This window comes from Caulobacter sp. 602-2, assembly GCF_011043625.1.
Classification (GTDB): Bacteria; Pseudomonadota; Alphaproteobacteria; order Caulobacterales; family Caulobacteraceae; genus Caulobacter.
The window spans coordinates 110,279-167,949 of record NZ_JAAKGT010000002.1; the positions used below are offsets into that span (position 1 = coordinate 110,279).

Sequence of the window (57,671 nt, forward strand, 5' to 3'; positions counted from 1 at the left end):
TCGGGCCACGGGCTTCCGTGACCGGTCACAAAAAATTCTCAGTTCGAGGCCGGGCCCCGGCTCAGGACGACCAGGTCGCCCTTCTGGTCCAGCCGGGCGTCGAACACCCTGGCGATGGCGCGGCTGAAGCCGACGGGGTCGTTGGCGGCGAACAGGCCGGCCACCGGCTCGCGCGCCAGGGCCTGGTCGGGGATCTCGATGCGGGTGTCGCTGTAGCGGGCGAAGGCCTCGGCGGCCTCCTTCAGGCTCTCGCCCTCGAAGGCCAGCTTGCCCTCGCGCCAGGCCAGTTCGCGGGTGACCACCGAAGGCGTGATCGGCTGCGGGCGCGGCACGAGGTCGGCCATCACCAGCCGCGTGTTGCCCTCCAGGGCCAGGTTGGTCGTCGGCGCCGTCAGCCGGGGGATCGCCACGTCCACCCGCCCCTGCTGCACCAGAAGGTCGACCGGATCGGCCGCCAGCTTGCGCACCCGAAAGCCCGCCTGGCGGGTGCGCAGCCGCCGTCCGTCCACCTCGACCACGAACGGCCGCTCGTCGCGCGCCACCGAGAAATAGGCCTCGCCCCTGATCAGGGCGACGAACCGCTCGTTCTGACCATAGCGCACGCGGATGCGGCTGTCGGTGTTGAGCAGCACGGTCGAGCCGTCCTTCAGCGGCACGAGCCGGATCTCGCCGCGCCGGGTGCTGGTCACCGCGCCGGCCGCCGGCACGCCCACGGCCAGCGCCGCCAGCGAAGCGGCCGCTCCCGCGCCGCCCGCCCACAGCGCCGCGCGCCGCGACAGCCCGCGCGGCCTTGACGCCGTCGGCTCCCGGAAGTCCGCCGGGTCGTAGTGCGCGCCCAGGGCCTGGGCGGACTCGCTCATCATGAACAGCGACTGGGCGCGCAGCAGCGCGCCCCGGCTGCGGGGGTCGCCCTTCAGCCAGCCTTGAAAAGCCTGGTCTTCCTCCGGAGTCAGCGGCCCACGATCCAGCCGCGCCGTCCAGCTGGACGCCGCTTCGTCAATGTCTCGACTGGTGTCTCGTTCGGCCATCTGGCGAGGCGATCTCCGCATCCACTGTACTAGAGGTTTGGGACCGCTTGTTTCCGCTACGGCCGAACCAATCAATCAAGAACGAAACGCCGCGCGATATGTGCGTCTCGACCGTATTCTCCGAAATCCGCATCCGCTCGGCGATCTGGCGCTGCGAAAGCCCATCCACCCGTCGCAGCACGAAGGCCTCCCGCACCTTGGCCGGCATGGCCGCGATCGCCCGGGCCAGCTGCCGCAGCTCGTCCCTGTCGAGCGCGTGCTGCTCGGGCGAGGCGGCGTCGTCGGGATGATCCAGCCGCTCCAGGTCGCCCACCGCGTGGATCGAGACGATCCTGGCCCGCCGCACGTGCCGCATGATCACCGAGCGCGCCACCTGGAAGAGATAGGCCCGGGGATAACGGATGGTCTCCACCGTCTCCAGCTCGGCCAGGATGGTGTAGGCCTCCTGGATGACGTCCTCGGGATCGACGCCCGCCGGCGTGCTGCGCGACAGCCAGCCGCGCAGGGCCGGCTCGTGCGGCAGGACGTTGCGCACGAACCATCGCTGTCTTTCCCTGTCGGCGCCGGTCATGCCTGTTCCGCTGGCTGGTGGCCTCATAGCGAGTCGGCGCCCTGGCTAGACGCCGATTGTGACAGTCAGTCCCGGGCGCTCGCTGCGCGCGAGTTCAGGTCCGCCGCTGTCGCCGCAACCAGCGGCCGCGCCGCATCCCCGGTCCAGCGCATCAGGGTCAGGTCGGCGGTCTGCCGGCCGTCGACCTTTGCATTGGCCGCCACATAGACGAGGCCGCCGCCGATCGGCTGGAAGCCGACGTCGGCCTTCTGGTTCCAGCCGCGCACGCCGCTGGCCTCGTCCTTCAGGCCCTCGCCGGCCAGCGGCAGCAGCCTGCCCTGCTCCCAGCCCTGACCGCCCGGCCCCGGCACGCCGACCAGGTCGCCGCTCGCCGGCTCGGCCCGCGCGTCGACCGCGAACAGCAGGTAGTTGGGAAAGGCCGGCTTGCCGCCCTGGTAGACGCCCATGAACCAGCGCTTCAGCGTCTCGTCATAGGCCAGGGTCTGCACGCCGAAGCGGGTGTTGCCGGTGCGCACGAACACCTTGTCGCGCGGCGCAGCCGGCCCCTGGTGATGCGGCTCGGCCTCCGACAGCGGCCGGGCCAGCTTCGCCCAGTCGGCGACGTCGTACTGCAGCAGCACCTGGTGGTCGTTGTCGCTCCGGCCCTCGTCGCCATAGATCCCGTAGGCCACGGTCAGGTAGCGCGGGCCGTCGGCGCGCCCGAAGGCCGGCCCGAAGCTCACCCCGTCGATGCCCGAGCAGCCATAGCGATGGTCGCCCGTCCTGGCCGTGTCGCCGTCGAACTTGCCGTCGCCGTTCAGGTCGGCGGCGTAGTCCCTGGCGACCTCGGGCAGGTAGACGGTGCGGAAGAGATCGCTTCTGGCCGCCTCGACGCCCACGCGGTCCAGCCGGGAAACGTCGATCACGGCGATGTAGAAGGCCTGGTCCTTCTTGTACTCCAGCGAGCCGTACAGCCTGCCGTCCTGCGGATTGAAGTCCAGGTCGCCCAGGTGACCGGTCCAGCCGACCAGGGTCCCCACCAGCCTGCCCTCGAAGTCGTACTTCACCAGCAGGTTCGTGAACGAGTAGTAGACGTAGCCGCCCTTCAGATCGACGGCCACGCCCTGCACGTGGCCCGAGGCCCAGGTCCCGCCGTTCTGGGCCAGGGGCGGAACCGGCGGCGCGGCGGCCGCCGGCTGGGCCAGCGCCAGGAGGCCGGCGGCGAGCAGGAGCGAAAGACGCGTCTTCATCATGGGCGGCCCAAGCGCTGGCGGATCGGAAAACCGCCCTCTAGCGGCCGCCCATGACGGTTCGGCGACAGGAGCCCTTCCCGCCTCCAATTCATCGTCATCCCGGCCGTAGCGCAGCGGAGAGCCGGGACCCAGGGGCAAGCGACGGGGCCTTTCCACCGCCTGCCGGCGGCGAACCTGCACGCGGCGCCAGCCCCCTGGGTCCCGGGTCTGCGGTCCGCTACGCGGCCCTCCGCCCGGGATGACGACCTAGGAGCACCACCCCCTCAGTAGAACGCCACGTCGTCGAGCTCGAACCACAACTTGGTTCCCGCCGCGCGCTCGCCCTCGACGCCGACCTGCAGCAGGTCGGTCCCGGTGAAGGCCGGGGCCTCGCCGCGGACCGCGACCGGCTTGAAGGCCGTGAACGGCAGCTCGACGCTCTTCCACTGCGGGCCGGCCTCGACCTTGGTCGTCCAGCGGCCGGCCGCGCCGACCAGCGTCACGACATAGGCCCCGCCGTCGCCGCGCACGGCGAACTTGAGCCCCTTGAAGGCGCTGGCGTCCGCGGGAACCACCGAGCCCCGGGTCAGGGGCAGCAGCACGCCGGCCGAGGCGTCGTCCTTGGTGGCCATGCGCGCGCCGACGCTCAGCACCTTGCCGCCGCCCTCGCGGGTGATGACCTGCGAGACTTCCAGGCTGCGGTCGCGGCCGCCGTCGAAATCGTCCAGCCGCAGGGTGTCGAGGCTGGTGCGGCCGTCGGCGCGCTCGAAGTCGTCGATCAGGGCCGCAGCCTTGACCGCCGGCGGCGTCGGCTTGTCGTTGGCGGCCGAACGCACCGCGCCGGGGCCGAACACCGCCTGGCCGTCGAGGAACACCCGCTCGGTCCTGCGCACGTCCGAGATCGTCTCCCAGGGCTTGCCGGAGACCAGCACGAAGTCGGCCCGCTTGCCGGCTTCCAGCGTGCCGCGGTCGGCGATCAGGTTCATGGCCTTGGCGCTGGTGGCCGTGCCGGCGACCAGCGCCTGGCTCGGTGTCAGGCCCGCCTGCACCAGCAGTTCCAGTTCGCGCAGGGTCGAGGGGCCGTGCGGCGTGCCGGGCATGCCCGCGTCCGTGCCCAGCGCCACCGGCACGCCGGCGTCGAACAGCGCCTTCACGTTGCCCAGCGCGTAGCCGAACTTGCGACGCGACTGAACGTTGCGCGGGCTGTCGGGATCGGCCGGCGGCTTGGCGCCCGGCTTGACCGGCTCGTAGACCGCCAGGGTCGGAGCATAGAACAGGCCCGAGGCCTTGATCGCCGCGATGGTGTCGGCGTCGACCGGCTCGTCCTGCAGGCTGTGGGCGATCACGTCGACGCCGCTGGTCGCCGCCACCTTGCCGCGCTCGACGGTAACGGTGTGCGTCAGGACCTTCAGATTGTGCTTGTGCGCCGCCTCGGTAAGGGCCTTCAGCGTCCAGGCGTCCATGCTGGTGTTGTCGGGCGCCGAGCCATAGCGCCAGCCGTCGGTGAAGGCCTTGATGGCGTCGGGCTTGTAGGCGGCGATCTCGTCGACCGCCAGGCGCGCGCTCTCGGGCGTGTCGACCCAGCGGGTGGTGGCCTGGTCGGCCCAGTCGGCGCCGTGGCCGCCCGGCGTGCTCATCCGCGCGACGAAGTTGACGTGCGGCGCGGTCAGCGTTCCCAGCCAGGCGCGACGCGGCGCAAAGCTTTCCGGCTGCTGGTGGAAGTCGTTCACCGTCGTCACGCCCGAGGCCAGGTAGGCGTCGGCGATCTTCGGGATCACCGCCGGGGCGCCGGCCGGGGTCCAGTGGGTGTGCACGTCGAACAGGCCCGGGATCAGCGCCGCGCCCTTGGCGTCGACGATGGTCGCGCCCTTGGGGGCCTTGACCTTGGGACCGACGGCGAGGATCCGCCCGTCCTTGACCACCAGCGTCCCGCGATAGGGCGCCGCGCCCGTGGCGTCGAAGATCTCGGCGTCGACCACCGCCAGGGGCCTGGTCTGGGCGAAAGCGATCGAGGTGGACAGCGCCGCGGCGCACAGGCCGCCGAGCAGGATGCGGGCGGAACGCGATGTCATGGGGTTTCCCTTGAACTCTTGAAAGGAAGACGCCCCGGGCCGCCGCGTGCGGCGGCCCGGGGGCTTGCGGCGCGGCCTAGAACCGCTTCTTGACGTTGAAGTACCAGTAGCGGCCGTACGGCGTGTAGACCGTGCCGTCGTAGCCGGCCGTGCTCAGCGGCGGCTGCTCGTCGGTGATATTGCGCACCCCGACCCGCAGCTTGGTCTGGTGCTCGGCCACGTCGACCTCGCCGTAGAGGTTGCCGGTCAGGGTCGACTCGACCACCCACGGCTGGCCCGAGGAGTCGATCAGGCCGGTGTCGTCGTAGTCGCCGATGTACTGGGTGAAGCCGCCGACCGTGAAGCGGTCGTAGCGCCAGGTCAGGGCCGCCGACCACTTCCATTCCGGCTTGCCGTTCTGGCGCAGCAAATCACCGCCGCCGGTAATTGTGGTGCCGGCGTTGATCGTGCCGTCCGAGCGGGCCTTCAGCAGCTCGGCGATGCCCGGCGACGGCGACTGGTAGTACTTCAGCAGGTGGGCGACGTTGACGTTCAGGTCGAAGTCGCCGAACCGCTGCGTGCCCAGCTTCCACAGGAAGCCGAAGTCCAGCCCCTCGACCACCTGCGGCTGGAGGTTGGTGTACTTGTCGTTGACGTACAGCACCTGGCCGGCGGCCGTGAGGCCGGTGCCGGCGAAGGCGGCGACGTCGTCGGCCGTCGGGGCGGCGCGCACCACGTTCGGGTTGCTCGAGCCCTGCTGGCGCAGCAGGTAGTCGAGGATCAGGGCGTTACCCTCGCCGAACACGCCGATCAGACCCGTCTGCTTCACCTTCCAGTAGTCGGCGGTGAAGGTGAAGCGGCCGAAGGCGTCGGGCACGAACTTGGGTTCGAAGACCACGCCGTACGACAGGGTTTCGGACTCTTCGGGCTCCAGGTCCGGATTGCCCGCCCGCCGCGCCGTGGTCAGCTGCGAGCGCGAGCACGACGAGAAGGCGCTGATCCGGCCCGACCGCAGGTCGGCCTCGCAGAAGGCGTAGTCGGTGCGGGTGTTCGAGCGCGAGATCACCGAGGCGTTGATCTGCTCCAGGTTCGGGGCGCGGAAGCCCTGCGCCCACGAGCCGCGGAAGCGCACGCCGTCGATCACGTCCCAGGCCAGGGCGACCTTGGGCTTGGCGGTGTCGCCAAAGTCGCTGTAGCGCTCGTAGCGGCCGGCCAGCTGGCCCTCCAGGCGATGGACCAGCGGGATCGACATCTCCGGCGAGACCAGCGGCACGGCCAGTTCCAGATAGGCCGAGCCCACCGTGCGGTGGCCCTTGGTGTCGGGGTTGATGCTGGAATTGATCAGGTCGCTCAGCACCGCCCCGCTGACCGGGTCGGTGAAGGTGGTCGTGCCGTCGATGCGGCTGTCGCGATCGTCCAGCTGGGTCTCGCGGCGGAACTCGACGCCCGAGGCGATGCCCAGGTCGCCGCCCGGCAGGGTCAAGAGGTCGGGCCGCGAGACCTTGAAGTCCCATAGCGCAAGCGTGCTCTTGGTGCGGCGGATGGTCTTGACGCGGATGGCGTCGATCGCCGCCTGGCTGTTGCGGGTGCTGTCTGCGCCGCTGGTGTAGGTCAGGTCCGAGCCGTTGAAGACGTTGTAGGCGTCGGGCGTCGACAGGGCGAGCTGGGCATAGAGCTTGGTGGTCGAGATGTTGTCGGCCACGTCCCTCGCGGTGGCCTCGGAGTAGACGAAGGCCGACTCCCAGTCGAAGCCGAACTTCTCGCCGCGCAGGCCGCCCAGCACGCGGTACTGCTTGTTGGTGACGTCCACCTGGGTGAGGCCGAGATCCGCGAAGGTGTAGCCGCGCAGGGTCACGGCCAGGCCCGAAGCCGGGACGTTCAGGTTGGGCAGGCGGTTGGGGTTGACCGAACCGTTGGCGAAGACGGTCGGGCCGAACGGGTTCCAGTAGTTGCTGGCCGGGATGGTGATCACGCCCGACGACAGGGTCGAGATCGGCGCCTGCCCAGCGTTGGTCTTGGCGTGGTAGATTCCCAGCTCGCCGAAGGCGGTGACGCTGTCGTTGATCTCGTACTTGCCGGTGGCGAACAGGTTGGCGCGCTTGACCGACGGGATCACGGTCGTGCCCAGCGAGGCCGCGTCGAAGCGCAGGTCGCGATCCACGCCCGAGGTCGCCAGCGCCCCGTCGTCGATGCACAGGCCATTGCCGATGTTCAGTTGGCAGCCCGAGAAGGTGGTCGGCTGGATGTGGAAGTAGCCGGCGCTGCTGGTCAGGGCCGTGGTCCCCTGGCGCACCGTGCCGAAGCTGGCCGGCGTCTGCAGATAGGCCCAGGGCGTGGTCGTGCCGCGGCCGTCCAGGCTGGTGGCGCCGGCGAAGCGGGTGTCGGCGAACAGCGCGCGGCGGTCGGCCGAGGCGGTGTAGGCCTGCTCGTAGGAACGCAGGTGCGAGCGCTCGTCATAGGAGAAGAAGGCGCTGACATTGCCGCGGCCGCCCGCGAAGTTGTGGCCGCCATAGGCGTTGAAATTGTACTCCTTGAGGTTCGTGCCCTCGGCGAAGCCGTACTGGGCCGCGACGTTCAGGCCCTCCAGGTCGTCGCGCAGCACGGTGTTGACCACGCCGGCCACCGCGTCGGCGCCGTAGATGGCCGCCGCCCCGTCGCGCAGCACCTCCAGGCGGCGCAGCCCCGTCACCGGAATGGCGTTGGAGTTGTAGGTCAGCACCGGCACCAGGTTGTCGTTGGCCTGGCTGGTCGGGTGGGTCACCACCCGGCGGCCGTTCAGCAGCACCAGGGTGTTGCCGATGCCCAGGTTGCGCAGGTTCACCGAGCCGACGTCGCCGCGGGCGCTGTTGCTGGTGCCCGGCAGGTACTGCGAGTTGAAGTTGACGTCGCCCATCTGCGGGATCGAGCGGAACAGATCATCGCCCGAGACGGCGGCGGTGGCCTGGATCTGCTCCTCGCCGACCACCGTCACCGGCAGGGCGGCGTTGACCTTGGCGCCCTTGATCTGCGAGCCGACGACGGTGATCTCCTCGACGGTCGCGGCCTCGCCCTCCTGGGCGAAGGCGTGCGCCGACAGGACGGCGGCGCAGAGAGTCGTGGTCGCCAGCAGGGCGACGCGTAGGCGAGTGTTCATGGTATCCCCTCCAGAACTGCGACCCGACGCTCCCCGCCGCCCGAGCGCGCCCGCAATCCACATTTCAGGAAATGCCGGCGCGTCGTCCCGATGCTGACGAAACGAACAGGTCGTGCCGGTTGATTGCCGGCGCCGGCCAATTCCCACTGAATCGATGGGAATTGAATTCGAGAATTTCTGAACCGTCTGCGACCAAGTTTGCCGCCGATCCGTCAAAAAATGGGTTGGAACGGCAATTTTCCCCACACGGCGTTCAGGCCGAACGCCAGCGCCGACAGGGCTGCGAGGCGTTTTGTCGGTCCCGGCGCCCCTGATGGCCGACGGCGGGAACCGGCTGTCGCCGTCGCCGTGCGCATAAAATCAAACAGCGTTATCCGAGTTGCCGGTGTGATGATCAGCACATTCCGGAAACCTCCGGTCGGCGCCCTGAAATGTGGCGGGCGTATACGAAGAAGGCCCGCAAAGCCCTTCCTCGCCCCCTCCCCCATTGCCGAACCGATCCGCCTGATCAACGCTGAACCGCGGCCAAAACCGCTGTTCAGTCTAGTATTCGCGTTCCAACAATAAGAACACGATTAGGGCGGACCCCAAGAAGGAGCCATCAGTCATGCATTGACTATGCGGAGAGGGGCACTAGTGAACAATAATCTCAAAAAAATCCTGACTGCGAGCATTTCGACTCTGTCGATTGCTCTGGGTACTTCGACCATCGCGCACGCGGCCGAGCCCGCGCCTGATCCTTCCGTCGAACTCGACACCGTCATCGTCACCGGCACGCGCCAGACCGGCCTGCGGGTCGCCGACAGCCCGGCCCCCGTCCAGGTGGTCGACACCGCCACCCTCGAGCGCACCGGCCAGGTCGACCTGCGCCTGGGCCTGGCCAACCTGGTGCCGTCGTTCAACGCCCAGGCCTTCGGCGGCGACACCGCCAACCTGACCCTGTCGGCGCGCCTGCGCGGCCTGTCGCCGAACCAGGCCCTGGTGCTGATCAACGGCAAGCGCCGCCACACCACCGGCAACTTCGCCGTGCTGTCGGGTCCCTACCAGGGCGCGGCGGCCGCCGACCTCGGCTTCATCCCCATGGCCTCGATCGGTCGGATCGAGGTGCTGACCGACGGCGCCGCAGCCCAGTACGGCACCGACGCCATCGCCGGCGTCGTCAACATCATCCTGAAGAAGTCGGAGTCGGGCGGCGCGATCTCGGCCACCGGCGGCGAGTACTTCGACGGCGGCGGCAAGACCGCCTCGTTCTCGGCCAACCTGGGCACGGCCCCCACCGAGAACAGCTATCTGAACTTCACGGTCGAGAGCAAATACCACGGCTTCTCCAACCGCGGCCTGCCCGACCAGCGGGTCTACAACCCCGCCAGCCCCAGCTACTCGGCCGCCAACAACGCCGTCGAGAGCCAGATCAAGGGCTACCCGAACCTGAACCTGATCTCGGGCGACGCCGAGTACCGGATGCACGTCCTGGCCTTCAACGGCGGCGTCGAGCTGCCCGGCGACTTCGAGGTCTATTCGTTCGGCACCTACGGCCACAAGGACGCCTCGGCCTACGAGAACTACCGCCGCTACAACCGCGTGCAGGGCAAGATGGGCGCGGCCGACCGTCCGTTCCCCAACGGCTTCAGCCCGCGCGAACGGATCATCGAGGACGACTACGCCATGACGCTGGGCCTGTCCGGCGTCGTCGCGGGCTGGAACTTCGACCTCAGCGCCACCTACGGCAAGGACGACATCGAGGTCCGCGTCGAGGACTCGGCCAACGCCAGCCTCTACACCGACACCTCGACTCTCACGACCAAGGGCTTCACCCCCACCTCGTTCCACGCCGGCAGCTGGCAGACCACCCAGTGGACCAACAACCTGGACCTGTCCCGCGGCTTCGACGTGGGCCTGGCCACGCCGCTGGACGTGGCGGTGGGCATCGAGCAGCGTCGTGACACCTACGCGATCGGCGCCGGCGACGCGGCCTCGACCTACAAGGAAGGCTCGCAGTCCTATCCGGGCTTCTCCAAGACCGACGCCGGCGGCCACAGCCGCACCAGCTGGGCGCTCTACACCGATCTGGCCGTCTCGCCGATCACGCCGTGGAAGGTCGACGTGGCCCTGCGCTACGAAGACTTCAGCGACTTCGGCGACACCACGGTCGGCAAGCTGACCAGCCGCTACGACTTCAACGAGATGTTCGCCGTCCGCGGCACGGTCAGCACGGGCTTCCGCGCCCCGACCCTGGCGGAGTCGTTCTACTCGGCCACCAACGTCTCGCCGACCTCGGCCTTCGTGCAGCTGGCCCCCAACTCGGCCGCCGCCGCCTTGCTGGGCATCGAGAAGCTGAAGCCGGAGAAGTCGACCAACTTCAGCGTCGGCGTCGTGGCCCACCCGATCCCGAAACTGACGGCCACGATCGACGCCTACCGCATCAAGCTGGAAGACCGCATCTTCGGCTCCAGCTCGGTCTACGGCCTGCGCAACGGCGTGGTGGTGAACCCGAACGTCAACGCCGCCATCGCCGCCAACGGCAACATCCTCGACAGCACCGTCACCAGCACCGGCATCAACATCTTCTCCAACGGCCTCGACACCCGCACCACGGGCGTCGACGTGGTGGTGTCCTATCCGACCGACCTGGGCGACTGGGGCCGCATCGACTGGACCCTGAGCGGCAACTACAACAAGACCAAGATCACCAAGGTGAAGTCCGCGCCGGCCGCTCTGGGCGTGACCAGCACGGCCTTCCCCAGCGGCCAGGTCCTGTTCGCCGGCAACGCCGCCTCGCTGCTCGAGACCGCCGCGCCGAAGTACAAGATCGGCCTCAACGGCCTCTACAGCTTCGGCCCGCTCACCGTCAGCCTGACCGAGACCTTCTACGGCAAGGCCTCGGCCCTGGCCGACCCGGGCACCGGTCCGCTGCTCAACACCGTGGTCAGCGCCACCGCGCTCACCGACCTGGAGGTCTCCTACAAGTTCCCGGGTGGCGTGGTGGCCGCGGTCGGCGCCAACAACCTGTTCAACGAGTATCCGGACAAGTTCTCGGCCGCCTTCCAGTCGGCCTGCGTCGCCTCCGGCGGCGGCTGCGTCACCCAGTATCCCGCGTTCTCGCCGTTCGGGATCAACGGCGGCTACTACTACGGGCGCCTGACCTACACCTTCTAGGCCGCCCTTCCATCGCACCGGAAAGAGGGGAGTCGGGCGTCCGCCCGGCTCCTTTTTCCGAAGGCGATTCCACGGGGCGCGCTCGCCGCGCCCCAACTTCGCCCAAGCCGCGATCACGGCGCCCAAGCGGGCGGCACAACGCCGTTCCGCGACCGGTCGCCCGCCCTCGCCGGCTTAAAGGGATTGCCCCGCCAGGACGGGGATTTCGAGATGGACCCGCCGCCGAAACATCCGGCAGGCGGGCATGAGAGCACGGGGTGGCGTATGGACGGTCGAGCAAGTTCGGCATCTGGCGCGGTTCTGACGCGCCGACGGTTTTTCGAGAGTCTCGCGGCCTATGGCGGGGTGTCGCTGGCCATGGCCGGCATGGACGCCCTGGGCTACGGCTTCGCCTCGGCCCAGGCCGCCCCGCCCCCGCTGGAGGGCGGCGGCAAGGGGATCAAGGTCGTGGTGCTGGGCGCGGGCCTGGCGGGCCTGACCGCCGCCTATGAACTGACCAAGCACGGCTACGAGGTGCAGGTGCTGGAGGCCCGCGACTTCGCCGGCGGCCGCTGCCAGACCGCCCGCAAGGGCTTCCGCCACGTCGACCTGCTGGGCAACGACCAGACCTGCCAGTTCGACGAGGGCCTCTACATCAACCACGGCCCCTGGCGGATCCCGTACCACCACCGCTCGACCCTGCACTACACCAAGCTTCTGGGCGTGCCGCTGGAGAGCTTCGTCAACGACAACGACGCCGCCTATGTCTATTTCGAGAAGGGCGAGGGCCCGCTGAAGGGCAAGCCGGTGCGCAAGGGCGAGATCGCCGCCGACGCCCGCGGCCACGCCGCCGAGCTGATGGCCAAGGTCGCCTCCAAGGGCGGGCTGGACAGCGCCATCACCGCGCAGGACCGCGACCTCTTCATCGCCTATATGGTCAACGAGGGCCGCCTGTCAGCCACGGACCTGGCCTATACCGGCACCGACGGCCGCGGCTTCGACGTGCATCCCGGCGCCGGCGTCTCGCCCGGCCCCGGCAAGCCCTCGACCCCGCGCAGCATGGCCGACGTGCTGCATTCGGGCGCCTGGCGCACCCTGACCTCGGTGGCCGGCTACGAGCAGCAGCGCACCATGCTCCAGCCGATCGGCGGCATGGACCAGCTGGCCAAGGCCTTCGAGCGCAAGGTCGCCGACAAGATCAGCTATTCCTGCGTCGTCGAGACGATCGGCCAGGACGCCAAGGGCGTGAAGATCGGCTATCGCGACGCGGCCGGAAAGAAAGCAGAGGTCGTCGCCGACTACTGCATCTGCACCATCCCGCTCAGCGTGCTGCGCAGCGTCGAGCTGCAGGCCTCCAAGCCGTTCAAGGCGGCGATGGAGGGCGTGGCCTACGCGCCGGTCAACAAGATCGGCCTGCAGATGAAGCGCCGCTTCTGGGAAGAGGACCACTTCATCTACGGCGGCCACATCTACAACGACATGCCCGGCATCGGCACGATCAGCCTGCCCTCGACCGGCTGGCAGTCGCAGAAGGGCGTGCTGCTGGGCTACTACTCGTTCGGCGGCGAGGCCGCGCGCATCAGCGCCAAGAGCCCGGCCGAGCGCGCCGCCTTCGCCGTGGCCGGCGGCCAGAAGGTGTTCCCCGAGTACGCCGACAGCTACGAGAACGCCTTCTCGTTCTGCTGGCACCTGGCCGAGCACAATCTGGGCGGCTGGGCCGAATGGGGCGAGGAAGGCCGCAAGACCGCCTACCCCGTCCTGTGCGAGCCCGACGGCCGCCTGTACCTGGCCGGCGAGCACCTCAGCTATCTCGGCGGCTGGCAGGCCGGGGCCATCGAGTCGGCCTGGCAGCAGATCGCCAAGCTGCACGCCCGCGTCCGCGCCGCGTGACGACCCTCTTCCAGACCTTCGGAGACCTGATGCTTCGCCACGCTTTCCCGGCGCTCGCCGCCCTCGGCCTGGTCGCCGGCGCCGCCTCGCCCGCCCTCGCCGCCCCGCCCGGACAGACCCTCTACGCCGACAACTGCTCGGCCTGTCACCAGGTCACCGGCAAGGGCGTCAAGGGCGCCTTCCCGGCCCTGGCCGGCTCGCCCCTGGTGCAGGGCGACGGCAAGGCCATGGCCAATGTCGTACTCAACGGCCGGGCCGGCATGCCCGCCTTCAAGGACGACCTGTCCGACGCCGAGCTGACCGGCCTGCTGAACTATGTCCGCACCGCCTGGGGCAACAAGGGCAGGCCCGTCAGCTTCGCCGACGTCTCCGGCGTCCGCGCCCAGTCCAAGGCCGGCGCCAAGGCCCGCGGCTTGCAGGCCCACTAGAACCCGTAAAACCGCCCAATCCCCGCGAAGGCGGGACCCAAGCCGACTTTCAGGATGAAGCAACCCCGAACCAGTTCCCCAATCCGCTTGGATCCCCGCCTTCGCGGGGAAACTCGGAAAAAGGGGCTTCCGTTTCGAGACGACCTTTCGCCCCATAAGAACAACCAAGGAGCCGCCCCATGAAACGCCTCGCCCTCGCCCTCGTCGCGACCGCCGCCGTCGCCACGCCCGCCCTGGCCCAGGAGATCGTCCGCGGCGGCGACCCCAAGTCGGCCATCGCCAGCGTCGTCACCGTGCCGGCCGGCTACGACACCATCTATGTCAGCGGCATGACCCCGCCGGTGGTCGACGCCAACGCCACGGGCGTGGCCAAGTTCGGCGACACCAAGACCCAGACCATCGGCGTCATCAAGCGCCTGGAAGACGCGCTCAAGAGCCAGGGCGCCAGCCTGTCGGACGTGGTGATGATGCGCGTGCTGCTGGTCGGCGACCCGGCCAAGGACGGCAAGATGGACTTCGCCGGCATGATGGAGGGCTACAAGACCTTCTTCGGCACCGCCGAGCAGCCCAACAAGCCCTCGCGCATCACCAGCCAGGTCACCGCCCTGGTCGCCGACGGCATGCTGGTCGAGATCGAGGTCCAGGCCGCCCGCAAGCCGAAGAAGTAGCCGCGGCCGGCCAAGAAAGGGCCGGGAAACGCAAGCGCTCCGGGCGGTTTGGCGGCATGATCGCCCGATCGTCCGGACGCTGCGAGGAAGGCCGACCCGATGAGCTGCACCCACCTGTCGACCATCGTCGTCGTGACGCCCAGCGCCGACGGCTGCGAGGAATGCCTCAAGACCGGCGGCTGGTGGGTGCACCTGCGCCTGTGCCGCGCCTGCGGCCACGTCGGCTGCTGCGACCAGTCGCCCAGCCGCCACGCCAGCGCCCACTTCGCCGCTGCCCAGCACCCGATCATCGAAGGCTACGACCCGCCCGAGGGCTGGGGCTGGTGCTATGTCGACGAGGTGATGTTCGACCTCACCGCCTACAAGACGCCCCACCCGCGCCCGATCAAGCGCTGGGTCGAGGGGTAGAGGCTGGCCTCAATTGGCGTGCAAAGAAACGTGTCATCCCGGCCGGAGGAGCGCGTCAGCGATCCGTAGAGCCGGGATCTCCCACGTCGGCAGGTTCGAAAACTGTGGGAGATCCCGGCGCTCCGCTGCGCTGCGGCCGGGATGACAACTGCTATAAGCTATTGAAACAGATAACCCATTGCCCTCGGCCAATTCAGTACCGGCCCTAGGCCGTAGCGCCTTCGCGCTCATGAGTGCTACAGCCCCCGCCCGCAACTCACTCCGCAATTCGAGACAAGCTGGCGATGATTCAACCTGGCGCGACCTTCAAGGACAACCTTCAGCAACTGCCGGCCATCGAGGGGATCAGCCGCATCGACCTCGTCGATCCCGCCGGCGCCGTCGTCGCCAGCATCGAGAACCAGCCGGGCAAGCAGGGCTCGCTGGCCGTCTACAACTATCTGAAGCAGGCGTTCGGCGCTCTGGACGCCAAGGCCGCCGAGCACGGCCTGGCCGTCTTCGCCGAGCACACGGCGGACGCCCGCCAGCGCCCCGGCGCGCACCCGAACGTCGACCGTCTGCTGGCCATCGTCGACGGCGGCGCGCCGCTGACCATCGAGGTGGTCGCCGGCTGATCCGAACCAGGGGCGCCGCCGCGGCGTCCCTACCCGGCCCGCAGGGCCTCCAGGTCGCGGTGGATCGCCGAGACCACCACCGAGCCCTCGCCCACCCCGGCCGCCACCCGCTTGATCGAGCCCGAGCGCACGTCGCCGACGGCGTAGACGCCCGGCCGTTCGGTCTCGTAGGCCGATCGGGCGCCGGGCGCGCGGCCGCTCTCGCCGGTCAGGACGAAACCGCTCTCGTCCAGGTCGATGCAGCCGCGCAGCCAGTCGGTGTTGGGCGCCGCGCCGATCATCACGAACAGGGCCCCGGCGTCGACCACCGTCTCCTGGCCGGTGCGATGGTTGGTCCAGCCGATCCGGTTCAGGGTGCGCTCGCCCTCCAGGCGGGTGACCTCGCAGAACGGGTGCAGGGTGATGCGGGCCGAGCCCTCGATGCGCTGGACCAGATAGTCCGACATCGTCGCCGCCAGCCCCTCGCCGCGCACCAGCATGTGCACGTGGCCGACGGTGCGCGACAGGAACATCGCCGCCTGGCCGGCCGAGTTGCCCCCGCCGACCACCACCACCGCCTGACCCCGGCAGAGGTCCGACTCCATGGCCGTGGCCGCGTAGTGGATGGCCTGGCCATCGAAGCGGCCGTAGCCCTCGACGTCCAGCTTGCGGTAGCGGGCGCCCGAGGCGATCACCACCGCCCGCGCCAGCAAGGTCTGGCCGTCCTCCAGCTTCAGGCGGTAGGGGCGCTTTTCGCACTCGACCCCGACCACGGCCCGCGACACGGCCAGCCGCGCGCCGAACTTCTGGGCCTGCACCTGGGCGCGGCCGGCCAGGGCCTGGCCCGATATGCCGGTGGGAAAGCCCAGATAGTTCTCGATCTTCGAACTGGCCCCGGCCTGGCCGCCGGGCGCCAGCCCTTCCAGGATCACCGTCGCCAGGCCCTCGGACGCGGCGTAGGTCGCCGCCGACAGGCCCGCCGGCCCGGCCCCCACCACCGCCACGTCGAACACCGCCTGTGGGTCGAAGCGCTCGGTCATGCCCAGGCGGTCGGCCAGGGCCATGGTGTCGGGATTGAGCAGCAGGTTGCGGTCGGGCAGCACCACCGCCGGCAGGTCGGCCACGTCCAGGCCGTGACGGCCCATGCAGCCGGAGGCGGCCTCGTCGTTCTCCACGTCGACCAGCCGCAGCGGATAGCCGTTGCGCACGGCGAAGCGCTCGATGCGCAGGGTGTCGGGATCGTCGGGCCGGCCGATCAGCACGATCCCCGCCTCGCCGTGATGCAGGAACCCCATGCGGCGCAGGATGAAGGCCCGCATGACGATCTCGCCGATGTCGGGCTCGGCCGCCATCATCCGCGGCACGTCCCTGTTGGCCACCCGCACCACCCGGCCGTCGGTCTGGGCCCGGGCGCTGACCAGCAGGGCGCGGGCGTTGATCTGGTCGAGCTCGCCGCTGAACTGGCCCGGGCCGTGGACGGTGAGGATCTCGTCGTCGCCCTCCTCGCCGCTGCGAGTGATGCCGACCTGCCCTTCCAGCACCAGGAAGAAGTCGGCGCGCCGGTCGCCACGGCGGAACAGCACCTGCCCCTGCGCGATCGCCTCCTCGACGCCGTAGCCCGAGAGGCGTCGCACCATCTCGGGCGACAGCACGGGAAAGATCTGGGCGGTGCGGGCGTAGGGGTCGTCGGCGGCGAGCGGCTTGGTCGCGATGATATCGGTCACGGCGGGCCTCCTGGCGGTCCTTCGAACCCTAGTTCACGGAACGTCGCGAGGCGATGTCTTGAACGGAAACGACGACGTGTTCGGGTGCGGCGCGGGGCGCGACGGCGGCGAAGGCGGTCAGGGCCAGCAGGGCGGCGGTCGCGGCGCTGAGGCACAGTTTCTGGAGGCCGGTCACGAGGGGCGCCCTTGGTCTTGCGAAGGGGTCGGCCCCGCCGGCCGCCTGGGGGAGGCGCGGCGGGCGGGGCCTTGTGGGACCTTCGCCTGGGGGGAGAGCGGCGAGGTCCCGAGGGCGGCGGGCGTCAGGCCCGGTCGCGGCGGCCGGCCTCGAACAGGAACCAGACCCGCTTTTCGGTCTCGTCGATCCAGTTCTCCAGCAGGCTGGCGGTGGCGATGTCGCCGTGCTCGTCGCAGGCGGCGTGGGCGGCCCGCATGGCCGCGGCCAGGCCGCCGTTGTCGTCGCGCAGCTCGGCCAGCATGTCCTGCGGCTCCACGTAGTCGGCGTCGTTGTCGAGCACCCGCTGGGTGCGGGCGATGTGGCCGATCGAGCGCAGCGTGGTCCCGCCCAGCTTGCGCACCCGCTCGGCGATCGGGTCGGTCATGGCGTAGAGCTCGTCGCCCTGCTCGTCGAACATCAGGTGGTAGTCGCGGAAGTGCGGGCCAGAGACGTGCCAGTGGAAGTTCTTGGTCTTGATGTAGAGGGCGAAGACGTCGGCCAGCAGCGCGGTCAGGGCGGCCGAGATGTCCTTGGCCGCGGCCTCGCCCAGGCCCGTCGGCGTGGTCAGCGGGGCCAGGCGGCGGGCGCGGGCGGTTTCGATGTCCATGGGTCGTCTCCTGCGAAGGCGGGCCAGCGCCGCGCCGTTGAGAGTCATCTTGCTTGGCTGGCGGCCAAGGTGCTTGGCGCGAGACGCGCCGGCTTGAACGTCGGCGCCGTCGTGCGCGCGTCTCAGGCCCGCCGCAGCGAGCCCATGACCAGAGCCCGGCCCCAGGGGCGGTTCTCGCGCCGCCAGACGTTGGGGGTCTGGCCGGTGTAGCGGCGGAACAGGCGCGTCAGGTGGGCCTGGTCGGCCAGGCCGCAGACGGCGGCGATATGGGCCAGGCTCTCGTCGGTCTCCAGCATCATCGCCTGGGCGTGCTCCAGCCGCCGGCGCATGATGTAGGCGTGCGGCGTCTCGTCGGTGCTGACCTTGAAGGCCCGGCAGAAATAGCTGGCCGACAGGCCCACGCGCGCGGCCAGCACGCCGACCGAGACGGTGTCGCCGATATTGGCCTCGACATGGGCCGCCACCGCCCGGATCTGCCAGCCCGCCAGTCCGCCGCGCGCCAGGCCCGCCCCGCGGGCCTGCGAGCCGGGCAGGAAGCTGCGCTCCTCGCGCCGGGCCGCGCTGCTCAGCACCACCGCCAGGCGGTCGAGCATCTCGCGGGCCGAGCCGAGATCGGCGTCGAGGGCGGCCAGGGCTTGCTCGACCAGCCAGATCGCCTGGGGCGCGTTGGAAGACGGCGTGGCCGCCTGCGTGTCGATGGATTGCAACATGGCTTGGGCCTCCTGCCGCCTCGAATGACCGCAACCCTAGCGAGGGCTGCCCGCGCGACACACCGAACGGACGTTGACCGGGCGTATCGACTTGGTTGGCCCGCCCCAGACCTTGGTATGGGGTCCCGGCCCGGGGCAGGCTTGGGCTATGAATCGCCTGATGCGCTTCTCGCCCTTTCCCGCCTCGCGCCCCTCGCCGCTCGGTCGCCGCCTGCGGCTGGCCAGCGCCGCCCTGATCGCCGCGGCCGTGTTCGTGATCGACACCTTCACCCCGCTGTCCAGCGCGGTGGCGGTGCTCTACGTGCTGGTGCTGCTGCTGGTCGGCGAGGAGCTGCCCGGCCGGCGGCTTTGGGTGGTCACCCTGGCCTGCGCGGCCATGGCCACGATCAGCTTCGGCTTCGCCCACGGCGAGGACCTGGAGCTGGCCCCCACCCTGCGGCTTATGGTCAGCCTGGCGGCGCTGGGCGTGGCCGCCTTCCTGACCGGCCGCAACCTGGCGGCCCGCGAGATCCTCCAGGCCCAGGCCCGGCTGCTGGACGTCACCTCCGACGCAATCTTCATCCGCGACGCGCAGGGCCGCATCACTTTCTGGAACCGCGGGGCCGAGCGCCTGTACGGCTGGACCCGCGACGAGGCCCTGGGCCGCGACTCCCACCGCCTGCTGGAGACCGCCCTGCCCGCCCCCTCGGAGGACATCGCCGCCCTGGTGGCCCGCGACGGCGCCTGGCAGGGCGAGATCGGCCAGCGCCGCAAGGACGGCGTCCGGCTGGTGGTGCTCAGCGAATGGATCCTCGAGCGCGACGCCGAGACCGGCGCCTGCGCCCTGCTGGAAAGCAACACCGACATCTCCGACCTGCGCCGCGCCGACGAGGCCCTGCGCCGCAGCGAGGCCCGCTACCGCACCATCTTCAACACCCTGGCGGTGTCGATCTGGGAGCATGACTTCCGCCCGGTGAGGGCCGCGCTGGACGACCTGCGCGCCCAGGGCGTCGCCGACCTGGCCGACCACCTGGCCCGCCATCCCGAGGTCGCGCGCGAGATCAAGTCCAGGGTCGGCATCACCGACGTCAACGCCACCGCCCTGAAGATGATGGGCGTCGCCGACAAGGCCGGCTTCTTCCAGCGCCTGGACGAACTGCTGCCCGAGACCGACGACAGCTTCGCCCAGTTCCTGGTCGCCTTCGACACCGGCGCGCCCCGCTTCGAGACCGAGACCACCGTGCGCAGCCGCACCGGCGAGATGATCCCGGTCATGGTCGCGCTGAACTTCCCGCCCGACGCCCAGGGGCTCGACCGCGTCCAGGCCTCGATCGTCGACCTCACCGAGCAGCGGCGGATGCAGGAGCGCCTCGATCGCGCCCGCGCCGAGCTGGAGCACGCCCTGCGCGCGGCCACGCTGGGGGTGCTGTCGGCCTCGATCGCCCATGAGGTCAACCAACCGCTGGCCGCCATCTCCAACGCCGCCGGCGCGGCCCAGCGCTGGCTCGACCGCGAGACTCCCGATCTCGACGAGGCCAAGGAGGCCGTCGCCGACGTCGTCCACGCCGCCGCCCACGCCGCCGAGGTGGTGCGCGGCATCCGCGGCCTGATCGCCCAGACCCCAGCCGACCGCGCGGCCCTGCCGCTGGACAGCCTGCTGGCCGCCTCGGCCGGCTTCGTGCGGCGCGAGATCGCCGAGCACGGCGTCGAACTGCTCCTCGACCCGCAGGCGGCCGACACCGTGGTCCAGGGCGACCGCGTCGTGCTGCAGCAGGCCCTGGTCAACCTGATGCTCAACGGCGTCCAGGCCATGGCCGCCGTCCCGCGCGAGGCCCGCCGCCTGCACGTGCGCTCGCGCCGCGAGGGCGCCGAGGCCGTCGTCGAGATCGCCGACACCGGTCCGGGCTTCCCGCCCGACGCCGCCGACCGCGCCTTCGAGGCCTTCTTCACCACCAAGCCCGGCGGCATGGGGCTGGGCCTGGCCATCTGCCGCTCGGCGGTGGCCGCCCACGACGGCCGCATCGCCGTGCTGCCGCCGGCGGCGGGCGAGACCGGCGCGCGCATCGAGATCCGGCTGCCGGCGCAGGCCTGAGCCCCCGTCATCGATGAGCCCTGCTCATCACCCCATGGAGCGCCGCGCCGCTAATCGGCCCGTCGGCCCGCTGCTAGATTGCGCGACCGTTTTCACCGCTCGGAGCGCTGCGATGCCGGATCGGCGAACCGTGTCGGCCCTTGGTTTCGGCGCCCTGTGCTGGAGCCTGCTGCCGACGCTCGCGGCCACATCGCCCCGCCGGGCGTCCTCGAAGGAGACAGCCATGATCCTCAAGCGCGCAGGCAGCCAGCCGTCGCAGAAGGGCCCCGCCGACTGGTTCACCGGCCAGGTGCGCCTCGATCCGCTGCACACCGCCGAGGCCCCGGCCCGGGTGTCGGCCGCCAGCGTCACCTTCGAGCCCGGCGCCCGCACGGCCTGGCACACCCATCCGCTGGGCCAGATCCTGGTGGTCACCGCCGGCTGCGGCTGGACCCAGTGCGAGGGTGAGCCGATCGTCGAGATCCGCGCCGGCGACGTCGTCGTCTGCCCGCCCGGCCACCGCCACTGGCATGGCGCTTCGCCCACCACCTCGATGACCCACATCGCCATCCAGGAAGCGCTGAACGGCTCGCCGGTGACCTGGATGGAGCACGTGACCGACGCCCAGTACCTGGCCGGTCCGCCCAAGGCCTGACCCATGCCCAAGCCCCACCTGATCTGCCACATGGCCGCCAGCATCGACGGCCGCATCCTGCCCAGCCGCTGGCGGCCCGACCGCCCCTTCCCCGCGCTCTACGAGACGCTGCACGACAGGCTCGGCGGCGACGCCTGGATCGTCGGCCGCGTGACCGGCCAGGAGTTCGCCCGCGCCGACCGCTACCCCGAAGCCGCCACCGAGACCTTCCCCCGCGAGCCCTGGTTCGCCACCCGCGAGGCCGCGGCCTGGGGCGTGGTGCTGGACGCCCACGGCAAGATCGCCTGGGGCCGGGCCGACATCGGCGGCGACCCGATCCTGGTCGTGCTGACCCGGCAGGTGTCGGACGCCTGCCTGGCGGGCCTGCGGGCCGACGGCGTGTCCTACGTCTTCGCCGGCGAGAGCGAGATCGACCTTGGCCTGGCGCTGGAGATCCTGGATCGCGAGCTCGGGATCCGTCGCCTGCTGCTGGAAGGCGGCGGCGTGATCAACGGGGCCTTCCTGCGGGCGGGACTGATCGACGAGGTCAGCCTGATCGTCTGGCCGGTGATCGACGGCGCGGCCGGCGCGCCCAGCGTGTTCGACTCCTCGCCGGCCGACGCCGACGCCGTCGCGCCGCTGACCGGCATGACGCTGAGCGCCTGCGAAACCCTGGAGGGCGGCGCGGTGTGGCTGCGCTATGCTCTGACCGCCGCCTGACCCCCGGCGCCGCCGGGAGGCGACGATGCAGTTCCGACGATCCGACGTCGCCGACCTGACCTATTTCCTCGAGATCGCCCGCCAGCGCAGCTTTCGCCGCGCTGGCCTGGAACTGGGCGTCAGCGCCTCGGCCCTCAGCCACTCCCTGCGGGGTCTGGAGGAGCGCCTGGGCGTGCGCCTGCTCAACCGCACCAGCCGAAGCGTCACCCTGACGGCCGCCGGCGAGGCCCTGCGGGCGGCCGTCGCCGAGCCCTTCGAGGCCATCGGCGCGGGGCTGGACGTGGTCAACCGCTTCCGCGACGCCCCGATGGGCCGCGTGCGCATCAACGTGCCGACCGAAGCGGCCGCGCACCTGGTCTCGCCCGTGCTGCCGGAGTTCCTGCGGCGCTACCCCGAGGTCGAGATCGAGATCTCGGTCAGCAACCGCATGATCGACGTGATCGAGGGCGGCTACGACGCCGGCATCCGCTACGGCGGCACCGTGCCCGAGGACATGATCGCCCAGCGCCTGTCGGCCGACATCCGCTGGCTGGTCGTCGCCTCGCCCGGCTATGTCGAGCAGCACGGCGCGCCCGCCCACCCCGACGACCTGCTCGCCCATCGCTGCATCAGGATCCGCATCGGCGACGACAGCATCTATCGCTGGGAGTTCGAGAGGGGCGACGAGGCCGTGGCGGTCAACGTCACCGGCGGCGTCACCGTCGACCAGGGCGAGGTCGCCATGGAGGCGGTCCGGCAGGGCGCGGGCCTGTTCTACGTCGCCGAGCCGATGGTCCGCAGCGACCTCGACGCAGGCCGCCTGGTCACCGTGCTGGACGACTGGGCGCCGCTGGGCCCTGGCCTGTTCATCTACTACTCCGGCCGCCGCCAGTTGCCGGCGGCCCTGCGGCTGTTCATCGACCTCGTCCGGGAACTGAAGCCGCTGGGGCTCTAGAGCCGATCGTTGAGCCGCGCTCAACGCCTCATGCCGTAGAACCCGGCTCATCACCGGCCGTCCGGATCGCTACCTCGAAAGCTCGAAACGCCGCGTGACGCCGTCGTCGCGGACAGAGCCACGAGGCCCCCTTGTCGATCGAAATCGCCGCGCCGGCCAAGGCCCGCGCGCCCCGCTCCGCCTGGAACGCCGTCGGCGCCCTGACCCTCTGCGTGTCGACCCTGATCGCCTCGGAGTTCATGCCGGTCAGCCTGCTGACCCCGATCGCCGCCGACCTGCACGTCACCGAAGGCCAGGCCGGCCAGGCCATCGCGGTATCGGGCCTGTTCGCCGTCGTCACCAGCCTGTGCATCTCGCCCCTGACCCGCCGCATCGACCGCAAGCAGGTGCTGCTGGGCCTGACGGTGGCGATGATCGTCTCGGGCCTGATGGTGTCGCTGGCTCCCAACGCCGCGGTGTTCATGGCCGGCCGGGCGCTGATCGGCGTCGTCGTCGGCGGCTTCTGGTCGATGTCGGCCGCGACGGTGATGCGGCTCGTGCCGCCGCACGAGACGCCGCGCGCGCTGGGCCTGCTGAACGGCGGCAACGCCCTGGCCACGACCATCGCCGCCCCCCTGGGCAGCTTTCTTGGCCAGTACATCGGCTGGCGGGGCGCCTTCTTCGCCGTCGTGCCGCTGGGCGTGCTGACCCTGGCCTGGCAGCACCTGGCCCTTCCGGCCCTGCCCTCGGAAGGCGAAGCCCGAACCGGCGGCGTCTTCCGCGTCCTGCGCCGTCCCGGCGTCGCCGTGGGCATGGCCGCCGTCGCCGTGCTGTTCGCCGGCCAGTTCGCGCTGTTCACCTACATCCGCCCGTTCCTGGAGACGGTGACCCGGGTCGATGTCTCGTCGCTGTCCTTGATCCTGCTGGCGCTCGGCGCGGCCGGTCTCGTGGGGACGTGGCTCATCGGCCGGCTGCTGCGGCGAGGCCTGCACGCCCTGCTGGTCGGCCCGCCGCTGGTCCTGGCGCTCATCGCCCTGGCCTTGCCGGCCTTCGGCGCCCTGCCCGCGCCCACCGCTCTGCTGCTGGCCGGCTGGGGGCTGGTGGCCACCGCAGCCCCCGTCGCCTGGTGGACCTGGCTGGCCAGGACCCTGCCCGACGACGCCGAGGCCGGCGGCGGCCTGCTGGTGGCGGTCGTGCAGTTGGCCATCACCGCCGGCGCCTCGATCGGCGGCCTGCTGGTCGACGCCAGCGGCTATCGCGCCGCCTTCGCCGCCAGCGCCGCCCTGCTCTGCGGCGCGGCTTTGCTGGCCGCCCAGGGCGCTCGCGCCGCCCGTCGCTGAGACGCGCTCTTACCTCCCCGTCCCACGGAGTTTCCCCGATGTCCAAGACCCCCGAACCCGGCCTCGATCGCCGCGACCTGCTGGCCGGCGCGGCCGCCCTCGGCCTCGCCGCCGTTCCCCTCGCAACCGCAAAGGCCCAAGCCATGCCCGCCGCAAAGCCCGACGACGGCGACAATTTCTACAAGAGCGACCAGGTCGCCATGCAGGCCGTCACCTTCCCCAACCAGTTCGGAATGAACGTCGCCGGCGCCCTCTTCCTGCCCACGGCCCTCGACCGCGCCGCCCGTCATCCGGCGATCGTCGTCGGTCACCCGATGGGGGCGGTGAAGGAGCAGAGCGCCAACCTCTATGCGACGAAGATGGCCGAGCGCGGCTTCGTGGCCCTGTCGATCGACCTGTCGTTCTGGGGCGCCAGCGAGGGCCGGCCGCGCAACGCCGTCGCGCCCGAGATCTACGCCGAGGACTTCAGCGCCGCCGTCGACTTCCTGCGCGCCCAGGCCTTCGTCGACCGCGAGCGCATCGGCGCGATCGGGGTGTGCGGCAGCGGCAGCTTCGTGATCAGCGCCGCCAAGATCGATCCGCGCATCAAGGCCGTGGCCACGGTCAGCATGTACGACATGGGCTCGGCCGCCCGGAACGGCCTGCGTCACGGCCAGTCGCTGCAGCAGCGCAAGGCGCTGATCGCTGCGGCCGCCCAGCAGCGCGACGTCGAGTACGCGGGCGGCAAGACCGAGTATGTGGGCGGCACCACCCACCAGCTGACGGCGCAGACCGATCCGATCCAGCGCGAGTTCTTCGACTTCTACCGCACCCCGCGCGGCGAGTTCACGCCCGCCGGCTCGACGCCCCTGCTGACCACCCACCCCACGCTCAGCAGCATGGGCAAGTTCATGAACTTCTATCCGTTCAACGACATCGAGACGATCTCGCCGCGCCCGCTGATGTTCGTCACTGGCGACGTCGCCCACTCGCGCGAGTTCAGCGAGGACGCCTACAAGCGTGCGGCCGAGCCCAAGGACCTGGTGATCGTGCCCGGCGCCGGCCACGTCGACCTCTACGACCGCATCGGCCTGATCCCCTGGGACAGGCTGCAGGGCTTCTTCGCCAAGGCCCTGGCCTCCAGCTGACCGCCCACGCTCCTGGACCGGATCGACATTCAGGCGGCCTGCCCCGCTTACCGCCGCACGCCCCCGCGAAGGCGGGGGCCCAAGCCCCCTTTTCGGGGACAGGCTGGGCCGCGGACAGCCCGCAGACCCCGCTTGGGTCCCCGCCTTCGCGGGGAAGAACGGGGTCTGGGCGACGCCTGTGGGGTCGCCCCAGAACTGTCATCCCGGCCCTGGCGAAGCGGCGCGTCGGGATGACACGCCTTTTGCCGCCCCTGATCGGGCGCGGATCAGCTAGCCGCCCGCCCGTTCCCGCTCCAGGGCCTCGGCCATCCGCACCAGTTCGGCGAAGGATCCCGCGCGCATCTTCTTCATCAGGCTGCCGCGGTGCAGCTTGACGGTGATCTCCTGCAGGCCGAGTTCGCCGGCCACCTGCTTGTTGAGCAGGCCGGCGGTGACCAGGGTCATCACCTGCTGCTCGCGCGGCGTCAGGGCGTCGAAGCGGGCCTTCACCTCGGCGACGTCGCGGGCCAGTTCGCGGCGCTTTCCGTCCTTGGCGAGCGCGGCGGTGACGGCGTCGATCATGTCCTGGTCGCGGAACGGCTTGGCCAGGAAGTCGACCGCGCCGGCCTTCATCGCCCGCACCGTCATCGGCACGTCGGCGTGGCCGGTCATGACGATCACCGGGGCCCGCACGCCGCGCGCGGCCAGCGTCTCCTGCAGGTCAAGGCCGCTCATCTTGGGCATGCGCACGTCCACCAGGATGCAGCAGGGCGTGTCGGGCAGGGGCGCGTCCAGCAGCGCCTGGGCCGAGCCGTAAAGCGCCGTGCGCAGCCCCACCGACCGGAACAGCTTGTCCATCGAGCCGCGGAACATCTCGTTGTCGTCGACGACCAGCACGGTCTGCACCGTCTCGTCGATCGCGCTCTCGGCCTTGCCCGGCATCCCCATATCCCCTTTCCCCAGACCCTCGGGTCACGCCTCGTCGAGCATCCGCCTCAGGGTCGCCTCGATCCGGTCGGGCGCACAGGGCTTTTCGAGAAAATCCCGCGCCCCGGCCGCCATCGCCTGGTCGCGCATGTCCGGAAAGGCCGTGACCACCACCACCGGCAGGTCCGGATGGTCGACCTGCAGGCGGCGCAGCAGATCAAGGCCCGAGATCTCGGGCATGTGGATGTCGGTGACCACGCAGCCCCAGGCCCGCGGACCCGAGGCCAGGAAACTGGCCGCCGAGGCGAAGACGCCGACCTCCAGCCCGAACGAGCGGATCAGTCGCGCGAGGCCGGAACGGACGAGGGCGTCGTCGTCGATGACGGCGATGGTGCGCCGACGGGACATGGCGTTTGCTCTAAACACGCCCGTTACATGGACGCTGACGGGACTGGATTAGACCACCGGCCCGCGCCCCGACACCCATACGCTGGTTTATCCCCCGCCGGCGTCGCGGCGCATGACCACCACCACCTCCACCCCGCCCGGCCGCCTGGCCAGGGCGTCGCGCAGCATCGCCAGCAGGGTCTCGGGCGAGACGTGCAGGTCGACGATCCGCGCGGTCTCCTCGTAGATCAGGTGGAAGTGCGGCTCGGGCTGGGTGTCGAACACCGGCTCGGCCGTGGTGGTCGGCAGGCGTCCGACCAGGCCATGGTCGGCGAAGGCCTCGACCTGGCGGGCGATCTCGGCCGGCGACATGGCCAGGCCTTCCTGCGCCGCCAGCTCGGCGATCTCGTGCGCCGTCAGGTGCGTCTCCTCGGAGTCGCGCAGCAGCGCCAGCAGGCGCGCGGTCGGCCCGCGAAAAGGCAGGCCCGCGCGACGCAGCTCGTCCTGCAGGACGGCGTCCACGGCATGAGGCATCGAAGGCGTCCTCCCGGGGGCGAGGACGATCGCGATCGTTGCAGCGTCGCGACCTGTTCCCGCGTCCGTTCCGCGCGAGCTTCGCCCAGGCCACTCTTGAAATGAAGCGCCAAAGATCAATGATATCGATAGGCAGTCCCTATCACGATCGGTGAGCGCGGCATGAACCTGCGAGACCTCCGCTACCTGCTGGCCGTGGCCGAGCACGAGCACTTCGGCCGCGCCGCCCGCGCCTGCGGCGTCAGCCAGCCCACCCTGTCGGTGCAGATCCGCAAGCTGGAGGACGTGCTGGGGGTCGTCCTGTTCGAGCGCGGCGGCAAGACCGCGACGCCGACCGTCGCCTGCCGCCAGCTGCTCGCCCACGCCCGCGCGGCGGTGACCGCGGCCGAGGGCGTGCTGGCCACCGCCCGCAGCCTGCGCGACCCGCTGGCCGGCCGCTTTCGCCTGGGGATCATCCCCACCCTCGCCCCCTACCTGCTGCCGCTGATCTTCGGCCCGCTGCGCGAGGCCCTGCCGTCGCTGGACCTGGAGCCGTGGGAGGACCAGACCGCCGCCCTGCTGGAGCGCCTGCGCGCCCACGAACTGGACGCCGTGCTGCTGGCCACCGACGAGACCGCGCCCGATCTCGTGGGCGTGCCGCTGTTCGCCGAGCCGTTCCTGGCCGCCCTGCCGCCCGAGCATCCGCTGGCCGCGCGCGAGGCGGTGGCCGAGACCGACCTCGCCCGCGACATCCTCGTGCTGTCCGACGGCCACTGCCTGCGCGACCAGGCCCTGGAGGCCTGCGGCCAAACCACCGCGCTCGGCGCGGCCCTGCGGGCCTCCAGCCTGCCGACCCTGCTCAACATGGTCGCCGCCGGCTACGGCACCACCCTGATCCCGGGCCTGGCGGCCGGCGCGGCCCAGGACGCCGGCATCGTGCTGCGCCCCCTGTCCACCTGGACCGGCCGCACCATCCGCATCGTCTGGCGCGCCCACTATCCCCAGCGCCCCGCCGCCGAGGCCGTCGGCGAGATCATCGCCCGGCGCCTGCGGGGCTACACCGAGAGCACGGCCGCGAGCGCCGCCTAGCCCGGCCCGCGCGAGCAAGGACGGGGACGGACGGAAATCTCGCGTCCTGATCGCCCGGGGTTGGCTGCGTCTATCGAAGCGATAGGAACAATCAATTGTACCAATGGCGGAAAGGGCGCGTTGACTAGGCCCGACGGGGGAAATGGCGAACGCAACAAGCCAACCGGAGGAAGCCGACAATGGATGGAAACGTCGATCCTAAAGCGCAGGGCCAGTGCCCGGTGGGCCATGGCCGCGGACGAGCGAACCGCGACTGGTGGCCCCAGCACCTGAGCCTCGAAAGCCTAAACCAGCACGATCCGCGCTCCAATCCGCTCGGCGCGTCCTTCGACTACGCGCAGGCCTTCAACAGCCTCGACCTCAATGCGGTGATCGCCGACCTCCACGCCCTGATGACCGACAGCCAGGACTGGTGGCCAGCCGACTTCGGCCACTATGGCGGCCTGTTCATCCGCCTGGCCTGGCACAGCGCCGGCACCTACCGCACCAGCGACGGCCGCGGCGGCGCGGGCGGCGGCCAGCAGCGCTTCGCCCCGCTCAACAGCTGGCCCGACAACGCCAATCTCGACAAGGCCCGCCGCCTGCTGTGGCCGATCAAGCAGAAGTACGGCGCCAAGCTCTCCTGGGCCGACCTCTACGTGCTGGTGGGCAACGTCGCCCTGGAGTCGATGGGCTTCAAGACCTTCGGCTTCGGCGGCGGCCGCGCCGACCAGTGGGAGCCCGAGGAGCTCTACTGGGGCCCCGAGGGCAGCTGGCTCGGCGACGAGCGCTACAGCGGCGAGCGGCAGCTGCACCCGGCCCTGGGCGCGGTGCAGATGGGCCTGATCTACGTCAATCCCGAAGGCCCCAACGGCAATCCCGATCCCAAGGCCGCCGCGCGCGACATCCGCGACACCTTCGCCCGCATGGCCATGAACGACGAGGAGACCGTCGCCCTGATCGCCGGCGGCCACAGCTTCGGCAAGACCCACGGCGCGGGCGACCCGTCCTTCGTCGGCGTCGAGCCCGAGGGCGGCGAGATCGAGGCCCAGGGCCTGGGCTGGACCAGCAAGCACGGCACGGGGATCGGCGCCGACGCCATCACCGGCGGCCCGGAAGTGATCTGGACCCAGACCCCGACCAAGTGGAGCAACCACTTCTTCGAGAACCTCTTCAAGTACGAGTGGGAGCTGCATGAAAGCCCCGCCGGCGCCAAGCAGTGGCGCGCCAAGGACGCCCCGGCCGACATCCCCGACGCCTATGACGCGTCCAAGACGCACGTGCCGCGGATGCTGACCACCGACCTGGCGCTGCGCTTCGACCCGGAATACGAAAAGGTCTCGCGCCGGTTCCTGGAAAACCCCGACCAGTTCGCCGACGCCTTCGCCCGCGCCTGGTTCAAGCTGACCCACCGCGACATGGGCCCCAAGCAGCGCTACCTCGGCCCGCTGGTGCCCGAAGAGACCCTGATCTGGCAGGATCCGATCCCCGAGGTCGACCACCCGCTGGTCGACGGCGCCGATGTCGCCGAGCTGAAGCGCCAGATCCTGGCCTCGGACCTGTCGATCTCCGAGCTCGTCTCGGTCGCCTGGGCCTCGGCCTCGACCTACCGGGGTTCCGACAAGCGCGGCGGCGCCAACGGCGCCCGCATCCGCCTGGCCCCGCAGAAGGACTGGGAGGTCAACGACCCGCCCACCCTGGCCAAGGTGCTGGGCGTGCTGGAGGGCATCAAGGCCAAGTTCGACGCCTTGGGCGACAAGAAGATCTCGCTGGCCGACCTGATCGTGCTGGGCGGCGCGACGGCCGTCGAGGAGGCCGCCAAGGCGGCCGGCTCGCGCATCTCGGTGCCCTTCGCGCCGGGCCGCGCCGACGCCTCGGCCGAGGAGACCGACGCCGACTCCTTCGCGCCTCTGGAGCCGCTGTCGGACGGCTTCCGCAACTATCGCCGCGAGGGGACCCAGTTCATGGCCCCCGAGGAGGCCCTGATCGACCGCGCCCAGCTGCTGCGGCTGTCCGGCCCCGAGCTGACCGTCCTGGTCGGCGGCCTGCGGGTGCTGGGCGCCAACGCCGGCGGCTCCAAGGCCGGGGTGTTCACCGAGCATCCGGGCGTGCTGACCAACGACTTCTTCGTCAACCTGCTCGACATGGGCACGACCTGGAACCCGACGGCGGTCAACGCCTTCGCCGGGTCGCCCCGGGCCGGCGGCGACGCGCGCTGGACGGCCACCCGCGTCGACCTGATCTTCGGCTCCCACGCCGAGCTTCGGGCCCTGGCCGAGGTCTACGGCTCGGCCGACGCCCAGGACAAGTTCGTCACCGACTTCGTGACCGCCTGGAACAAGGTCATGAACGCCGACCGGCTCGACTTGAGGTAACCGACCGGGCGAGGGCCGAGCGCCCCGCCGTCAGCCGCCGGCGCTTCGGCGTCGGCGGCTTTTCTCTTTCTGGGCCTCGGCGTCGTCGTCTTCGCCGACCTTCTCCTCGACGGCGGCCGAGAACCGCTGATAGGCGCCCAGGCCCACCAGCACCAGCACGGCCGCGACCAGCAGCAGGGTCGGATAGACCAGCTGGGCGACGTCGCCGCGGGCGGTCTTGAACACCACCACCAGCGCCTCCAGGAACAGGGCGATGACGATGGTCGACAGGAACTTGGTCAGGCTGCGCCTGGCCTCGGCGGCGCTGCGTTTCTCCTCGCCGCGCCGCACCTCGTCCTCGAACAGGTACTTGGCCACGTCGAACACGGCGATGGCCACGATGATGTAGCCCAGCACGTCGAGCACCGCCTCGGCGCTGGATTGATCGGGATTGCGCAGGCTGGCCAGCGCCTCGTTGATCCCCAGGGCGATCAGGCTCATGGCCGCCAGCGCCAGCAGCAGGCTGGCGCCGGCGAAGATGGCGCGGGTCACATAGTTCACGGCTGGCTCCCGGAAGGCCCGGCCCAAGCGGGGCCGGTCGCGGGGCTTCAACGTCCGCCGAGGCGTCCGGTTCGCCCCGCCGGTCAGCAGCAGCCGCCCTTGTCCTTCATCTCCAGGTCGATGGTGATGCGGCGCACCTTCACGCTCTTGAGGTCCTCGCCGGGCAGGTCCAGGCAGTCGAGCAGCCGCGCGGCCTGCTCGACGCAGGCGTCGGACTTGCGCTCGCCCTTGCCCTCGTTGAACGGCGTCTCGATGTCGGGGTCGATCTTGTAGACCATGCCGCCTATGACCTCGCCGCCGGCCTTGGCCGTCACGACGATGTCGCGCTCGCCCGCCTCGGCCGCGTCGGAGGCCGTGAAGGCGGTTCCGGCCTGGACGTCGAAGGTCACCGCGCGCTGCTCTCCGGGCTTCAGCCGCGCGCCTTCGGCCGGCAGGCCCTTGACCTCGACCCGCCATCCGCGCCGCGCCAGCAGCGGCGGCAGCGACACCGAGACCTCGACCAGGGCCGAGACCCTCTGCGGGTTGCCCACCCAGAAGCCCTTGCCGTGCAAGCCCGCCATCAGGCCGCGCACGCCGCCGCCGCCCGGCACCAGGGTGACGTTGCGCTGGGCGACGTTGTTGTCGTTGGGCACCAGCCGCCAGTCCTGCACGACCTCGCCGGCCGTGAACTTGTCGACATTGCTGGGATCCCCCGTCGCCGAGACGATCATCAGCATGCAGTCGTGGCCCCAGGTGTTGGTCACCGGCGTCCAGGAGAACGGGCCGACGATCTTCTCCTCGGTGTCGTTGGCCGCCAGCGAGCCTACCGCCAGCTGCGGCGTCGTCATCGGCTGCAGGTCGTTGGGCCACAGCACGCCGGCCGAGGGCTTGCAGTGGTAGGCCTTGACCACGACGTTGCTGGCCGGCGAGGTCCCGCGATTGCGGACCTTCACATAGGCGTAGTTGGTCTCGTCCAGCGCCGGCTCCTGGTGCCCGGCCAGGCCGTCCGCGCTGCGCCGGTTCCAGATCGTGGTCGTCGCCCAGTGCACCGGCAGATAGGGCAGGTACTCGCCGCTGCGGCCGTCGTCGATATAGACGTCGACGGCCGGCGGGGCGCCGCCGTTCAGGTTCTGCTTCTCGAACGCCCAGGTCAGCACCTTGCCGTAGGCCCCGCCGTACAGCCCCTCGGACGTCCAGTCGCCGGCGTCGGCGGCCAGCAGGGCGTCCAGGAACAGCGCGGCCGAGGCCGGGTTGCTGGCCGGGGTCAGCGTTCCGACCGCGCGCAGGATCAGATAGGCCATGCAGCGGGCCGCGAACTTGCGACGGCCCAGGTCGGGGGAGTCGCCGCCGATCGAGCGATAGGCCCGAAAATGGCTGGTCGCCAGGATCTGCTCGCTCGCATAGCCGCCGATGTCGCTGGCCCCGCCCCATCCCCAGCCCGCCGCGACGGTTCGGTCGTGACGCCGGCCGATGAAACTGACCCACGGATACGACTCGAACCGGTCGGTGGCCGCCGTCTCGGGGTCGTTGAGGATCACCGCCAGGCTGTCGCCGGCACTGTGCGCGAAGCCGAAATTGGCGGTGTTCACGTGGTCATAGAGAATGCCGTGGCCGCCCAGCTCGTGCAGCACCACGCGCCAGTCGGCGGCGATGCCGATCGGATTGGCCAGGTCGCCCATGTCGGCCAGCTCGAAATCGACGCTGGCGATCCCGTCGCCATCGCCGCTGCACGAGGCGTTGCGCTCGATGCCGTCGGTCGTTCCGTAGCGTCCGCGGTGATCGACCGGGATCGGAAAGGTCGTGCCGCCGAAATAGCTGCTGATCGTGAAGCCCAGGTCCTCGCAGAGCCTGAAGAACCGGTCGCAGTGATAGTAGGCGTTGACCGCCGCGAAGTTGTTGGTGCGCGAGTCGTAGTCGAAATTGCTGCCGACGGGCCGGGTCGGGGGCGCGACGGTCGCCTGCTCGAAGTCGGAGATCCGCACGAAGTTGCCGCTCAGCGCCTGCTCCAGGCCCGGTCCCGGCGCGGTCAGGCCAGGCAGGGTCACGCTGGTTCGCAGCGCGGCCGCGCTCAGCGTGGCGTTGTTGGCCGAGGGGCCGTTGGCGGCGTTGCCCGAGGTGGTGATCGGGTCGCGATCGAACACCAGCCCGTTGACGTTCGAGGTCAGGCCCCGAAGGTAGAGAACCGCGCCGGTCTCGACCTCGACCAGCGCCCGCCAGTTGATCAGCTGGCCGTTCCAGGGCGCGCGGAGGATCAGTTCCGCCACCAGGTACCAGTGCCCCGGCCGGATGGAGGTGGGAACCTCGGGCAGGGGCAGGGTCGGGTGCGCGTCGACGTGCGCGCCGGCCGCCGTCAGCCGGGGGATCTCGCCGTTGGTGTGGTCGTGCTCCTGCGGGAAATCGTCCAGACGGGTCCTGGGGTCGTAGCGATGGACGTAGAACCGGCCCCGGATCAGCTTCGCCGCGGTCTTGCCGGTGGTCGCGCCCTTGGCCTCGGCGCCCAGCACCTCGGCCAGGCCGATGGGTTCGGCCGCCTTGGCCTGCCTGGCCTTGGCCTCCTCGGCCGTCTTGGCCGGCGCGAGGAGCTCGGGATCGACCTTCTCGCCGGTGCGGAACAGCTCCCGGAAGCGCTCGATGGCCTTGGCCGACGGCAGCTTGGCGTCGATGTCGCCCTCGCTGGTGTTTGTCGCCGCCAGCACCCGCGCGGGCCCGTGCTTGAGCGTGGCCGTCAGTCCCGCGCCCCAGACCGGCACGTTCAGATAGGTCTGCCGCCAGCCATAGGTCGTGGTGTCGAAGTTCGCCTTCTCGTCGCCGAACCGGTACTCGGCCTTCTGGTCGCGCGGGTCGTGATAGCCCACCGGCTGGTCCATGCCGCGCAGGGTCTCCGCGCCGATCCCCAGGTTCGGGGCCAGCTCGCGCAGGTGCGTCGCGGCCGCCTCGCGTCCTCGCAGCTTTTCCGCCGCGGGATATTCGTCGACATAGCTGACGCCGCGGATCTGATCCCTTGGATCGATCGTGATATTGGCGCCGAAATTCGGATCATAAGCCCGTGTCATGCGGAACAACCTTTCCGGCTGAAGTCCAGGCAAGATTGGTGCTGTTGGGAAACGCGCCCAGCTGACATCTGCAGGTCTGGGATGACGGGCGCGACCATATCTCAGGACGACGCCTATCGCAACCATTGCGTGTATTTACAGAAATGCACCTGAGTTTCGGCGATCGCGCAAAAGAAAGGGGGCGCCCGCCATGCGGACGCCCCCTCGCCTCTTTCCGTCCCTTTCGGGCCGGGTCGGCCGTGATCTACTTTCCGGCCTTGGCGGCGGCGACGTAGTCGTCGACCACGCGGTCCAGCACGGTCAGCGGGGTCATGCCCGACAGCAGGCCCGCATCGTGGAACTTCTTGATGTCGAACTTCTTGCCCAGGGCCTTCTTGGCGCGCTCGCGGGCGCGCAGCCAGGTGATCTTGCCGATCATGTACGAGCAGGCCTGGCCCGGCCACACGACGTAGCGTTCGATCTCGGTGACCGTGCCGCTTTCCTCGTCGCCCATGGTTTCGGCCATGTACTTGATGGCCTGTTCGCGGGTCCACTTCTTGTAGTGCATGCCGCTGTCGACCACCAGGCGCACGGCGCGGAACAGGGCGTCGTGCAGCATGCCGATGTGGCCGCGCGGGTCGTTCTTGTAGATGCCCATCTCGACGGCCAGCTCTTCCGAATAGAGCGCCCAGCCCTCGGCGTAGCCCGAGAAGCCGATGACCTTGCGGATCAGCGGCAGGCCTTGCGCCTCATTCGACAGCGACAGTTGCAGGTGGTGGCCCGGAACGCCTTCGTGCACCGTCAGCGTGGTCAGGGTGTACTTGGCCTGCTCGGCCGTGTCGCGCAGGTTGATCCAGTAGATCCCCGGGCGCTTGCCGTCGAGCGAGGGCGAGTTGTAGTAGCCGCCCGGCGCGCCGGCCTCGATGGCCTTGGGCACGCGGCGGATTTCCAGCGGGGCCTTGGGCAGCTGGCCGAAATAGGCCGGCAGCTGCTTTTCGATCCACTTGGCCTTCTCGTTCAGGTCGGCGATCAGCTTTTCCTTGGACGGGTCGGTGTTCTCGTAGATGTCCTTGCCCAGCTCGGCCATGCGCTCGCCGACCGTGCCCTTGCTCATGCCGATCGACTTGAACAGCTTGTCGGCCTCGGCCGAGATCGACTTCACCAGGTCCAGGCCCAGCTGGTGGATCTCTTCGGGGGCGATGGTGGCGGTCGTGTAGTTCTTCAGCGACACGGCGTAGTAGTCGCCGCCGTCCTTCAGGCGCCACACGCCGGCGTCGTGGTTGGCCTTCGGGCGCACGCTTTCCAGCAGCGCGATCTGGCGCTTCAGCGCCGGCAGCACCGAGTTTTCATAGACCTTCGAAGCCTCGCCCGCCCAGTCGCCGGCGATGTTCTTTTCCTTGGTGCGGCGGGCCACCGACTTGACCAGGGTGGTGTCGGCCGTCGGGGTGTCGGCGAAGGCCTTCATCTGGATGAGGGCCTTGTCGATGATGAAGTCGGGCGGGATCACGCCGTCGGCGTAGTCGCGCTTGGCGATCAGGGTCTCCTGATCCATCAGGCGGGCGAAGCCTTCCATGCGCTGCAGGTAGGCGTCGGCGTCGGACTTGGTCTCGATGCTGTGCTGCGTGTCGAGGAAGTCGGGCATCTGCTGGTAGCTGCCGGTCAGCTGGCTCAGCACGTAGGGCGCGCCCGAACCGCCGCCGGCGTAGGTGAACTTGCGGTTGCCTTCGTCCTGCACCGCCAGGGTGAACTCGACGGTGTCGTAGTTGACGGCGTCCATGCCCGACAGCTGCTTGCGGTCGATCGAGCGCAGCTCGGCCAGCTGGGCGCTGGTCTGGGCGGCGCCGGCGGCGATCGCCTCGAACGAGCGGTCCGACAGCAGGCCCTTGGTCCAGGCCAGGTCGTCCTTGTCGAGGCCCAGGCCGGTGGTCAGCTCGGGCGCCTGGCGCATCAGCTTGGCCATCGCCACGTCGAAGAACGCGTTCATCTTGGCGGCTTCGCCAGAGGCCGAGGCGGCCGGCTGGGCGAAGCCCAGCGACGGGGCGGCGGCGGCGGCCAGGCCTGCGGCCACGGTCGACAGCAGGAGTTCGCGGCGGTTTTGCAAGAGAAAGTCCCCTTCCCTTGGACCCTCCCCCTCCGGTCGGGCCCTATCGTGAGTTCCGGCGGTTTTCGACTCCGCGCCGGAAAGGCTGGGCGAAGGCGTAAATGTCCCCGGCTGGCGGGGCAACCGGGGACGGATTAATTCCGTGTCATTCGAGCTTGGAATAATCCGCCCCGGCTCCTGCCGCCCCCTGGGCGGGCGCCTCAGCGCTCGCCCTTGTACAGACGCCAGGCGGCCGCGCCGATCTGGCAGGCGAAGGTGATGCCGGCGACCAGCATCGTCACGTGGAAGCCCAGGCCGATCACGTGCTCCAGGCGGGCGACCTCGGCGCTCGAGGCGGTCAGCGGCTGCAGGGTGAACAGCGGCAGCGACTTCCACATCACCGTGGTCAGGGCCATGCCGCCCGCCGCCAGGACCAGTTCGAAGGCCGCCCGCAGCCGCACCCGGCCCGGCTGGACCAGCGTGACCAGGGCCGAGACCAGCTGCACCGCCGCCCAGGCCAGGATCGGCCAGAACAGGGTCTGCCAGATCGCCGACGGCTGCAGCGCCACGGTCCCCTTCACCGTCAGGTCGCCCACGTCCACCTTCCACAGGCCCGTCCACCACAGGATGAACAGCGCCACCACGACCATCTCGAACACCGCGTTGAAGCGGGTCTCGAACAGGCCCTTCTTAGTGCTCGCCACCGGCAGGTCGCTGACCTTCCATTCGGTCAGGCCCGTCAGCGGCACCCAGCCGCGCTCGATGCCGGCCGCCACCAGCGTGACCAGGCCCGTCAGCATCAGGGCCGAGCTCGGGAAGTGGTCGAAGGCGGCGTCGGCGATCAGCCGGGCCGGATTGCCGTCGCCCAGGAAGACCGCGGCCAGGGCCGGGATCAGCGAGATCGCCGCCGCCACGGCCAGCGCGATCTTCAGCGCGAACACGTAGAACGGATAGAGCGTCGGGCCGATCAGGCTCTGCTGGGGGCCGTAGCGGCCGGCCACCGCCAGCGGGTGGCCGAAGTCCTTGAGCACCGCCTCGCGCTCCTTGTCGGTCAGGGGGCGGCCCAGCGCCTCCTCCTTCTCCTCGAAGCGGTTGAGCAGCAGGTCGCGCAGTTCGGCGACGATGTCCTCGCGCTGGGCCTTGGGCAGCAGGGCGGCGACGGCGGTGAGATAGCGGTCGAGCAGGTTCATGATCCAGTCCCCTCAGATCAGATTTTGCAGGGTGTCGTTGATGGCGCGCCACTCGGCGGCCAGGCGTTCGAGGACGGTCTCGCCCTCGGTGGAGAGGCGGTAGAAGCGCTTCTTGCGCTTCTCCTCCTCGCGCCATTCGGAAGTCAGCAGGCCCTGGCCCTCGAGCCGGCGCAGCATCGGGTAGAGCGCGCCTTCGTCGATCTCCAGGCCGACCTCCGCCAGGGCCTGGCGCAGGCTGTAGCCGTAGCGCTCGACCTTCAGCTGGGCGAGCACGGCCAGGATCAGCGTCCCGCGACGCAGCTCCTGGCGGAGGGATTCGAAGATGTCCGTGTCTGTCGGCATTGGCGTGACCGGTTTGGTGTGCGGCGCATGGTGTGCAGCACATAGTGTGCGATACACACTGTGTGTCACACAGTAGATGAGCGGGTCAACCGGCGTTCGCTGAATTCTTCGTAATGAAAAAGGGGCGCGACCCGCCGGCCGCGCCCCCTTCCCTTCGTCTTCGTCCTGCGCCCGCGCGACGGCGGGCGGCCGATCAGATGATGCCGCCGTTGGCCCGCAGCACCTGGCCATTGATCCAGGCGCCGTCCGGCCCCGCCAGGAAGGCCACGGCGGCGGCGATGTCCTCCGGCTGGCCCAGCCGCTCCAGCGGCGCGGCCTTGGCCAGGCGCTCGACCAGCTCCGGCGACTTGCCCTCCAGGAACAGCGGCGTGGCCGTCGGTCCCGGCGCGATGACGTTGGCGGTGATCTCGCGGCCGCGCAGCTCGCGGGCCAGGATCTGGGTCAGGGTCTCCACCGCCGCCTTCGAGGCCGCATAGGCGCCGTAGGTCGGCAGCAGCAGGCCCACCACGCTGGTCGAGACGCTGACGATCCGTCCGCCCGCGCGCACCTGGCGGGCGGCCTCGCGCAGCACGTTGAACGCGCCCTTCAGATTGATCGCGATGGTCCGGTCGAACAGCGCGTCGTCGGTCTCGGCGATCGGCGCCAGCTCCAGCACGCCGGCGTTGGCGACCACGACGTCGATCCCGCCGAACGCCGCCTGGCCCGCCGCGAACATCGCCGCCACCGCCGCCGGATCGGCCACGTCGGCCTGCACGGTGATCGCCCGGCCGCCCGCGGCCTCGATCTCGGCGGCCAGCGCCTGCGCCGGCTGGGCCCGGCCGCCATAGTGGACGACCACCGCGAAACCGTCTTGCGCCAGGCGCCGCGCGGTCGCCGCGCCGATGCCGCCGGAGGCCCCGGTCACCAGGGCGGTCTTGAGGGTCGTGGTCATGGGGATCTCCTTGCGGCGTCGAACGTCGCGCACTGTGGCCCATCGCCGGATTTGAATAATTACCGCATCTTCGGCATCACTATTCGAACCAGCGAATAATGGAGCCCGCCGTGGACCGCTTCGACGCCATGCGCCTCTTCGCCCGCATCGTCGAGCGCCGCAGCTTCACCCAGGCCGCCGCCGACCTTTCCCTGCCCCGCTCCACCGCTACCGAGGCCGTGCAGCAGCTGGAAGCGCGCCTGGGCGTGCGGCTCCTGCAGCGCACCACCCGCAGCGTCGCCCCCACCCTCGACGGCGAGGCCTACTACCGGCGCTGCCTGACGCTGCTCGACGCGCTCGACGAGACCGAGAACGCCTTTCGCCGCGCCAGCCCGCGCGGCGAGCTTCGCGTCGACGTCCAGGGCGCCCTGGCCCGCCGCTTCCTGCTGCCCGGCCTGCCCGCGTTCCTGGCGGCCTATCCCGAGCTTCGCCTGCGCATGACCGAGGGCGACCGGCTGATCGACCTGGTGGCCGAGGGCGTCGACTGCGTGCTGCGCCTGGGAACGCCCGCCGACGGCGCGATGGCCGCCCGCCGCGTGGCCCTGCTGCCCGAGGCCACCTGCGCGGCCCCCGCCTATATCGAGCGCCACGGCGCGCCCGAGACGCCCGCAGATCTAGCCCGCCACCACATGGTCGGCTTTTCCCGCCCCGACGGCGGCTGGCACCCGCTGGAAGTCACCGAGGCCGGCGCCGTCCGCCAGATCCCCGTCCGCGCCGAGGTCGTGGTCTCCAGCGCCGAAAGCTCGCTGGCCATGGGCCTCTTGGGCCTGGGCCTGATCCAGCTGCCCCGCTATCGCGCCGAGGAGCACCTGGCTTCGGGCGCCCTGGTCGAGGTGCTGAAAGACCATGCGCCCACGCCCACCCCGGTGAACCTGCTCTGGCCCCGCGACCGCCAGCTCTCGGCCAGGACGCGGGTGTTCATCGACTGGGCGGCGTCGCGGTTCGCCGGTGTGGGGTGAGCCCAGCCCGCCCAGCCGCCTCAAGATCAGCAGCAGGCCGTCAAGCGACTATCGCAAGGGTGGTTAATTGACGCCGGAAAACCCATTGCGATAGCCTCGCTGGCGTTGGGGTGTCGAGGAGCGGCTGGGGAGCCGGGCGACGGGGCGAGACCCTTCGCCCGCCCGCGCCGCGCGCCGTCGGGGGATGTCGAGCATGCTGAGATCAATGGCGGCCGCCTGCGCCGCGATCTGCCTGGCCGTGACGGTCAGCGGATGCGCCGCGCCCAGCGCCTGGCGGCCGGAGGGCCTCCGCAATACCGCCCGGAACCTGCTGGCGCCGAAAAAGCCGGTCTTCTATTTCGATCGCGTCAGCCCCGATCCGTACGAGGCCGTGAAGGTCTATGTCGACAGCCGGGGGGACCTCTACCCGGAAGACCGTCCGGGCGTGGCGGGCGGCCTGCCTCGCGCCTTCGTCCCGAGCGGCTATCGGCCCAACTGGTGGTCGCTGCGCACGCTGATGAACGATCGCTCGACGCGTAGCCCCCAGCCTGCGGTCGGCACGCTCCTCTGCGGCCGCGTCGCGCGGGGGTCGACCGCCGAACGCATGTGCGAGGCCGCACCCGACTATAGCCGCTGGAAGTCCCTGCAGGCCGAGCTCTGGCGCGACAAGGCCCGCTCCGTCGTGGCCGGCGCTGACGACGACACCGTCTTCGTCGTGCTGCTCCATGGCTTCAACGTCGCGCGGGGCGACGCCGACTACGCCTATGCCAAGGCCAGCCTGTCCGCCGCGAGCCGAAGGCCCGGAACGCTGCGCTTCATCGAGGTGCACTGGGACGGCGGCGACACCACCTCGGCCTGGAACCGAGCCCAGTACAGCGGCCAGTTCGTGGGCCTGGGCGTGCGCCAGCTGCTGTCGGAGATCCGGGCGGCGGATCCCAAGGGCGCGGCCCGGCCCATCCGGATCGTCACCCACAGTTCCGGCGCCTTCGTGGCCGGCGGCCTGCTGGGCGACTCCCGCCTGCCCAACGGCACGTTCTGGCGCACGTTCAGCGGCAGTTGCGCGGGCAGGCCCGCGAGCCTCGACGCGGCGATCAAGGACCGGATGCCCGAATGCGCCGACAATGTCTGGGCGCGCCTGCAACTGGCGCAACAGGTCGAGCCCGGCGGCCCGCCGCTCATCCCGCCGCCCGCCTATGACGACATCCGCATCCTGATGCTCGCCGCCGCCACGCCGGCCCAGACGTTCACGGGCGGTGGACCTCCCAAGGCCGCCGGCCTGATGGCCCCCAACGTCCAGCTGTTCGTGTCGGTGAACCGCTCCGACGAGGCGATCAACAAGAGCGGGTTTGGTCCGACGACGCCGTTCACCAGCGACACGACCCTCGGCGCCCTGAAGGACGACTACTGCAGCCTGCAGCGGAATCTCGATCAGCGGCGGAGCCAAAACCCGGCCGATAAACACCGCGCCTATGGGTTCGAGTTCACGCGCGAAGACCCGATACCACGCGGCTGGTGGCGCAGGCCCACGGGCGAGGGCAAGGCCTGGATGGCGGCCCGCGCCAGCGAGGACGAACGCCAGGCCCACAGCCTGCCGCTCTATCTGGATCAGGCCGCTTTCGACCGCTACGACGTGCTGAACCTCTTCATGAACTATTCGGGCGCCGACGACCCGGCGTTCCTGGCGCGCCTGAAGGCCAACACGACGCGCTTGCCCTGCGACGGGGACGCCGAATGACGCCCCGCCTGAAGAGCGCCCGCAACCTCGCCGGCGCGTTCATCTCGGCGGCGCTGGCCATGCTGGCCGCGCCGACCGTCGGGCTCGCCCAGGAGCGGGTCGCGGGCTGCGTCCTGGACGCCCAGACCCCGCCCCCCGTCGAGGCGCGGTCCATCACCGTCACCTTCTACGGCGTCAGCACCCTGATGTTCGACGACGGCGAGAGCCGCCTGCTCATCGACGGCTTCTTCAGCCGCCCCGAAACCCTGGCGGGCCGGCTGTGGAGCAAGCCCGGCCTCGTCGCCGACCGGATGACGGGCGCCTTGCCCGTCAGCGCCGTCCTGTTCGCCCACGCCCACCACGACCACGCGATGGATCTGGAAGCCGTGGCCCAGGCCGCGCCGGAAGCGGTCATCGTCGGCACGCCCGCCGTCGGCCTGCTCGCCGCGTCCCGCCACGTCGCGCACGAACGGATCTGCGCGCCGACGTCTCCTGGCCCGAACGCCATGCGTTATGGCCGCTATCGCGTCACCGCCTTCGACACGCCCCACGGCGACAGCCCGTTCTATATCCGCTGGTTCATCGACCATGAACCGAAGGCCGCGCCCAAGGACGGCGACCGGTTCTGGAGCTTCAAGGACGGCAAGAACCGCTCCTACCTGATCGAGAACGGGTCCACGAAGATCCTGATCCACCCCAGCGCAAGCCCGGCGCAGCTGGGCGGGCTGGGCGCCCAGGTCGTGTTCATGGGCATCGGCCGGCTGGGATCGATGCCCGACAAGGCGTTTGGTCCGGTCCTGACCAGCGTGCTGGGCGACAGGCCGGCGACGGTGATCCCCATCCACTGGGACAGCTTCGCCCGCTCGCTCGACAAGCCCCTGGTCAACACGCCATGGCCCGGCGACAAGGTCCCGCTCGGGTTCGAGCGCCTGTGCGCCTACACCGGGCCGAAACGGTGGCCGGTGCGCCGCATGGAAGCCCTCTCGGCCGTGCGGATCACGCCGGCCGGCGAGGTCGAGCCCGTGACGGGAATGATCCGAGACGGCTGCGACCCCGCCACCTGGCCAAAAAAGCAGAAGGGGAAGTAGCACCGGCGATCGACCACGGCCCTTTGGCGTATGCTGTCCCTAGGGTCTGGACTCAATTGGCGTGCAAAGAAACGTGTCTTCCCGGCCGGAGGAGCGCGTCAGCGATCCGTAGAGCCGGGATCTCCCACGTCGGCAGGTTCGAAAACTGTGCGAGATCCCGGCGCTCCGCTGCGCTACGGCCGGGATGACAACTACTATAAGCTATTGATTCAGATAACTAATTACCCTCGCCCAATTGAGTACAGACCCTAGGCCCGCTTCCTCAACGCCTTGGACGCCCCTGGCGCGGCTGTGACATTCGGCACACCGGGCCTTAAGGGAATCCCCGACAGATGTGACCTTCGGTTGTCGCGTTCGAGGGGTTCAGCGTCATGTCCAAGTCCGTCCGTTCGCGCCTGGTGGCCGCCGGCGTCGTCGCCGCGACGCTCGCCTCGGTCCTCGCGCCCCAGGCGCTGGCCTTCGGCACGGTGCGCAAGCTGGGCCAGAACGCCGAGCACGAGCGGATCACCCGCCGGGCGCTGGAGCCGGTCGGCTTCGAGCGGCTGACCCTCAACCAGCTGGCTGGCACGAGCCTGATGGTCGGCGCCGGCAGCTTCGGCGCGGTCGGCGCGCCCGACCGGCCGTTCCGCGGGCTGATCAGCGTCACCGAGGCCCATTGCGACGACGGCGACTGGTTCGACGCCCGCGACTACGCCCAGAGCCGCGGCAAGGCCGACCAGGCCCTGCGCGCCTGCCGCGACCTGATGTACCGCAATCTCGACGAGGCCCTGCGCCGGGCCGGCGACCTGGTGCGCCCCGACCTGTCGCTGGGCCAGGTTTCTGTCAGCTCGGGCTGCAAGTTCGACGAGGACGACAAGGACACCGCCAAGTGCCGGGTGCTGGAATATTTCGGCCTGGCCCTGCACGCCGCCCAGGACTTCTACTCGCACACCAACTGGGTCGACGCGCCCCGCGCCAGCCCGACGGTGAAGAACCCGCAAGGCCTGAACCACGACGCCCCCGCCGAATGGCTCGGCCCCGCCCTGCCCGCCGAGGTTCCCGCCGGCCTGATCAGCGGCTGCTACGGCTTTCCCGAATGGGCCAGCTGCGGCGGCCGCATCAAGCACGACTACCTCAACAAGGACACCGTCCACACCGATCGCGGCGGCTACGAGAAGGCCATGGCCGTCGCCGCCGCCGACACCCGCCTCAAGTGGGACCAGTTCTCCGACAAGGTCCGCCGGCAGTACGGCGAGACCCGGGGAAACAAGATCCTGTGCGTGATCAAGGCGGACGATCCGGCCAAGGCCTGCGCCTGATCCGGGACCGTTGCGAAGCAAGCGGCCGCGTGATCTTAGTCGGCGGGTGACCGGGGGCCCTGAATGATCTTGAGACTGGAACTCGTCGCCCTGGCCGCGGCGCTGTCCCTGGCCGCCGTCCCGGCGCAGGCCGCCCCGACCAAGGGGGGCGAGGACCTGGCGCGCGACGCCGACGCGGCGATCGCCCGGATGCTGGACCTGTCGAAGCCCAAGGCCTCCGCCGCCGGCGAGCAGTGCCCGACCGCCCTGGCCGACCAGGTCGACGCCCTGGTGGCCCGGCGCGGCTTCGACGCCCTCGACACCTTCCGCCGCGACGCGGTGTTGTACGCCGTCGTCGTCTGCCGGCCGTTCGACGATCCGCGCGCGGTGGCCGCCGCCCGTCGCCTCGACCGGGACGACGTCGCCCCGCCGATCTTGGCCTCGGCCAACATGGTGCTGCTGGCCGACGCGGCCATGCGCAACGACGGCAAGGGCGAGCTGGCGGCGCTGGAGCGCGCCGTGGCCGCCGACGCCGCCCAGGTCACCGCCCTGCCGCCCGAGATGTACGGCCAGACGGTCGAGGACCTGAAAGGCGACCCGGCCGCCCGGGTCCGCGCGCTCGACCTGCTGCGCGGCCTGGACTGGCCTACCGAGGACGGCCACGACCAGGTCGACAACGACTGGGCCCTGGTCCGCGCCGAACTGGCCGCCGACGACGGCGACATGACCCGCGCCGGCGCCGTGCTCGATCGCGCCAGCAGCCTGCACGTGCTGCTGGCCGTGGCCCAGGATAAGCGCTTCGCGCCGCTGTGGCCGCAGCTGGAGGCCGCCGGCCGCTTCGATTGGAAGGCCGTGCTCGAGGCCGATCTGGCCCGGGTCGAGGAGCAGTCCCGGCGCGAACCGGCCAATCTCAAGCGCATCGCCTATCGCGTGGACCACCTGCGCTCGCTGGGCCGGCGCGACGAGGCGATCGCCCTGGGCGGCGACTATGTCGGCCGCCTGCAGCGCGGCGAGGCCTTCGACGACGCCGAGCTTTCGGGCCCGATGCTGGTCGTCATCCAGGCCGCCGCGCTGAGCGAGGTCGGCCGCTTCGACGAGGCCGACGCCGCGCTGGTCAAGCCCGTGGCCCAGGACAAGCTGACCCAGAGCACCGCCCGCGCCGCCCTGCTGCTGGCCCTCGACCGCCCGACCGAGGTGCTCAAGGTGGTCGACGCCGCCGACACCGCGATCGCCTCGCCGTTCGGCCTGATGTGGCTGGACGAGCTGCGCGCCTGCGCCCGCCACCAGCTGGGCGACGAGGGCGCGGCCGGCAAGGCGCTCGACAAGCTGCGCAAGGCCTGGCGCGACAATCCCTACGCCCTTTCCGGCGCCCTGCTGTGCACCGGCCGCGACGACGAGGCCGCCCAGCTGATGATCCGCCGCCTGCGCGACCCGCCCCTGCGCGGCGACGCCCTCAAGGCCTTCCGCGACGGCCCGGCGCCGCCCGTGGTCACCCCGCGCGACGCCGAGATCGACGCCCGCCGCCGCGCCCTGGTCGCCCGTCCCGAGGTGGTCGCGGTGATGCAGGAATACGGCCGCGCGATCACCGTGCCGCTCAGCGGCGACTACGCGGGCGGGTACTAGGTTACGATCGGAAAGACAGTGATGACCCGCCTTACCGCCCGCGCGGCCCTGCTGGCCGCGGCCGGCCTCTCGTCGATCGCCCTGGCCCGCCCCGCCCTCGCCAGGACAGCCGAGACGGCGGCGTTCGGCGTCCAGGCGCAGCAGCTCGCCGACGCCGCCGGCGCCCAGGGCGGGCGCGCCTGCGAAGCCCCCATGATCGGCCAGGTGGCGGCGACGACCGACGCCGCCGGCTTCGACCAGCTGGACGTCGCCCCGCGCGAGGTCCTGCTCCAGATCCGGATGAACTGCGCCGCGCGCGCCGGAGGCCGCCCGACCGCCACGGCCGCCGCCCGCCGCCTGACCGCCGGCGAGTTCCAGCCCGAGGTGCGCGGCGGGGCCGCTCTCCAGGTCGCCCTGGACGATCTCGCCAGGTCCGACACCCGTTCGTTGGCCCAGAACATCCGCATCGTGCTGGAAACCACGCCCGACAGGGCCGTCGCCCTGCCGCTGCAGCTGTACGCCTTGGTCCTCAGCGACCGGGACCTCGACCCGGCCTTCATCACCGCCCTGCGGCGCGCGCCCTGGACCACCGAGGAGGCCCACAGCAAGGTCGACAACGACTGGGCCCTGCGCGAGGCCGTCCAGGCCGCCGACGCCGGCGACATGACCCGGGCCTCGGCCGCGCTGTCGCGCGCCAGCGAGCCCTCGGTCCTGATGGCCGTCTACCAGGATCGCCGCTTCGAGCGGCTGTGGCCGCAGATGCAGGCCGAGGGCCGCTTCGACTGGCGCGCAAAGGAAACCGCCCGCCTGGCCGGGATCGACGAGCGCATCGCCCGCGAGCCCCGCCGCCTGGAGCTGGTCGTCCAGCGCATCCAGGCCCTGCGCTATCTCGAGCGCTACGACGAGGCCCGAGCGGTCGGCGCCGACTACGCCAGGCGCCTCGAGAAGGACAACGCTTTCGACGACCAGAACGACCAGAAGGCCTGGGTGCTCTACGCCTATGCCAGCGTGCTCGACGACCTCGGCGAGACGGCCCCGGCCGACGCGGCCCTCGTCACCGCCGCCGACGGATCCGACAAGATCAGCCAGCACGTCAACCGCGCCGCCCTTCTGGTGCAGCAGGGGCGCGCGGCGGAGGCTCTGGAAACCCTCGACAAGATTCCGCCAGGCTACGGCTCGCCCTACGGCCGCATGGTGACCGCCAGCAACAGGCTGTGCGCCCTGGCCCTGCTCGACCGCCGCCAGGAGGCCGAGGCCGAGCTGGCCAAGCTGACGTCCAACTGGCGCGACGAGCCGGGCTCCGCGGTCCACGGCCTAGCCTGCCTGCAGCGCGACGACGAGGCCGCCGCCCTGCTGATCCACTGGCTGGAGGACCCGGGCCTGCGCGGCGACGCCCTGGCCTGGTTCCGCACCGGTCGCCAGCCGCCCGGCGCCAAGGCCGCCGCGGACAAGACCCCGCCGATCCTCCGCCGCGCTTCCCAGCTGGGCGCGCGCCCCGACGTCCAGGCCGCCCTCGCCAAGGTCGGCCGCCCCCTCGACTACGACCTGGCCAGCCAGTACGGCAGCTGAGCGCCCTGGCGCCACTTCCCGCCACCTGCTGACACCGGCTGTCAGCAGGCCCTCTGGTCTTCGCCGGCGCGGGCGCCTAGATTTGGCCCATGCCCAGCAGCCAGAACCCCGGCGTTTCCGACGCCTCGACGCCCTTCGTCCTCGACGCCCAGCTGGATGGCGCGCTCGAAGCGGGCATGCCGATGCTGTGGACGCCCCACCGCCCGGCGCGTCCCGAGAAGTCGGAAGGCGGCAAGACCTTCAAGCTGGTGTCGTCCTACGAGCCGGCCGGCGACCAGCCGACGGCGATCAAGGAGCTGGTCGAGGGCGTCGAGAACGGCGACCAGGACCAGGTGCTGCTCGGCGTCACCGGCTCGGGCAAGACCTTCACCATGGCCAAGGTCATCGAGGCCACCCAGCGCCCGGCGCTGATCCTGGCCCCCAACAAGACCCTGGCCGCCCAGCTCTACAGCGAGATGAAGGCCTTCTTCCCCGAGAACGCGGTCGAGTACTTCGTCAGCTACTACGACTACTACCAGCCCGAGGCCTACGTCCCGCGCACCGACACCTTCATCGAGAAGGACAGCTCCATCAACGAGCAGATCGACCGCATGCGCCACTCGGCCACGCGGGCGATCCTGGAGCGCGACGACGTCATCGTCGTGGCCTCGGTGTCGTGCATCTACGGCATCGGCTCGGTCGAGACCTACACCGCCATGACCTTCACCCTGACGGTGGGCGACCGGGTCGACGAGAAGCAGCTGATGGCCGACCTGGTGGCCCAGCAGTACAAGCGCAACGACGCCGCCTTCGACCGCGGCACGTTCCGCCGCCGCGGCGACACCATCGAGATCTTCCCCGCCCACTACGAGGACCGCGCCTGGCGCGTCTCGATGTTCGGCGACGAGGTCGAGGCGATCAGCGAGTTCGACCCGCTGACCGGCAAGAAGACCGCCGACCTCGACACGATCAAGGTCTACGCCAACAGCCACCACGTCACCCCGCGCCCCACCCTGCGCCAGGCGATCATCGAGATCCGCAAGGAGCTGAAGGAGCGCCTGGAGTGGCTGAACGCCAACGGCAAGCTCCTGGAGGCCCAGCGCCTGGAGCAGCGCACCACCTTCGACCTGGAGATGATCGAGACCACCGGCTCCTGCGCCGGCATCGAGAACTACAGCCGCTATCTGTCGGGCCGCCAGACCGGCGAGCCGCCGCCGACCTTCTTCGAATACATCCCCGACAACGCCCTGCTGTTCACCGACGAGAGCCACCAGACGGTTCCGCAGATCGGCGCCATGTACAAGGGCGACCGCAACCGCAAATGGACCCTGGCCGAGTACGGCTTCCGCCTGCCCTCGGCCCTGGATAACCGCCCCCTCAAGTTCGAGGAGTGGGACGCCATGCGCCCGCAGTCGGTGCACGTCTCGGCCACCCCCGCCCAGTGGGAGCTGGAGCGCGCCGGCGGCGTCTTCGCCGAGCAGGTCATCCGCCCCACCGGCCTGATCGACCCGCCGGTCGAGGTGCGCCCGGTGGCCAAGGACGGCGCCTCCCAGGTCGACGACGTCGTCGACGAGATCCGCCAGACCATCAGCAAGGGCTACCGCACCCTGGTCACCGTCCTGACCAAGAAGATGGCCGAGGACCTGACCGAGTATCTCAACGAACAGGGCATCCGCGTCCGCTACATGCACTCGGACGTTGATACTCTCGAGCGCATCGAGATCATCCGCGACCTGCGCCTGGGCCATTTCGACGTGCTGGTCGGCATCAACCTGCTGCGCGAGGGCCTCGACATCCCCGAGTGCGGCCTGGTGGCCATTCTCGACGCCGACAAGGAAGGCTTCCTGCGCTCGGAGACCTCGCTGGTCCAGACCATCGGCCGCGCCGCCCGCAACGTCGACGGCAAGGTCATCCTCTATGCCGACCGGATCACCGGCAGCATGGAGCGGGCCATGGCCGAGACCACCCGCCGCCGCGACAAGCAGAACGCCTACAACCTCGAACACGGCATCACGCCCGAGAGCGTCAAGCGCGACATCAAGGACATCCTGGCCAGCCCCTACGAGCGCGGCGACCGCGTCCTGGTGCCGATGGGCGTCGCCGACGCCTCGGGCGCCGAGAAGCCGTTCAGCGGCGACAACTTCAAGGCCGCCCTGCGCGACCTCGAAGCCAAGATGCGCGAAGCCGCCGCCAACCTCGAATTCGAAACCGCCGCCCGCCTGCGCGACGAGATCAAGCGCATGAAGCTGCTGGATCTGGAATTCGCCAACGAGGCGCTGACGGGGGCTGGGGAGGCGGTGGACACGTCAGCGCCCAAGCGCGTGCGGGCGGAGCACCGGGCGGAGAAGGCGGAGGCGTTCAGGAAGGGGCGGCGGTAGGGGTGCTTTCACTTAGCCCGCATCAGAATTTCCACATTTTCTCTAACGCCGCCTTGGGGTAACGACGCCGCCCTGGACGCAACCACTCGAGTGCGAATTATTTTTCTCAGACTTAGAATAGAAAAATTTTCTATAATTCTATTTGAAAGGGAATAGATAGCGATCGCACTTACGCAAATCCAAACGAAAACTTTAACATATATATTTATTTGTATTGAATTTAAAAACACAGAAGCCATGGCTGTTATTGAAATAGCGCAAAACAATATAGTCACGATCAGCCAATACGAATCCGCCTCCCGATGCCATTGACCAATCAAAACGGCAGCCGTTTCTCGCGCCTCCACAGCGCCCCTCTGCAACTGAAGACCGGCCTTAGCTGCATCTAGGCGTGCCCGCTCACTATCAGCCAGCGCTGCCCCCATGGCCTCCTCATGCCGGATCGACACCGCCAGACGCTCACGCTGCGCCTTTAGGCGCTCATCTTTAGCCGCAGCCTCACGGATAATGCGCGCAACCTCCGAAGCATTCTCAGCGGTTACGACCTCCGGATCATTCCCCGTCGCTATCGTGATTTCGCGCAACGCCACCGGATCACCCATTACAGCGTCCAGCTGCTCCGTCGAAAACAGAGAAAGCTGCTCGACCGTTTCCCTCACTCTCTTAATAACTAGAGGGGAGGTTTTAAGCACCAACTCACACGATGATAGCAATTCGCCGCGACTTATCCTTTCCCCCTCAGATGTCCCATAAGCCAAGAGAAATAGCGTCGAAAAATGCCTCATTTCGACAGCCGGCGGTATGGCGTACGATGGCCACCCATCCACCTTTCGACGACAATAGACATCTGAATACCGAACAAGAACAGAACTTCTCGTTAGGAATAGAAATTTTGACGAGAAAGCATCGGATGTATAATTTCCACCTCGACGCCTAATTATATAGGCTATAGATTTCGCATCCCTAGCCTTTCTATTCCCAACCATGGACTCATAGTATGGAAGACCAGATGCAAAACGCTCAATTTCCGAATCATTGAAAATTTCTTTTGACTGTATAGAACTCAATATATTTGCATTTAGGATCTGAATACCAAGCCCTTTCACCTCCTGATCCGGCTTTGCTACAAAATTGGAAGCACGCCTCTCAGATACGATGTTTCCGCGAATTGTATCCGCGACCATCCCATACCTTTGACCAGGAGCCTTTCCGAGAACAGCCTGGACAATTTCCTTAGCCTCTTCGATAGAGTGCTGAAGAGCCACAACTCCAATTCCGTGCTTCTTACACAGACTCAGCACGGAAGAAGCGGCCTGCGCTCGCCCAACCCCCATTAAACCGACCGCATCCAGCAGCAATGGCCCATCAAACACAACTGTAAGGTCTATCTTTTGAGGCGCAGGCTTGACCGGATCCCTAAGCTCAGACACCAGATCCATAAGGAACCCAATTTCCGCTAAAGTTGCGACTTTTGCAAATAAATCTATACGCTCACGCGATAACCACTGAGAAAAAGACGCAAACAATACGACAATATGTTTATCGATTCCAAAAAATCTCTCTTCAGCGTCCATATTTCCCGATATGGATAACCTTTCTTTTTTATTACCATCAACAATAGAATCTACCCAAATTTTCAGTTCATCTTTATCATTAACGTCGACATTAGTCGCCCACTGTATAAACAGATTTTTCCATTCTTCGAAATTATATTCCGCCCTAAATATAGGAGAAGTAGCTTCCAAAAATTGTAAAAATTCCTCAATTATTATTGATATATCCCTCTCAGCCTCAAGTACAGACTCATCAACTCTTAGCTCATCAACCTTCTCCGTATAAAAGTATAGTGCACCATCTCCGTTTCGCGCGCCCTCCCGAAGATACCCTTCAGCCAAGAGGCCCAGCGACAGCGCCTCAGCCGCATAAGCGGTAAATTGGGAGCCAAATATGGGTTGCAGAGAAGTAGCGAGAGCGTCCGGTAAAAATTGTTGCCCCGATTTCCCGATTAAAAAGGGAAGCACAAGCGGGACAAGCGCATGCTGGGGCGACTGGCCACGCTGTCTGGCGTTATCGAAAAGCGCGTATGAAGCAAGGGTTTGACGTGCATACTGTCGAGTAGTCATCTGCACTTCGATTCTTTATTCTTGGACCGTAAATCGGAACAGAAATTTGAATGTGATGCAAGACGGACGCTCTTCAACATCATCCCCCTCAAAATCGCTTCAAATGCCGTGCCCGAGCAACAATGTAATTCCATGACGCGGGCCTCAATCCCCATCCCCCGCCGCACAAACCCCAACCCAATCAACGCCCTAGACAAAAACGCACGTTTCCCATCCGACAGCTCCAAACCGCCCGCATAATCCTCTCCATCCCGTCGCGGGGAGAGGGCGCTAGGATCCGGCCCGATGCGTGCGGCGGGGTGCGATCGAGCGGGGCCTCCTGGAGCGGCGTGAGCCGGGCCGGCGGGGCTTGAACGGAGGGCGGGGGACGTAAACCCGCCTATCGGGGGCTTGCCTGTCATGGGCTCCCGCCCGCCCGAGGGTCCGCGCCATACGCGCCTCCCGGCCGTCAAGAAACGGGGAGCCTGCGCGGTGGAAGGGGTAAAGGGCGGAAGAGGCCCGCGCGCCCCGGCCTGAGGTCAAACGATCGCGCGGGGCGTCAAGGCTTCGTCGAAACGGTAACCACACACAGCTTCCGGACGCGGTCCGGACGCCCCGCGCCCTCTCCATTCCCTTCGCAGCGAAAGCGCGAGGCCGATTTCCCGCACCCTCTCCCATGGGGAGAGGTTTGAGGAGGCACGCCCCCCATGGCCAAGCGCCGCAACGCCCTCCCCGTCCGCCCGCACCGCAAGCGCGGCCTGCCCGACGCCGACGGAAACGTCGTCTGCAAGGCCGAGCGCCGATGGCGCATGCGCCGGGCCGTCGGGCTGATCGCCGACAAGTTCAGGGCCCACCGGCCCGGCGAGAGCGACTACGAAAAGCAGAAGCGCGCGGAACCCGGCCAGGAGGGCTATCTCGGCTGGTGGTGGGATCCCCAGTGGGACGCCTACTGCACGCCCGAGGCGCGCCGCTGGCAATGGCCGCAGGATCGCCTGCGGGGGTCGTCGCTCCCCGATCGCCGCGACCCGAAGGTGGCGGAGCTCTGGCCGTGGGAGGCCGTGGACATCGACTGGTAGCCTGGCGCCGGCTCAGGGCGACGGCCTCCGCGAAAATCAACAAGACTGCGCACGTCCGCCGTGGGAGGACTGCTCTCACGCAACAAGCCTGCCGGAGCCCTCCCATGATCGACCTCGTCATCGACGCCCGCCGCCGCGACATCGGCGGTTTCGAGGTCGGGCGGGTGCTGCCCTTCGCCAAGCGGCGCATGGTCGGGCCGTTCGTGTTCCTCGACCACATGGGCCCGGCCAGCTTCGACCCGAACTTCCCCCAGAGCGTCGACGTGCGGCCCCACCCGCATATCGGCCTGTCGACCCTGAGCTACCTGTTCGAAGGGGCCATGACCCACCGCGACAGCGTCGGCTCGGAGATCGAGATCGTGCCCGGCGAGGTCAACTGGATGACGGCCGGGTCGGGCATCACCCACTCCGAACGCTTCGAGACCCTGCGCAGCCAGGGCGGGGTGATGAACGGCATGCAGGCCTGGATCGCCCTGCCCAAGGAATTCGAGGAGATGGATCCCGGCTTCAGCCACCACGCCGGCTCGGCCGACCTGCCCTACTACGAAGGCGCGGGCCTCAAGGCGCGGCTGATCGCCGGCGAGGCCTTTGGCGCCAAGGCCAGCGTGCCGGTGCACTCGCCGCTGTTCTACGTCCACTGGGAACTGGCGGCCGGGGCCAAGGCGGCCCTGCCGGCCGAATATTCCGAGCGCGCGGCCTATGTCTCCAGCGGCCGCGTGGAAGTGGCCGGCCGCGAGCTGGGCGCGGCCCAGATGGCCGTGTTCGCCCCGGGCGAGACCGTGGTGTTCGAGGCCCTGGAGCCGTCGGTGGTCATGCTGCTGGGCGGCGAGCCGATCGGCCCGCGCTTCATCGAGTGGAACTTCGTCTCCTCGTCGAAGGACCGCATCGAGCAGGCCAAGGCCGACTGGCGCGCCGGCCGCATGAAGCTGCCCGACCTCGACGACGGCGAGTTCATCCCCCTGCCGGAGGACTACACGCCGCCGGCTTCGCCGCTCTAAGACGAGACCCTTCTCCCCTTGCGGGAGAAGGTGTCAGCGACGCTGACGGATGAGGGGTCGATAGGCCTGTCCACTGCGAAAGCGGAACGACCGGATGCGGCGGCTGAAGGATCTGAGAGACCCCTCATCCGTCGCCTGCGGCGCCACCTTCTCCCGCAAGGGGAGAAGGACGTCTTTCAAGCCGCCTCCTCGAACGCCGCGTAGACCAGCGTGCGCAGCTCCCGCCGGATGGGATAGACGCTCGACGGCATCAGCTGGGTCATGAACACCACCGCCAGGTCTTCCACCGGGTCGACCCAGAAGGCGGTCGAGGCCATGCCGCCCCAGAAGGCCTCGCCCAGGCTGCCGATGGTGCGGGTGCGGGCCAGATCGGTGGTCACCGCGAAGCCGAGGCCGAAGCCGACGCCGTCATAGACGCTCTCGCTGAACAGCGACTTCGACATCTCGGTCAGTTCGCGGCCGCCCGGAAGGTGATTGAGCATCATCGCCTTCAGCGTCTTGGGGCTGACGATGCGGGCGCCGTCCAGCTGGCCGCCGTTCAGGATCATGCGGCAGAAGCGCATATAGTCGGCGGCGGTGGAGACGAGGCCCCCGCCGCCCGACTTGAACAGCGGGTCCTTGAGGAACGGGCTCTGGGTCGGATCGTCCTGCAGCACGACCTTGCCCTTGGGGTCCAGGCTGTAGCAGGCGGCGAAGCGACCCTGGTCGGCTTCGGGAACGAAGAAGCCGGTGTCGACCATCTTCAGCGGGTCGAAGATGCGGTCTTTCAGGAACTGGTCGAACGGCTGGCCCGAAATGACCTGGACGAGGTAGCCCAGCACGTCGGTGCAGACCGAATAGTTCCAGGCCTCGCCGGGGCTGAACTCCAGCGGCAGCTTGGCCAGCTCGGCGATGAAGCCGTCGAGGTCGCGCGGGCCCGGCAGGTCGTCGAGGTGCAGCTTGCGATAGGCCGCGTCGATATTGCCGCGCTGCTGGAAGCCGTAGGTGAAGCCGGCCGTGTGGCGCAACAGGTCGATCATCCGCATCGGCTCGGCCAGCGGCTTGGTCTGGAACATGCCCAGGCTGCCGGCGGCGAACACGCCCAGGTCCTTGAAGGCCGGGATGAAGCGATGGACGGGGTCCTCGAGGGCGACGCGGCCCTCCTCGACCAGCATCATGAAGGCGATCGAGGTGATCGGCTTGGTCATCGAGTAGATGCGGTACAGCGTGTCGGACTTCAGCGCCGTTCCGCGCTCGCGGTCGGCCAGGCCCAGCACGGTCTCATGGGCCAGCTGGCCCCTGCGCCAGACCTGCAGCTGGGCGCCGGGCAGAAGGCCGGGCTCGACATACTTGGCCTGCAGGAACGTATCGATGCGCTTCAGGCGCTGCGACGACAGGCCGACGGCTTCGGGCGTGCTCAAACGGGAATCCCCCTTTACTGGCGCGACCTTCAGTCACGGTCGCCTTATTATCGCGGATCGAATAGGCGGTACGGGAAACGCAACCTTTACCCCATCCTGCGTTGATCGATTGAAGACGAGGGGAGCGCGATGGGCAAGCGTCCCGAGGGCGAGACGGCCTCGAACATCGATCGGGCGGCGGCCGACTGGTTTTTCCAGAACAGCCTCGACATGTTCGTGGTGCTGCAGGACCGCGCCATCGTGCGGGTCAATCCGGCCTGGAGCGCGATCGCCGGCTGGACCGCCGACGAGACGCTGGGCCGCTCGATCCGCGACTTTCTGCACCTGCACGACACCGAGGTGCTGGAACAGGCCGGCCGGGTGCTGCGGGCCGAGGGCCAGGTGCAGTCCGAGCACCGGCTGGCGCGCAAGGGCGGCGGCTGGCTGTGGGTGCGATCGCGCTCGAAGATCCTGCCCGACGGCGCGCTGCTGATCGTCTTCCAGGACTTTTCCGAGGAGCGCCTGCGCCGCCTCCAGCGCCAGCAGGCCGAGCGCGCCAACGAGATGCTGCGCAACGCCGCCGGCGTCTATGTCTGGCGCTTCGAGACCGGCAAGGGGATCTACTATTTCGAGCAGGACATCACGACCCTGGCCGCCCCGCTGGGCGACGCGCGGCAGATGACGGTGTCGGAGATGCTGACCGCCATCCATCCCGACGACCGCCATGCCATGACCCGCGCCTTCCTGCGCACCCAGGAGACCGGCGAGCACGCCCAGCTGGTCTATCGTCACGCCGACCCCTCCCGCGAGGGCTGGAGCTGGATGCGCACCGACTGGCGCGGCGTGCGGGCCGGGGCGGGCGAGCTGTTCGACGTCATCGGCATCAGCCAGGACGTCACCGAGCTGCTGGTCGCCCGCGACGCGGCCCTGGCCGCCACCGCGGCCAAGTCGCAGTTCCTGGCCAATATGAGCCACGAGATCCGCACCCCGATGAACGGCGTGCTCGGGGTCCTGCACCTCCTCAAGCACGAGCCGCTGTCGGCCGACGGCCGCCGCCTGCTGGCCGAGGCCCTGGGCTGCGGCGCCATGCTGTCGGAGCTGCTCAACGACATCATCGACTTCTCCAAGGTCGAGGCCGGCAAGCTGGAGCTCTCTTCCGAGGCGCTGGATCCGTCGGCCCTGCTGCGCAGCGTCGCCGACCTGCTGGAGCCCCAGGCCGAGGCCAAGGGCCTGGCCATCCGTGTCGAGGCCCCGCCGGCGGGCCAGGCCTTCGTCGCCGCCGATCCGGTCCGCCTGCGCCAGGCGCTGTTCAACCTGATCGGCAACGCCGTGAAGTTCACCCTGGCCGGCCAGGTGACCGCCCGCCTGTCCGTCGCGCCCGCCGAGAAGGCCCTGCGCCTGCGCTTCGAGGTCGAGGACACCGGCGTCGGCATCCCGCTCGACGCCCAGGCGAGCCTGTTCGAGCGCTTCAGCCAGGCCGACGGCTCGACCACCCGGCGGTTCGGCGGGGCGGGCCTTGGCCTGTCGATCACCCGCCGCCTGGCCCAGCTGATGGGCGGCGACATCGGCTTTTCCAGCACGCCGGGCCAGGGCTCCACCTTCTGGCTCGAGGTCCTCGCCCCCGCCGCCCAGGCTCCGGCCGCTGCCGGCGACGAGGCCGACGCCCCGATGCTCGACGGGCTCAAGGTGCTGCTGGTCGAGGACAACGCGGTCAACCGCCTGATCGCCACCCGCATGCTGGAAGCCCTCGGCGCCCGCGTGGCGACGGCCGAGGACGGCCAGGCCGGCATCGTCGCGGCCGCGCGCGGCTACGACCTGATCTTCATGGACATCCAGATGCCGATCATGGACGGGGTCGAGGCGACGCGCGCCATCCGCGCCCTGCCCGGCCCGGCCGGCGCCGCGCCGATCGTGGCCATGACCGCCAACGCCCTGGCCCACCAGACCGCCGCCTATGCCGAGGCCGGCATGAACGGCTCGGTGGCCAAGCCGCTGTCGCCCGCCGCCCTGGTCCGCGCCGTGGTCGACGCCCTGCCCGCCCGCCGCCCTCACTGAACGGCCCCAGGACAGCCGCTGGACGGACGAAAACACGTCCGGGCCTTTCTGCGGCCTCGTTCCAGGCCTAGATTGGACCCTTGAGTCCAACGCCGGGCCTTCTGACAGCAGGGGGCCAGCGTTGCAGGGGACCTGATCATGGACGACGGCCGGACCGTCACCGCGGCAACCGCGCGCTACGCGCAGAAGAAGGAAGCCATCCTGGCGGCCGCCACCGCCGTGCTCAATCGCCAGGGCGTCAAGGGCATGACCCTGGCCGACGTCGCCGCCAAGGTCGGGCTGATCACCACCAGCGTCACCTACTACTACCGCAAGAAGGACGACCTGGCCGCCGCCTGCTTCATCCGCGGACTGGAGCGGCTGGACGCGATGATCGACGAGGCGGCCTCAGAGCCCGACGCCGCCGGCCGCATCCGCAAGTTCCTGACCCTCTATCTCGACCTGTCGCGCCGGGTGCGCGCGGGACAAGACGCGCCGCTGGCCAGCTTCACCGAGATCCGCGCGCTGAAGGAGCCGATGCGCGCTTCGGTGCAGGCGGCCTTCGCCGACATCTTCCGCCGGGTGCGCGGCTTCTTCGACGGCGAGGCCTTCGCCCACCTCGACAAGGCCGAGCGCAACGCCCGCGCCCACCTGCTGCTCGAACAGGTCTTCTGGACCGGCGCCTGGCTGCGCCGCTTCGACCTCGACGACTACGAGCGGGTGCGCGAGCGGATGTACGACATTCTCGTGGGCGGCATCGCCGGCGCCGGTCGCGACTGGACGCCGCCGGCCCTGCCCGACCCGACCCCGGCCTCCGACGAAGGCCAGGAATGGCGCGAGACCTTCCTGGTGGCCGCCACCCGCCTGATCAACCAGCGCGGCTATCGCGGCGCCTCGGTCGAGGACATCTCGGCGGCGCTGAACGTCACCAAGGGCTCGTTCTACCACCACCACGAGGACAAGGACGCCCTGGTGGTCGAGTGCTTCCAGCGCACCTTCT

The 57,671-nt window shown here is 69.4% G+C and carries 46 protein-coding genes (1 of these 46 cut by a window edge); 26 read left to right on the top strand and 20 right to left on the bottom strand.

Annotated elements, in window-relative coordinates; genetic code table 11:
• Nucleotides 1-38: 38 nt before the first annotated feature.
• The 3 genes from G5B46_RS05055 to G5B46_RS05065 all read right to left on the bottom strand — a co-directional run bounded on the left by G5B46_RS05055 (nt 39) and on the right by G5B46_RS05065 (nt 2,828).
• Nucleotides 39-1,028, bottom strand: coding sequence for a FecR domain-containing protein (locus tag G5B46_RS05055; RefSeq protein ID WP_165256737.1), 990 nt, complete (start codon nt 1,026-1,028; stop codon nt 39-41).
• Nucleotides 997-1,599: a sigma-70 family RNA polymerase sigma factor gene (locus tag G5B46_RS05060; RefSeq protein WP_116487981.1), complete on the bottom strand. Its 603-nt coding sequence runs from the start codon at nt 1,597-1,599 to the stop codon at nt 997-999. The genes G5B46_RS05055 and G5B46_RS05060 overlap by 32 nt, the downstream gene beginning before the upstream one ends.
• A gap of 65 nt (nt 1,600-1,664) precedes the next feature.
• Nucleotides 1,665-2,828 carry a hypothetical protein gene (locus G5B46_RS05065; RefSeq protein ID WP_205691499.1) on the bottom strand — a complete coding sequence of 388 codons (1,164 nt, stop codon included), beginning with the start codon at nt 2,826-2,828 and terminating at the stop codon, nt 1,665-1,667.
• 53 nt (nt 2,829-2,881) lie between these two features.
• Here G5B46_RS05065 and G5B46_RS05070 point away from each other — a divergent pair, with 53 nt between their 5' ends.
• Nucleotides 2,882-3,073 carry a hypothetical protein gene (locus G5B46_RS05070; RefSeq protein ID WP_165256741.1) on the top strand — a complete coding sequence of 64 codons (192 nt, stop codon included), beginning with the start codon at nt 2,882-2,884 and terminating at the stop codon, nt 3,071-3,073.
• A gap of 21 nt (nt 3,074-3,094) precedes the next feature.
• Here the strand turns inward: G5B46_RS05070 and G5B46_RS05075 are convergent, their stop codons facing one another.
• Together G5B46_RS05075 and G5B46_RS05080 are read right to left on the bottom strand one after the other, a co-directional pair.
• Nucleotides 3,095-4,882: an amidohydrolase family protein gene (locus tag G5B46_RS05075; RefSeq protein WP_165256743.1), complete on the bottom strand. Its 1,788-nt coding sequence runs from the start codon at nt 4,880-4,882 to the stop codon at nt 3,095-3,097.
• A 76-nt stretch (nt 4,883-4,958) separates the two neighbouring features.
• Complete coding sequence (locus G5B46_RS05080; protein ID WP_165256745.1) at nt 4,959-7,994, bottom strand: TonB-dependent receptor; 3,036 nt, start codon at nt 7,992-7,994, stop codon at nt 4,959-4,961.
• Between the two features lie 636 nt (nt 7,995-8,630).
• On the opposite strand from G5B46_RS05080, the gene G5B46_RS05085 reads away from it, so the two are divergent.
• From G5B46_RS05085 to G5B46_RS05110, 6 genes are all read left to right on the top strand, one after another.
• Complete coding sequence (locus tag G5B46_RS05085; RefSeq protein ID WP_346764871.1) at nt 8,631-11,150, top strand: TonB-dependent receptor; 2,520 nt, start codon at nt 8,631-8,633, stop codon at nt 11,148-11,150.
• A gap of 264 nt (nt 11,151-11,414) precedes the next feature.
• Nucleotides 11,415-13,019, top strand: coding sequence for a flavin monoamine oxidase family protein (locus tag G5B46_RS05090; protein ID WP_165256747.1), 1,605 nt, complete (start codon nt 11,415-11,417; stop codon nt 13,017-13,019).
• A 29-nt stretch (nt 13,020-13,048) separates the two neighbouring features.
• Nucleotides 13,049-13,447, top strand: coding sequence for a cytochrome c (locus G5B46_RS05095; protein WP_165256749.1), 399 nt, complete (start codon nt 13,049-13,051; stop codon nt 13,445-13,447).
• Nucleotides 13,448-13,626: 179 nt separating this feature from the next.
• Nucleotides 13,627-14,115: a RidA family protein gene (locus tag G5B46_RS05100; RefSeq protein ID WP_165256751.1), complete on the top strand. Its 489-nt coding sequence runs from the start codon at nt 13,627-13,629 to the stop codon at nt 14,113-14,115.
• Nucleotides 14,116-14,214: 99 nt separating this feature from the next.
• The gene (locus tag G5B46_RS05105; protein WP_165256753.1) at nt 14,215-14,523 is read left to right on the top strand and encodes a UBP-type zinc finger domain-containing protein; all 309 of its coding nucleotides are present in this window, start codon (nt 14,215-14,217) and stop codon (nt 14,521-14,523) included.
• Between the two features lie 284 nt (nt 14,524-14,807).
• Nucleotides 14,808-15,137, top strand: a complete 330-nt coding sequence (locus G5B46_RS05110; protein WP_165256755.1) for a DUF2322 family protein — start codon at nt 14,808-14,810, stop codon at nt 15,135-15,137.
• Nucleotides 15,138-15,166: 29 nt separating this feature from the next.
• Here G5B46_RS05110 and G5B46_RS05115 read toward each other — a convergent pair whose 3' ends face one another.
• The 4 genes from G5B46_RS05115 to G5B46_RS05130 all read right to left on the bottom strand — a co-directional run bounded on the left by G5B46_RS05115 (nt 15,167) and on the right by G5B46_RS05130 (nt 18,371).
• On the bottom strand, nt 15,167-16,840 hold the full coding sequence (locus G5B46_RS05115) for an FAD-dependent oxidoreductase (protein ID WP_205691500.1): 1,674 nt from the start codon (nt 16,838-16,840) through the stop codon (nt 15,167-15,169).
• A 28-nt stretch (nt 16,841-16,868) separates the two neighbouring features.
• A complete protein-coding gene (locus G5B46_RS05120) occupies nt 16,869-17,015 on the bottom strand; it encodes a hypothetical protein (protein ID WP_165256757.1) in 147 nt (48 codons plus the stop codon).
• 124 nt (nt 17,016-17,139) lie between these two features.
• Nucleotides 17,140-17,661 (bottom strand): DNA starvation/stationary phase protection protein, encoded by a 522-nt coding sequence (locus tag G5B46_RS05125; RefSeq protein WP_165256759.1) that lies wholly within the window; start codon nt 17,659-17,661, stop codon nt 17,140-17,142.
• A 122-nt stretch (nt 17,662-17,783) separates the two neighbouring features.
• A complete protein-coding gene (locus G5B46_RS05130) occupies nt 17,784-18,371 on the bottom strand; it encodes an AraC family transcriptional regulator (protein ID WP_165256761.1) in 588 nt (195 codons plus the stop codon).
• 160 nt (nt 18,372-18,531) lie between these two features.
• Between G5B46_RS05130 and G5B46_RS05135 the strand changes: the two genes are divergently transcribed.
• From G5B46_RS05135 to G5B46_RS05160, 6 genes are all read left to right on the top strand, one after another.
• Nucleotides 18,532-20,442 (top strand): ATP-binding protein, encoded by a 1,911-nt coding sequence (locus G5B46_RS05135; RefSeq protein ID WP_165256762.1) that lies wholly within the window; start codon nt 18,532-18,534, stop codon nt 20,440-20,442.
• Between the two features lie 223 nt (nt 20,443-20,665).
• A complete protein-coding gene (locus tag G5B46_RS05140) occupies nt 20,666-21,076 on the top strand; it encodes a cupin domain-containing protein (protein WP_165256764.1) in 411 nt (136 codons plus the stop codon).
• Nucleotides 21,077-21,079: 3 nt separating this feature from the next.
• Nucleotides 21,080-21,775 (top strand): RibD family protein, encoded by a 696-nt coding sequence (locus G5B46_RS05145; RefSeq protein ID WP_165256765.1) that lies wholly within the window; start codon nt 21,080-21,082, stop codon nt 21,773-21,775.
• 25 nt (nt 21,776-21,800) lie between these two features.
• Nucleotides 21,801-22,709 (top strand): LysR family transcriptional regulator, encoded by a 909-nt coding sequence (locus tag G5B46_RS05150; protein ID WP_165256767.1) that lies wholly within the window; start codon nt 21,801-21,803, stop codon nt 22,707-22,709.
• Between the two features lie 131 nt (nt 22,710-22,840).
• Nucleotides 22,841-24,028 (top strand): MFS transporter, encoded by a 1,188-nt coding sequence (locus tag G5B46_RS05155; RefSeq protein ID WP_165256768.1) that lies wholly within the window; start codon nt 22,841-22,843, stop codon nt 24,026-24,028.
• Between the two features lie 38 nt (nt 24,029-24,066).
• Nucleotides 24,067-25,155 (top strand): alpha/beta hydrolase, encoded by a 1,089-nt coding sequence (locus G5B46_RS05160; RefSeq protein ID WP_165256770.1) that lies wholly within the window; start codon nt 24,067-24,069, stop codon nt 25,153-25,155.
• Nucleotides 25,156-25,425: 270 nt separating this feature from the next.
• Here the strand turns inward: G5B46_RS05160 and G5B46_RS05165 are convergent, their stop codons facing one another.
• From G5B46_RS05165 to G5B46_RS05175, 3 genes are all read right to left on the bottom strand, one after another.
• Nucleotides 25,426-26,076, bottom strand: a complete 651-nt coding sequence (locus G5B46_RS05165) for a response regulator (protein ID WP_205691501.1) — start codon at nt 26,074-26,076, stop codon at nt 25,426-25,428.
• A gap of 30 nt (nt 26,077-26,106) precedes the next feature.
• The gene (locus G5B46_RS05170; RefSeq protein ID WP_165256773.1) at nt 26,107-26,469 is read right to left on the bottom strand and encodes a response regulator; all 363 of its coding nucleotides are present in this window, start codon (nt 26,467-26,469) and stop codon (nt 26,107-26,109) included.
• An 87-nt stretch (nt 26,470-26,556) separates the two neighbouring features.
• A complete protein-coding gene (locus G5B46_RS05175) occupies nt 26,557-26,982 on the bottom strand; it encodes a transcriptional repressor (RefSeq protein WP_165256774.1) in 426 nt (141 codons plus the stop codon).
• A 162-nt stretch (nt 26,983-27,144) separates the two neighbouring features.
• On the opposite strand from G5B46_RS05175, the gene G5B46_RS05180 reads away from it, so the two are divergent.
• Together G5B46_RS05180 and katG are read left to right on the top strand one after the other, a co-directional pair.
• Nucleotides 27,145-28,050 (top strand): LysR substrate-binding domain-containing protein, encoded by a 906-nt coding sequence (locus G5B46_RS05180; protein WP_165256776.1) that lies wholly within the window; start codon nt 27,145-27,147, stop codon nt 28,048-28,050.
• A 179-nt stretch (nt 28,051-28,229) separates the two neighbouring features.
• Entirely contained in the window at nt 28,230-30,404 is a 2,175-nt protein-coding gene (katG, locus tag G5B46_RS05185; protein WP_165256777.1) for a catalase/peroxidase HPI, read from the top strand.
• A gap of 30 nt (nt 30,405-30,434) precedes the next feature.
• Here katG and G5B46_RS05190 read toward each other — a convergent pair whose 3' ends face one another.
• The 6 genes from G5B46_RS05190 to G5B46_RS05215 all read right to left on the bottom strand — a co-directional run bounded on the left by G5B46_RS05190 (nt 30,435) and on the right by G5B46_RS05215 (nt 38,498).
• Complete coding sequence (locus G5B46_RS05190) at nt 30,435-30,944, bottom strand: GNAT family acetyltransferase (RefSeq protein ID WP_165256778.1); 510 nt, start codon at nt 30,942-30,944, stop codon at nt 30,435-30,437.
• Between the two features lie 83 nt (nt 30,945-31,027).
• Nucleotides 31,028-33,976, bottom strand: a complete 2,949-nt coding sequence (locus tag G5B46_RS05195; RefSeq protein WP_165256780.1) for a hypothetical protein — start codon at nt 33,974-33,976, stop codon at nt 31,028-31,030.
• A gap of 244 nt (nt 33,977-34,220) precedes the next feature.
• Entirely contained in the window at nt 34,221-36,056 is a 1,836-nt protein-coding gene (locus G5B46_RS05200; RefSeq protein WP_165256782.1) for a DUF885 family protein, read from the bottom strand.
• Nucleotides 36,057-36,256: 200 nt separating this feature from the next.
• Nucleotides 36,257-37,225, bottom strand: coding sequence for a hypothetical protein (locus G5B46_RS05205; RefSeq protein WP_165256783.1), 969 nt, complete (start codon nt 37,223-37,225; stop codon nt 36,257-36,259).
• A 12-nt stretch (nt 37,226-37,237) separates the two neighbouring features.
• Nucleotides 37,238-37,567, bottom strand: a complete 330-nt coding sequence (locus G5B46_RS05210) for a helix-turn-helix transcriptional regulator (RefSeq protein ID WP_101711469.1) — start codon at nt 37,565-37,567, stop codon at nt 37,238-37,240.
• Nucleotides 37,568-37,760: 193 nt separating this feature from the next.
• A complete protein-coding gene (locus G5B46_RS05215; protein WP_165256784.1) occupies nt 37,761-38,498 on the bottom strand; it encodes an SDR family oxidoreductase in 738 nt (245 codons plus the stop codon).
• Between the two features lie 110 nt (nt 38,499-38,608).
• On the opposite strand from G5B46_RS05215, the gene G5B46_RS05220 reads away from it, so the two are divergent.
• The 7 genes from G5B46_RS05220 to uvrB all read left to right on the top strand — a co-directional run bounded on the left by G5B46_RS05220 (nt 38,609) and on the right by uvrB (nt 49,082).
• A complete protein-coding gene (locus G5B46_RS05220) occupies nt 38,609-39,496 on the top strand; it encodes a LysR family transcriptional regulator (RefSeq protein WP_165256786.1) in 888 nt (295 codons plus the stop codon).
• Nucleotides 39,497-39,689: 193 nt separating this feature from the next.
• Entirely contained in the window at nt 39,690-41,210 is a 1,521-nt protein-coding gene (locus tag G5B46_RS05225; protein ID WP_165256787.1) for a hypothetical protein, read from the top strand.
• A complete protein-coding gene (locus tag G5B46_RS05230; protein ID WP_165256788.1) occupies nt 41,207-42,277 on the top strand; it encodes an MBL fold metallo-hydrolase in 1,071 nt (356 codons plus the stop codon). Before G5B46_RS05225 ends, G5B46_RS05230 begins: the two co-directional genes overlap by 4 nt.
• A 371-nt stretch (nt 42,278-42,648) precedes the next feature.
• Nucleotides 42,649-43,575 (top strand): hypothetical protein, encoded by a 927-nt coding sequence (locus G5B46_RS05235; protein WP_165256789.1) that lies wholly within the window; start codon nt 42,649-42,651, stop codon nt 43,573-43,575.
• A 63-nt stretch (nt 43,576-43,638) separates the two neighbouring features.
• Nucleotides 43,639-45,177, top strand: a complete 1,539-nt coding sequence (locus G5B46_RS05240; RefSeq protein ID WP_165256790.1) for a hypothetical protein — start codon at nt 43,639-43,641, stop codon at nt 45,175-45,177.
• A 21-nt stretch (nt 45,178-45,198) separates the two neighbouring features.
• Complete coding sequence (locus G5B46_RS05245; RefSeq protein WP_165256791.1) at nt 45,199-46,725, top strand: hypothetical protein; 1,527 nt, start codon at nt 45,199-45,201, stop codon at nt 46,723-46,725.
• Nucleotides 46,726-46,814: 89 nt separating this feature from the next.
• Nucleotides 46,815-49,082: an excinuclease ABC subunit UvrB gene (gene uvrB, locus G5B46_RS05250; protein ID WP_165256792.1), complete on the top strand. Its 2,268-nt coding sequence runs from the start codon at nt 46,815-46,817 to the stop codon at nt 49,080-49,082.
• An 8-nt stretch (nt 49,083-49,090) separates the two neighbouring features.
• Here uvrB and G5B46_RS05255 read toward each other — a convergent pair whose 3' ends face one another.
• Nucleotides 49,091-51,211: a hypothetical protein gene (locus G5B46_RS05255; protein WP_165256793.1), complete on the bottom strand. Its 2,121-nt coding sequence runs from the start codon at nt 51,209-51,211 to the stop codon at nt 49,091-49,093.
• A 680-nt stretch (nt 51,212-51,891) separates the two neighbouring features.
• On the opposite strand from G5B46_RS05255, the gene G5B46_RS05260 reads away from it, so the two are divergent.
• Together G5B46_RS05260 and G5B46_RS05265 are read left to right on the top strand one after the other, a co-directional pair.
• A complete protein-coding gene (locus tag G5B46_RS05260; protein ID WP_165256794.1) occupies nt 51,892-52,260 on the top strand; it encodes a hypothetical protein in 369 nt (122 codons plus the stop codon).
• A gap of 104 nt (nt 52,261-52,364) precedes the next feature.
• Complete coding sequence (locus tag G5B46_RS05265) at nt 52,365-53,258, top strand: pirin family protein (protein WP_165256795.1); 894 nt, start codon at nt 52,365-52,367, stop codon at nt 53,256-53,258.
• A gap of 176 nt (nt 53,259-53,434) precedes the next feature.
• On the opposite strand, the gene G5B46_RS05270 is transcribed toward G5B46_RS05265, so the two are convergent.
• Nucleotides 53,435-54,658, bottom strand: a complete 1,224-nt coding sequence (locus G5B46_RS05270) for a serine hydrolase domain-containing protein (protein ID WP_165256796.1) — start codon at nt 54,656-54,658, stop codon at nt 53,435-53,437.
• Nucleotides 54,659-54,787: 129 nt separating this feature from the next.
• On the opposite strand from G5B46_RS05270, the gene G5B46_RS05275 reads away from it, so the two are divergent.
• Complete coding sequence (locus tag G5B46_RS05275; protein ID WP_165256797.1) at nt 54,788-56,692, top strand: ATP-binding protein; 1,905 nt, start codon at nt 54,788-54,790, stop codon at nt 56,690-56,692.
• Nucleotides 56,693-56,830: 138 nt separating this feature from the next.
• Nucleotides 56,831-57,671: the 5' portion of a TetR/AcrR family transcriptional regulator gene (locus G5B46_RS05280; protein WP_165256799.1), read on the top strand. 389 nt of this gene lie beyond the right edge of the window; only the first 841 of its 1,230 coding nucleotides appear in the window; it begins with the start codon at nt 56,831-56,833; its stop codon lies beyond the right edge, outside the window.

Coding starts and splice junctions, on each gene's coding strand:
- G5B46_RS05055 (WP_165256737.1), bottom strand. CDS start 1,028: ATGGCCGAACGAGACACCAGTCGAGACATTGACGAAGCGGCGTCCAGC.
- G5B46_RS05060 (WP_116487981.1), bottom strand. CDS start 1,599: ATGACCGGCGCCGACAGGGAAAGACAGCGATGGTTCGTGCGCAACGTC.
- G5B46_RS05065 (WP_205691499.1), bottom strand. CDS start 2,828: ATGAAGACGCGTCTTTCGCTCCTGCTCGCCGCCGGCCTCCTGGCGCTG.
- G5B46_RS05070 (WP_165256741.1), top strand. CDS start 2,882: ATGACGGTTCGGCGACAGGAGCCCTTCCCGCCTCCAATTCATCGTCAT.
- G5B46_RS05075 (WP_165256743.1), bottom strand. CDS start 4,882: ATGACATCGCGTTCCGCCCGCATCCTGCTCGGCGGCCTGTGCGCCGCG.
- G5B46_RS05080 (WP_165256745.1), bottom strand. CDS start 7,994: ATGAACACTCGCCTACGCGTCGCCCTGCTGGCGACCACGACTCTCTGC.
- G5B46_RS05090 (WP_165256747.1), top strand. CDS start 11,415: ATGGACGGTCGAGCAAGTTCGGCATCTGGCGCGGTTCTGACGCGCCGA.
- G5B46_RS05095 (WP_165256749.1), top strand. CDS start 13,049: ATGCTTCGCCACGCTTTCCCGGCGCTCGCCGCCCTCGGCCTGGTCGCC.
- G5B46_RS05100 (WP_165256751.1), top strand. CDS start 13,627: ATGAAACGCCTCGCCCTCGCCCTCGTCGCGACCGCCGCCGTCGCCACG.
- G5B46_RS05105 (WP_165256753.1), top strand. CDS start 14,215: ATGAGCTGCACCCACCTGTCGACCATCGTCGTCGTGACGCCCAGCGCC.
- G5B46_RS05110 (WP_165256755.1), top strand. CDS start 14,808: ATGATTCAACCTGGCGCGACCTTCAAGGACAACCTTCAGCAACTGCCG.
- G5B46_RS05125 (WP_165256759.1), bottom strand. CDS start 17,661: ATGGACATCGAAACCGCCCGCGCCCGCCGCCTGGCCCCGCTGACCACG.
- G5B46_RS05130 (WP_165256761.1), bottom strand. CDS start 18,371: ATGTTGCAATCCATCGACACGCAGGCGGCCACGCCGTCTTCCAACGCG.
- G5B46_RS05135 (WP_165256762.1), top strand. CDS start 18,532: ATGCGCTTCTCGCCCTTTCCCGCCTCGCGCCCCTCGCCGCTCGGTCGC.
- G5B46_RS05140 (WP_165256764.1), top strand. CDS start 20,666: ATGATCCTCAAGCGCGCAGGCAGCCAGCCGTCGCAGAAGGGCCCCGCC.
- G5B46_RS05145 (WP_165256765.1), top strand. CDS start 21,080: ATGCCCAAGCCCCACCTGATCTGCCACATGGCCGCCAGCATCGACGGC.
- G5B46_RS05150 (WP_165256767.1), top strand. CDS start 21,801: ATGCAGTTCCGACGATCCGACGTCGCCGACCTGACCTATTTCCTCGAG.
- G5B46_RS05160 (WP_165256770.1), top strand. CDS start 24,067: ATGTCCAAGACCCCCGAACCCGGCCTCGATCGCCGCGACCTGCTGGCC.
- G5B46_RS05165 (WP_205691501.1), bottom strand. CDS start 26,076: ATGCCGGGCAAGGCCGAGAGCGCGATCGACGAGACGGTGCAGACCGTG.
- G5B46_RS05170 (WP_165256773.1), bottom strand. CDS start 26,469: ATGTCCCGTCGGCGCACCATCGCCGTCATCGACGACGACGCCCTCGTC.
- G5B46_RS05175 (WP_165256774.1), bottom strand. CDS start 26,982: ATGCCTCATGCCGTGGACGCCGTCCTGCAGGACGAGCTGCGTCGCGCG.
- G5B46_RS05180 (WP_165256776.1), top strand. CDS start 27,145: ATGAACCTGCGAGACCTCCGCTACCTGCTGGCCGTGGCCGAGCACGAG.
- katG (WP_165256777.1), top strand. CDS start 28,230: ATGGATGGAAACGTCGATCCTAAAGCGCAGGGCCAGTGCCCGGTGGGC.
- G5B46_RS05195 (WP_165256780.1), bottom strand. CDS start 33,976: ATGACACGGGCTTATGATCCGAATTTCGGCGCCAATATCACGATCGAT.
- G5B46_RS05205 (WP_165256783.1), bottom strand. CDS start 37,225: ATGAACCTGCTCGACCGCTATCTCACCGCCGTCGCCGCCCTGCTGCCC.
- G5B46_RS05210 (WP_101711469.1), bottom strand. CDS start 37,567: ATGCCGACAGACACGGACATCTTCGAATCCCTCCGCCAGGAGCTGCGT.
- G5B46_RS05215 (WP_165256784.1), bottom strand. CDS start 38,498: ATGACCACGACCCTCAAGACCGCCCTGGTGACCGGGGCCTCCGGCGGC.
- G5B46_RS05225 (WP_165256787.1), top strand. CDS start 39,690: ATGCTGAGATCAATGGCGGCCGCCTGCGCCGCGATCTGCCTGGCCGTG.
- G5B46_RS05230 (WP_165256788.1), top strand. CDS start 41,207: ATGACGCCCCGCCTGAAGAGCGCCCGCAACCTCGCCGGCGCGTTCATC.
- G5B46_RS05235 (WP_165256789.1), top strand. CDS start 42,649: ATGTCCAAGTCCGTCCGTTCGCGCCTGGTGGCCGCCGGCGTCGTCGCC.
- G5B46_RS05240 (WP_165256790.1), top strand. CDS start 43,639: ATGATCTTGAGACTGGAACTCGTCGCCCTGGCCGCGGCGCTGTCCCTG.
- G5B46_RS05245 (WP_165256791.1), top strand. CDS start 45,199: ATGACCCGCCTTACCGCCCGCGCGGCCCTGCTGGCCGCGGCCGGCCTC.
- uvrB (WP_165256792.1), top strand. CDS start 46,815: ATGCCCAGCAGCCAGAACCCCGGCGTTTCCGACGCCTCGACGCCCTTC.
- G5B46_RS05260 (WP_165256794.1), top strand. CDS start 51,892: ATGGCCAAGCGCCGCAACGCCCTCCCCGTCCGCCCGCACCGCAAGCGC.
- G5B46_RS05265 (WP_165256795.1), top strand. CDS start 52,365: ATGATCGACCTCGTCATCGACGCCCGCCGCCGCGACATCGGCGGTTTC.
- G5B46_RS05275 (WP_165256797.1), top strand. CDS start 54,788: ATGGGCAAGCGTCCCGAGGGCGAGACGGCCTCGAACATCGATCGGGCG.